56 protein-coding genes (2 of these 56 only partly in view) are annotated in these 54,419 nt (G+C 67.2%); 30 read left to right on the top strand and 26 right to left on the bottom strand.

Features of this window, described 5'->3' with window-relative positions:
- Positions 1-247 carry the 3' end of a DJ-1/PfpI family protein gene (locus ACTJKY_RS03945; protein WP_440844322.1) on the top strand. 389 nt of this gene lie to the left of the window's left edge, so the window shows 247 of its 636 coding nt (coding positions 390-636); its start codon lies beyond the left edge, outside the window; it ends in the stop codon at positions 245-247.
- A 9-nt stretch (positions 248-256) separates the two neighbouring features.
- Here the strand turns inward: ACTJKY_RS03945 and ACTJKY_RS03940 are convergent, their stop codons facing one another.
- From ACTJKY_RS03940 to ACTJKY_RS03930, 3 genes are all read right to left on the bottom strand, one after another.
- Entirely contained in the window at positions 257-1,411 is a 1,155-nt protein-coding gene (locus ACTJKY_RS03940; protein ID WP_440844320.1) for a sensor histidine kinase, read from the bottom strand.
- A gap of 143 nt (positions 1,412-1,554) precedes the next feature.
- On the bottom strand, positions 1,555-3,132 hold the full coding sequence (locus ACTJKY_RS03935) for a cisplatin damage response ATP-dependent DNA ligase (protein WP_440844318.1): 1,578 nt from the start codon (positions 3,130-3,132) through the stop codon (positions 1,555-1,557).
- A 33-nt stretch (positions 3,133-3,165) separates the two neighbouring features.
- Entirely contained in the window at positions 3,166-3,879 is a 714-nt protein-coding gene (locus ACTJKY_RS03930) for an aspartate/glutamate racemase family protein (RefSeq protein ID WP_440844316.1), read from the bottom strand.
- A gap of 90 nt (positions 3,880-3,969) precedes the next feature.
- On the opposite strand from ACTJKY_RS03930, the gene ACTJKY_RS03925 reads away from it, so the two are divergent.
- A complete protein-coding gene (locus tag ACTJKY_RS03925) occupies positions 3,970-4,806 on the top strand; it encodes a metallophosphoesterase (protein ID WP_440844315.1) in 837 nt (278 codons plus the stop codon).
- Between the two features lie 80 nt (positions 4,807-4,886).
- A complete protein-coding gene (locus ACTJKY_RS03920) occupies positions 4,887-5,198 on the top strand; it encodes a hypothetical protein (protein ID WP_440844313.1) in 312 nt (103 codons plus the stop codon).
- Between the two features lie 50 nt (positions 5,199-5,248).
- On the opposite strand, the gene ACTJKY_RS03915 is transcribed toward ACTJKY_RS03920, so the two are convergent.
- A complete protein-coding gene (locus ACTJKY_RS03915) occupies positions 5,249-5,743 on the bottom strand; it encodes a Dps family protein (RefSeq protein ID WP_440844312.1) in 495 nt (164 codons plus the stop codon).
- A gap of 251 nt (positions 5,744-5,994) precedes the next feature.
- Between ACTJKY_RS03915 and rpmG the strand changes: the two genes are divergently transcribed.
- Positions 5,995-6,162 carry a 50S ribosomal protein L33 gene (rpmG, locus tag ACTJKY_RS03910; protein WP_010125625.1) on the top strand — a complete coding sequence of 56 codons (168 nt, stop codon included), beginning with the start codon at positions 5,995-5,997 and terminating at the stop codon, positions 6,160-6,162.
- A gap of 88 nt (positions 6,163-6,250) precedes the next feature.
- Here the strand turns inward: rpmG and ACTJKY_RS03905 are convergent, their stop codons facing one another.
- Entirely contained in the window at positions 6,251-6,628 is a 378-nt protein-coding gene (locus ACTJKY_RS03905; RefSeq protein WP_141987606.1) for a response regulator, read from the bottom strand.
- A 45-nt stretch (positions 6,629-6,673) separates the two neighbouring features.
- Between ACTJKY_RS03905 and ACTJKY_RS03900 the strand changes: the two genes are divergently transcribed.
- The 4 genes from ACTJKY_RS03900 (at position 6,674) to ACTJKY_RS03885 (ending at position 9,081) form a co-directional block, all read left to right on the top strand.
- Positions 6,674-6,928 (top strand): DUF3572 domain-containing protein, encoded by a 255-nt coding sequence (locus tag ACTJKY_RS03900; protein ID WP_440844310.1) that lies wholly within the window; start codon positions 6,674-6,676, stop codon positions 6,926-6,928.
- A complete protein-coding gene (locus ACTJKY_RS03895) occupies positions 6,925-7,536 on the top strand; it encodes an HAD family hydrolase (protein ID WP_440844308.1) in 612 nt (203 codons plus the stop codon). Before ACTJKY_RS03900 ends, ACTJKY_RS03895 begins: the two co-directional genes overlap by 4 nt.
- 42 nt (positions 7,537-7,578) lie before the next feature.
- Positions 7,579-8,043 carry a RidA family protein gene (locus ACTJKY_RS03890; RefSeq protein ID WP_440844307.1) on the top strand — a complete coding sequence of 155 codons (465 nt, stop codon included), beginning with the start codon at positions 7,579-7,581 and terminating at the stop codon, positions 8,041-8,043.
- 246 nt (positions 8,044-8,289) lie between these two features.
- The gene (locus ACTJKY_RS03885; RefSeq protein WP_440844306.1) at positions 8,290-9,081 is read left to right on the top strand and encodes a TorF family putative porin; all 792 of its coding nucleotides are present in this window, start codon (positions 8,290-8,292) and stop codon (positions 9,079-9,081) included.
- A 199-nt stretch (positions 9,082-9,280) separates the two neighbouring features.
- Here the strand turns inward: ACTJKY_RS03885 and ACTJKY_RS03880 are convergent, their stop codons facing one another.
- The 8 genes from ACTJKY_RS03880 to ACTJKY_RS03845 all read right to left on the bottom strand — a co-directional run bounded on the left by ACTJKY_RS03880 (position 9,281) and on the right by ACTJKY_RS03845 (position 19,243).
- Positions 9,281-9,694, bottom strand: a complete 414-nt coding sequence (locus tag ACTJKY_RS03880; protein ID WP_440844305.1) for a DUF3035 domain-containing protein — start codon at positions 9,692-9,694, stop codon at positions 9,281-9,283.
- Complete coding sequence (lspA, locus tag ACTJKY_RS03875; protein ID WP_440844304.1) at positions 9,687-10,208, bottom strand: signal peptidase II; 522 nt, start codon at positions 10,206-10,208, stop codon at positions 9,687-9,689. Before lspA ends, ACTJKY_RS03880 begins: the two co-directional genes overlap by 8 nt.
- Positions 10,208-13,087, bottom strand: a complete 2,880-nt coding sequence (ileS, locus tag ACTJKY_RS03870) for an isoleucine--tRNA ligase (RefSeq protein ID WP_440844302.1) — start codon at positions 13,085-13,087, stop codon at positions 10,208-10,210. The genes lspA and ileS overlap by 1 nt, the downstream gene beginning before the upstream one ends.
- Positions 13,088-13,294: 207 nt before the next feature.
- Positions 13,295-14,062, bottom strand: a complete 768-nt coding sequence (locus ACTJKY_RS03865; protein WP_440844301.1) for a class I SAM-dependent methyltransferase — start codon at positions 14,060-14,062, stop codon at positions 13,295-13,297.
- Positions 14,063-14,064: 2 nt separating this feature from the next.
- Positions 14,065-15,192: a peptide chain release factor 2 gene (prfB, locus tag ACTJKY_RS03860; RefSeq protein ID WP_440844299.1), complete on the bottom strand. Its 1,128-nt coding sequence runs from the start codon at positions 15,190-15,192 to the stop codon at positions 14,065-14,067.
- Between the two features lie 81 nt (positions 15,193-15,273).
- Positions 15,274-17,775, bottom strand: coding sequence for a penicillin-binding protein 1A (locus ACTJKY_RS03855; protein WP_440844298.1), 2,502 nt, complete (start codon positions 17,773-17,775; stop codon positions 15,274-15,276).
- Between the two features lie 65 nt (positions 17,776-17,840).
- Positions 17,841-18,734: an N-acetylmuramoyl-L-alanine amidase family protein gene (locus ACTJKY_RS03850; protein WP_440845216.1), complete on the bottom strand. Its 894-nt coding sequence runs from the start codon at positions 18,732-18,734 to the stop codon at positions 17,841-17,843.
- Between the two features lie 227 nt (positions 18,735-18,961).
- Positions 18,962-19,243: a hypothetical protein gene (locus tag ACTJKY_RS03845; protein WP_183049287.1), complete on the bottom strand. Its 282-nt coding sequence runs from the start codon at positions 19,241-19,243 to the stop codon at positions 18,962-18,964.
- On the opposite strand from ACTJKY_RS03845, the gene ACTJKY_RS03840 reads away from it, so the two are divergent.
- From ACTJKY_RS03840 to ACTJKY_RS03820, 5 genes are all read left to right on the top strand, one after another.
- Positions 19,236-21,896 (top strand): Rne/Rng family ribonuclease, encoded by a 2,661-nt coding sequence (locus ACTJKY_RS03840; RefSeq protein WP_440844297.1) that lies wholly within the window; start codon positions 19,236-19,238, stop codon positions 21,894-21,896. The two genes, ACTJKY_RS03845 and ACTJKY_RS03840, sit on opposite strands and share 8 nt — an antisense overlap.
- Positions 21,897-22,003: 107 nt before the next feature.
- Positions 22,004-23,383: a M48 family metalloprotease gene (locus ACTJKY_RS03835; RefSeq protein ID WP_440844296.1), complete on the top strand. Its 1,380-nt coding sequence runs from the start codon at positions 22,004-22,006 to the stop codon at positions 23,381-23,383.
- On the top strand, positions 23,383-24,147 hold the full coding sequence (locus ACTJKY_RS03830) for a DsbA family protein (protein WP_440844294.1): 765 nt from the start codon (positions 23,383-23,385) through the stop codon (positions 24,145-24,147). The genes ACTJKY_RS03835 and ACTJKY_RS03830 overlap by 1 nt, the downstream gene beginning before the upstream one ends.
- Positions 24,148-24,304: 157 nt before the next feature.
- Positions 24,305-25,231 carry an ABC transporter ATP-binding protein gene (locus ACTJKY_RS03825; RefSeq protein ID WP_440844293.1) on the top strand — a complete coding sequence of 309 codons (927 nt, stop codon included), beginning with the start codon at positions 24,305-24,307 and terminating at the stop codon, positions 25,229-25,231.
- Positions 25,228-25,998: an ABC transporter permease gene (locus ACTJKY_RS03820; protein ID WP_084583680.1), complete on the top strand. Its 771-nt coding sequence runs from the start codon at positions 25,228-25,230 to the stop codon at positions 25,996-25,998. Before ACTJKY_RS03825 ends, ACTJKY_RS03820 begins: the two co-directional genes overlap by 4 nt.
- Positions 25,999-26,129: 131 nt before the next feature.
- Here the strand turns inward: ACTJKY_RS03820 and ACTJKY_RS03815 are convergent, their stop codons facing one another.
- Both ACTJKY_RS03815 and glpX read right to left on the bottom strand, forming a co-directional pair.
- Entirely contained in the window at positions 26,130-27,980 is a 1,851-nt protein-coding gene (locus ACTJKY_RS03815) for a CocE/NonD family hydrolase (RefSeq protein WP_440844291.1), read from the bottom strand.
- Positions 27,981-28,063: 83 nt separating this feature from the next.
- Positions 28,064-29,032, bottom strand: a complete 969-nt coding sequence (glpX, locus tag ACTJKY_RS03810) for a class II fructose-bisphosphatase (RefSeq protein WP_440844290.1) — start codon at positions 29,030-29,032, stop codon at positions 28,064-28,066.
- A 154-nt stretch (positions 29,033-29,186) separates the two neighbouring features.
- Between glpX and ACTJKY_RS03805 the strand changes: the two genes are divergently transcribed.
- Together ACTJKY_RS03805 and ACTJKY_RS03800 are read left to right on the top strand one after the other, a co-directional pair.
- The gene (locus ACTJKY_RS03805) at positions 29,187-29,540 is read left to right on the top strand and encodes a hypothetical protein (RefSeq protein ID WP_440844289.1); all 354 of its coding nucleotides are present in this window, start codon (positions 29,187-29,189) and stop codon (positions 29,538-29,540) included.
- A gap of 79 nt (positions 29,541-29,619) precedes the next feature.
- Positions 29,620-29,949 (top strand): hypothetical protein, encoded by a 330-nt coding sequence (locus tag ACTJKY_RS03800; protein WP_440844287.1) that lies wholly within the window; start codon positions 29,620-29,622, stop codon positions 29,947-29,949.
- Between the two features lie 28 nt (positions 29,950-29,977).
- Here ACTJKY_RS03800 and ACTJKY_RS03795 read toward each other — a convergent pair whose 3' ends face one another.
- The 3 genes from ACTJKY_RS03795 to ACTJKY_RS03785 all read right to left on the bottom strand — a co-directional run bounded on the left by ACTJKY_RS03795 (position 29,978) and on the right by ACTJKY_RS03785 (position 32,940).
- Entirely contained in the window at positions 29,978-31,270 is a 1,293-nt protein-coding gene (locus tag ACTJKY_RS03795; protein ID WP_440844285.1) for a homoserine dehydrogenase, read from the bottom strand.
- Between the two features lie 134 nt (positions 31,271-31,404).
- Complete coding sequence (locus ACTJKY_RS03790) at positions 31,405-32,355, bottom strand: isopenicillin N synthase family dioxygenase (protein WP_440844283.1); 951 nt, start codon at positions 32,353-32,355, stop codon at positions 31,405-31,407.
- A 99-nt stretch (positions 32,356-32,454) separates the two neighbouring features.
- Positions 32,455-32,940, bottom strand: a complete 486-nt coding sequence (locus ACTJKY_RS03785) for a hypothetical protein (RefSeq protein WP_440844281.1) — start codon at positions 32,938-32,940, stop codon at positions 32,455-32,457.
- A 104-nt stretch (positions 32,941-33,044) separates the two neighbouring features.
- Between ACTJKY_RS03785 and ACTJKY_RS03780 the strand changes: the two genes are divergently transcribed.
- The 3 genes from ACTJKY_RS03780 (at position 33,045) to ACTJKY_RS03770 (ending at position 35,410) form a co-directional block, all read left to right on the top strand.
- The gene (locus ACTJKY_RS03780; RefSeq protein WP_440844280.1) at positions 33,045-34,280 is read left to right on the top strand and encodes a multidrug effflux MFS transporter; all 1,236 of its coding nucleotides are present in this window, start codon (positions 33,045-33,047) and stop codon (positions 34,278-34,280) included.
- A 79-nt stretch (positions 34,281-34,359) separates the two neighbouring features.
- Complete coding sequence (locus tag ACTJKY_RS03775) at positions 34,360-34,701, top strand: DNA primase (RefSeq protein WP_440844278.1); 342 nt, start codon at positions 34,360-34,362, stop codon at positions 34,699-34,701.
- Between the two features lie 37 nt (positions 34,702-34,738).
- Entirely contained in the window at positions 34,739-35,410 is a 672-nt protein-coding gene (locus tag ACTJKY_RS03770) for a hypothetical protein (protein ID WP_440844277.1), read from the top strand.
- Between the two features lie 15 nt (positions 35,411-35,425).
- Here ACTJKY_RS03770 and ACTJKY_RS03765 read toward each other — a convergent pair whose 3' ends face one another.
- A complete protein-coding gene (locus ACTJKY_RS03765; RefSeq protein WP_440844276.1) occupies positions 35,426-35,632 on the bottom strand; it encodes a hypothetical protein in 207 nt (68 codons plus the stop codon).
- A gap of 69 nt (positions 35,633-35,701) precedes the next feature.
- Between ACTJKY_RS03765 and ACTJKY_RS03760 the strand changes: the two genes are divergently transcribed.
- The 5 genes from ACTJKY_RS03760 to ACTJKY_RS03740 all read left to right on the top strand — a co-directional run bounded on the left by ACTJKY_RS03760 (position 35,702) and on the right by ACTJKY_RS03740 (position 39,670).
- Positions 35,702-36,103 carry an acyl-CoA thioesterase gene (locus tag ACTJKY_RS03760; protein ID WP_440844274.1) on the top strand — a complete coding sequence of 134 codons (402 nt, stop codon included), beginning with the start codon at positions 35,702-35,704 and terminating at the stop codon, positions 36,101-36,103.
- Between the two features lie 68 nt (positions 36,104-36,171).
- Complete coding sequence (locus ACTJKY_RS03755) at positions 36,172-36,867, top strand: extensin family protein (protein WP_440844273.1); 696 nt, start codon at positions 36,172-36,174, stop codon at positions 36,865-36,867.
- A gap of 39 nt (positions 36,868-36,906) precedes the next feature.
- A complete protein-coding gene (locus tag ACTJKY_RS03750) occupies positions 36,907-37,782 on the top strand; it encodes an LOG family protein (RefSeq protein WP_440844272.1) in 876 nt (291 codons plus the stop codon).
- Between the two features lie 83 nt (positions 37,783-37,865).
- Positions 37,866-38,675: an ATP-binding protein gene (locus ACTJKY_RS03745; protein ID WP_440844271.1), complete on the top strand. Its 810-nt coding sequence runs from the start codon at positions 37,866-37,868 to the stop codon at positions 38,673-38,675.
- Between the two features lie 368 nt (positions 38,676-39,043).
- Positions 39,044-39,670 (top strand): PEPxxWA-CTERM sorting domain-containing protein, encoded by a 627-nt coding sequence (locus ACTJKY_RS03740; protein ID WP_440844270.1) that lies wholly within the window; start codon positions 39,044-39,046, stop codon positions 39,668-39,670.
- Positions 39,671-39,736: 66 nt separating this feature from the next.
- Here the strand turns inward: ACTJKY_RS03740 and ACTJKY_RS03735 are convergent, their stop codons facing one another.
- Positions 39,737-41,521 (bottom strand): ABC-F family ATP-binding cassette domain-containing protein, encoded by a 1,785-nt coding sequence (locus ACTJKY_RS03735; RefSeq protein ID WP_440844268.1) that lies wholly within the window; start codon positions 41,519-41,521, stop codon positions 39,737-39,739.
- 141 nt (positions 41,522-41,662) lie between these two features.
- Between ACTJKY_RS03735 and ACTJKY_RS03730 the strand changes: the two genes are divergently transcribed.
- The 4 genes from ACTJKY_RS03730 (at position 41,663) to ACTJKY_RS03715 (ending at position 44,850) form a co-directional block, all read left to right on the top strand.
- On the top strand, positions 41,663-41,983 hold the full coding sequence (locus tag ACTJKY_RS03730; protein ID WP_315381936.1) for a hypothetical protein: 321 nt from the start codon (positions 41,663-41,665) through the stop codon (positions 41,981-41,983).
- Positions 41,984-42,013: 30 nt separating this feature from the next.
- Positions 42,014-42,682 (top strand): response regulator transcription factor, encoded by a 669-nt coding sequence (locus tag ACTJKY_RS03725; protein WP_064310484.1) that lies wholly within the window; start codon positions 42,014-42,016, stop codon positions 42,680-42,682.
- Positions 42,683-42,689: 7 nt separating this feature from the next.
- Entirely contained in the window at positions 42,690-44,114 is a 1,425-nt protein-coding gene (locus ACTJKY_RS03720) for a sensor histidine kinase (protein ID WP_440844267.1), read from the top strand.
- A 232-nt stretch (positions 44,115-44,346) separates the two neighbouring features.
- Positions 44,347-44,850, top strand: a complete 504-nt coding sequence (locus tag ACTJKY_RS03715; RefSeq protein WP_440844266.1) for a hypothetical protein — start codon at positions 44,347-44,349, stop codon at positions 44,848-44,850.
- A gap of 43 nt (positions 44,851-44,893) precedes the next feature.
- Here ACTJKY_RS03715 and ACTJKY_RS03710 read toward each other — a convergent pair whose 3' ends face one another.
- The 3 genes from ACTJKY_RS03710 to ACTJKY_RS03700 form a co-directional block, all read right to left on the bottom strand.
- Positions 44,894-45,892 carry an LLM class flavin-dependent oxidoreductase gene (locus tag ACTJKY_RS03710; protein WP_440844265.1) on the bottom strand — a complete coding sequence of 333 codons (999 nt, stop codon included), beginning with the start codon at positions 45,890-45,892 and terminating at the stop codon, positions 44,894-44,896.
- Positions 45,893-46,108: 216 nt separating this feature from the next.
- Positions 46,109-49,276 carry an efflux RND transporter permease subunit gene (locus tag ACTJKY_RS03705; RefSeq protein WP_440844264.1) on the bottom strand — a complete coding sequence of 1,056 codons (3,168 nt, stop codon included), beginning with the start codon at positions 49,274-49,276 and terminating at the stop codon, positions 46,109-46,111.
- A gap of 12 nt (positions 49,277-49,288) precedes the next feature.
- Positions 49,289-50,467 carry an efflux RND transporter periplasmic adaptor subunit gene (locus ACTJKY_RS03700; RefSeq protein ID WP_440844263.1) on the bottom strand — a complete coding sequence of 393 codons (1,179 nt, stop codon included), beginning with the start codon at positions 50,465-50,467 and terminating at the stop codon, positions 49,289-49,291.
- 269 nt (positions 50,468-50,736) lie between these two features.
- Between ACTJKY_RS03700 and ACTJKY_RS03695 the strand changes: the two genes are divergently transcribed.
- Positions 50,737-51,462: an SIMPL domain-containing protein gene (locus ACTJKY_RS03695; protein WP_440844262.1), complete on the top strand. Its 726-nt coding sequence runs from the start codon at positions 50,737-50,739 to the stop codon at positions 51,460-51,462.
- Positions 51,463-51,530: 68 nt separating this feature from the next.
- Here ACTJKY_RS03695 and ACTJKY_RS03690 read toward each other — a convergent pair whose 3' ends face one another.
- The 3 genes from ACTJKY_RS03690 to ACTJKY_RS03680 form a co-directional block, all read right to left on the bottom strand.
- Positions 51,531-51,788 carry a GlsB/YeaQ/YmgE family stress response membrane protein gene (locus tag ACTJKY_RS03690; RefSeq protein WP_093298446.1) on the bottom strand — a complete coding sequence of 86 codons (258 nt, stop codon included), beginning with the start codon at positions 51,786-51,788 and terminating at the stop codon, positions 51,531-51,533.
- A gap of 123 nt (positions 51,789-51,911) precedes the next feature.
- Positions 51,912-52,211: a CtrA inhibitor SciP gene (sciP, locus tag ACTJKY_RS03685; RefSeq protein WP_066721323.1), complete on the bottom strand. Its 300-nt coding sequence runs from the start codon at positions 52,209-52,211 to the stop codon at positions 51,912-51,914.
- A gap of 104 nt (positions 52,212-52,315) precedes the next feature.
- Positions 52,316-52,543 carry a hypothetical protein gene (locus ACTJKY_RS03680; protein WP_440844260.1) on the bottom strand — a complete coding sequence of 76 codons (228 nt, stop codon included), beginning with the start codon at positions 52,541-52,543 and terminating at the stop codon, positions 52,316-52,318.
- Between the two features lie 156 nt (positions 52,544-52,699).
- Between ACTJKY_RS03680 and mnmA the strand changes: the two genes are divergently transcribed.
- Together mnmA and ACTJKY_RS03670 are read left to right on the top strand one after the other, a co-directional pair.
- Entirely contained in the window at positions 52,700-53,809 is a 1,110-nt protein-coding gene (gene mnmA / locus ACTJKY_RS03675) for a tRNA 2-thiouridine(34) synthase MnmA (RefSeq protein ID WP_440844259.1), read from the top strand.
- A 147-nt stretch (positions 53,810-53,956) separates the two neighbouring features.
- A protein-coding gene (locus ACTJKY_RS03670; protein ID WP_440844258.1) for a phytanoyl-CoA dioxygenase family protein crosses the window boundary here: on the top strand, positions 53,957-54,419 show its 5' end (the start). 551 nt of this gene lie beyond the right edge of the window; only the first 463 of its 1,014 coding nucleotides appear in the window; the start codon lies at positions 53,957-53,959; its stop codon lies off the right edge, out of view.

Raw genomic sequence — 54,419 nt, 5'->3', positions numbered from 1 at the left:
GGTCGAGGTGCTCGACGCGCCCTTCGTCGCGCATGGCAATGTCGCCACCGCGGGCGGCTGCCTGGCCTCGCAATATCTCGCCGCCTGGATGCTCGCGCGCGGCGGATCGCTGGCCGCGGCGTGCGAGGCGATCCACTATGTCGCGCCGGTGGGCGAGAAGGAGGCGACGGTCGCCCGCGTGCTGGGCGTTATCGCGCCCTTTCTCGGCGAGGCGCACACTGCCGAATCGTACCTCGTCAATGCCTAGGGGCGGCGCCTAGGCGACACCCTCGCGGGGGGCGGCTGGCCCCTCGAACAAGGCAGGCGCGGTCGCGACGATCGTGCAGACCAGCCCCTCCGGCAGGAAATCGAGCCGCACGTCCGCCTTCAGATCGCCCGCCAGCGCCCGTTCCAGCATGCGCGTGCCGAAGCCGCGCCGTCCGGGCGCGGTCACCGCCGGGCCGCCCCGCTCGCGCCACTCCAGCCGAAGCCGCGGAGTCGCGCCCTGCTCCAGCCACCAGCGAAAATCGACATGGCCGGTCTCGTTGGAGAGCGCGCCATATTTGATCGCGTTGGTGCAAAGCTCGTGCAGCGCCATCGCCATCGTCACCGCGATGCGCGAATCGAGCCAGATGGTCGGACCACCCAGCGTCACCCGATCCGCGACGCCGCACGAATCGAGCGACCCTTCCGCCACTTCGGCGAGGTCGGCCTTCTCCCAATGCACCCGCGTCAGCGTGTCATGGGCGCGGGCGAGTGCGCCCAGCCGCCCTTCGAAAGCTAGCTGCGCGGCTGCAGGATCGGGGTTCCGGCCGATCGTCTGCCGCGCGAGCGACTGCACCACCGACAGCATGTTCTTCACGCGGTGGTTGAGCTCGTCGATCAGCAAGCGCTGCCGCCGCGCGGCCTCCGCCAGTGCCCGCTGCGCATCACGCAACGCGGTCGAGTCGAAATAATAGCAGATCACGCCCTGGCGGCCTTCGGGCAAGCGCGCGCGATGCAACTCCCACTCATAGCCTTCGACCTGGTCGACATCGGCGCGCGGCTCGACGAACGCATTGGAGAGATAGGGCTCGCCCGTTTCCAGCGTCCGCCGGAAATGGCCGACGATCTCCAGTGCCACCGGCTCCGGCCACAGGATGCGCATCGCCTCCTCGAACGGACGACCAATCACGGGCCGCACATTCTGGAACGCCCCGTCCTGGCTGCGCTCGTTCATTGCGACGATCGTCAGCGAATCGTCGACCAGATAAATGCCGAACGGACATTTGTTGATCAGCTCGACAAAGATCTCGCTTTGGCGCGCGGTGTGTTCGGCGACCTCGCGGATCCAGGCGTCGGGGGCATCGCCGGCGACGCGGCGCAGCAGGGCATCGCGCCCGCTGAACCGTTCCGACAATGCCGCGGATTCAAAGCCCGATTTGGTCGGCATTGCATCTCCTTCATGGCACCGCCGTGCCAGCGTTCGGACGCGACAAGCCGATGCATGTCGGGGGACAGCCTTACCGTGCCGCGCAAGGCCTTGTCCAATCGGCGCGCGGCCGGACAACTCCTGCCCCCCTCACGCGTCCGTCCTCAGGTCACCATTCGCCGCAGGCCCGCAATGGTGTCCGCCTCGGCGACGGGCTTGTCGGTGCGGATGCGCGCGATTCGGGGGAAGCGCATTGCCAGCCCCGATTTGTGCCGCTTCGATTCGTGAATCGAATCGAACGCGACTTCGAGCACCAGCGATTTGTCCGTCTCACGCACCGGGCCAAACCGGTTGACGGTGTGGGTGCGGACATGCCGATCCAGCCATTTCAGCTCCTCGTCGGTAAAGCCGAAATAGGCCTTGCCGACGGGAAGCAGTTCGCCGCTTTCGGTCCAGGCGCCGAAGGTGAAGTCCGAATAGAAGCTGCTGCGCTTGCCCGAGCCGCGCTGGGCATACATCAGCACGCAATCGGCGGTGAGCGGATCGCGCTTCCACTTGTACCAGAGGCCGACCCGGCGCCCGGCGACATAGGGCGAATCGCGCCGCTTGAGCATCACGCCTTCGATCGCGGCGTCGCGGGCACCGGCGCGGATTTCCTCCAGCGCGGCGAAATCCGCAGCGTCGATCACCGCGGAGATATCGAAGCGCTCGGCATCGAGGCCGGGCACGAACGCCTCCAGCCGCGTGCGCCGCGCATGCCAGGGCAGTTCGCGCACGTCTTCGGTGCCGTCGAACAGGATATCGTACAGCCGCACGAACGCCGGAAATTCCGCCAGCGTTTTGGCCGACACCACCTTGCGCCCGAGCCGCTGCTGGAGCGCGTTGAAGCTGCCCGCCTCGCCGCCCTGCACCTCGCCGCGCACCAGCAGCTCGCCGTCGAGCACCCCCGGCGTCGCGAACGCCGCCGCCACTTCGGGGAAGCTGCGGGTGATGTCGTCGCCCGCGCGGCTGTAGAGCCGGGTCTCGCCGCCGGCATGGACGAGCTGGACGCGGATGCCGTCCCATTTCCACTCGGCGGCATAGTCGGCGAGGCTGACCTGCGTCTCCTCCAGCGGGTGGGCGAGCATGAACGGGCGGAACACCGGCACGTCCTCGGCGCGCGGCTGCTCGGCGCGGCCCTCGGCCCAGTCGAACAGCACGGCATAGGGCGGGTGCAGCCCGTGCCACACCTCCTCCACTGCATCGACGTCCAGCCCGAAGGCCTGGGCGAGCGCGGTCTTGGCCAGGCGTGCGGAAATGCCGACGCGCAGCGCGCCGGTCGCCAGCTTGAGCAGCGCATAGCGCTCGTCGGCCTCGAGCCGGTCGAGCATCGCCGCCAGAACGGCAGGCGCATCGGCGCGGGACAGCGCGCCGAGCGTCGACACCACCTGCGAAAGGGTGAGCGGCGCGCTCTCGGGCGGCGGCACGGCGGGCTCGGGCCAGAGCAGCGCGATCGTCTCGGCCGAGTCGCCGACGAAATCGCGGCTCATGCCGTACAGCACCGGATCGACTCGCGCTTCGATCATCGCGCGGAGCAGCGCCGGCTTCACCGCCGGCAGATCGAGCGCCCCGGTCAGCGCCGCCATCGCCCAGCCCCGGTCGGGATCGGCAGTCGCGCGCAGATAGTCGCCGATCAGGCGGAGCTTGGCATTGCGCGAGCGGGTGTAGATCAGCCGGTCGAGCAGGTCGGCAAAAGCGCGCATGGTCAACTAGATGGGTGCGCGCGGCGGATGGCGCTAGGCCTTTGATTCGTCGGGCGCCGCCAGCATCCAGTCGACCGCCGCGGCGGCGTGGAGCGCGGTGGTGTCGAACACCGGCACGGGGCTATCCTCGGCGCCGATCAGCAGCATGATCTCGGTGCAACCGAGGATCACCGCCTCGGCCCCCGCCGCCGCAAGCCGTTCGAGGATCGCGCGATAGGCCGCGCGCGATTCGGGTACGATCCTGCCCGCGACCAGCTCCTCGTAGATCACCCGGTGCACGGTGGCGCGATCCGCCGCATCGGGAACGAGTACGCGCAGCCCGTGTCGCTCGGCCAGGCGCTCCTTGTAGAAGGGCTGTTCCATCGTGAACGCCGTGCCGAGCAGGCCGACCGTGGAGAACCGGGCCGCCTTGATGCACGCGGCGGTCGGATCGGCAATGTGCAGCAGCGGAATGGCCACCGCGGCTTCCACCTGCGCCGCGAGCCGGTGCATCGTGTTGGTGCAGATCAGCAGCCCCTCGGCACCGGCCGCTTCCAGCAGCTGCGCCGCCTCCGCCAGCCGTTCGCCCAGCGCGGCCCAGTCGCCGCGGTGCTGCAGCGCCTCGATCTCGGCGAAATCGAACGACCAGAGCAGGCAGCGCGCCGAGGCGGTCGGCCCCAGCCGGTCGCGCACCCCCTGGTTTAGGATGCGATAATATTCCGCCGAGCTTTCCCAGCTCATCCCGCCGATCAGTCCGATCATCCGCATGGCCGCAGCCTGGCACGATCGGCCGCCGACATCCACCGCCGGCATCCGACGAGGGTTCGAAAAGCGCCCGCCATGCTCTAGGGCCGGGGCATGAAGCGTTTCCTCCTGCTGCTGCTCGCGCTGCTCCTGCTGATCGCCGGCATCCTGGCGTTCGGGCTATCGACCGCGATGCGCGACCCCGTCGTGCGCCGGCTGACCATCCATATGCGCGACTGGCCTCGGGGCGCCGCGCCGATGCGGGTGGTGCTGATCAGCGACCTGCACGTCGCCGGCCCCGAGACGCCGCCGTCGCGGCTCGCGCGGATCGTCGGCCAGGTCAACGCGCTGCGGCCGGACCTGATACTGATCGCCGGCGACTTCGAGCAGTATCGGCGGGTGACGACGCGGGTCTATGACGCGGAAGAGGCCACCGCGCCGCTCGCCGCCTTGCACGCGCGCTACGGCGTGGTCGCGGTGCTCGGCAATCACGATTATGGGCGGTACGACAAGACCGATCTGCTGCCCTGGCTGAAGAAGCAGCACATCACGCTGCTGCGCAACGATGCGGTACGCCGGGGCGCACTGACGATCGCCGGCGCCGACGATCTCTACCATGGCAAATATCGCGAACGACGCCTCGACCATGCGGCGCGCGCACTGCCGGGGCCGACCGTGGTGCTGAGCCACACGCCTGACGTCGCGCCGTCGCTGCCCGCGCGCTATCCGCTGGTGCTGGCCGGGCACACCCATTGCGGCCAGATCGTGCCGCCGCTGATCGGCCCGATCACCGCCTCGTCCAACTATGGGCTGCGCTATGTCTGCGGGCTGATTCGCGAACCCGGCCGCGACGTGCTGGTCACCGCGGGTATCGGCACCAGCGGCGTGCCGCTGCGGATCGGCGCGGTTCCCGATTTCTGGCTGCTGACCTTCGACGGCGCGACCCGCTGAGGATTCGCAAAGCTGCCTTATTTCGCCCCTAGCTTGCCCGCCGGGCGCGCGTTGCGCCCGTCCAGGGAGGGCTTTTTCCGATGAAATTTCTTGTCGCAGGCGCGATCGCCGCTGCCATGCTGAGCCCCGCCGCAATGGCGCAGCAGACCCCGGCGCCGGCCGCCGCGCCGGCAGCTGCCACCAAGTTCAGCCTCGATACGCCGATCGAGACGATGCTTGCCGATGAAAAGGCCAAGGCGGTGCTCGACACCGACATTCCGGGCCTGTCGTCGCACCCGGCGCTCGACCAGTTCAAGGCGATGAGCTTGCGGGCGGTGCAGCCCTTCTCGAACGGTGCGCTGACCGACGAGATGCTGAAGAAGGTCGAAACCGACCTCGCCGCGATCAAGTAAACGGAAACGGGCCGGCGCGCACCCGCAGCGCGCGCCGGCCGCTTTCCGGCTCAGCCCTTGCGGCTGGCCTCGAACAGGAACCAGGCGCGCTCTTCGGCCTGGTCGGTCCATTCGTCGACGATGCCGCTGGTGGCATTGTCCTTGGCCTCTTCGGCCGCTTCCTTCACCGCGCGGAAGCTCTCGACCAGCTTGAGATTGTCATCGCGCAGCTCGGCCAGCATGTCGCCGGGCGCGACGAACTCGGCGTCATTGTCCGAGATGGTCTGGCGCCGGGCGATGTCACCGATCGAACGCAGCGTGGTGTTGCCGGTCTTGCGGACGCGCTCGGCGATCGCATCGGTCACGCCCAGGATCTGCGCCGCCTGATCGTCGAGCAGCAGGTGATAGTCGCGGAAATGCGGCCCCGAGACGTGCCAGTGGAAATTCTTGGTCTTGAAGTACAGCGTGAAGCAGTCGGCCAGCGCGCTGTTCAGGGCATCGGCAACGCTCTTGGTGTCGTTGCGGTTGAGATCGGTCGGCGTCGCAAGTGCGGGATTTTCGGCCATGGTTGTCCTCCTGAAGGCGGTCGATTCGTTGCCCTAACGATCGGGATATAGGGTCGGGTTCCCTGAGGGAAACAGCCATACCCTAGGATAAACCCGATCAGCTTGATCGATAGAGCCGATGCGGTGCGCTGGCGCTTCGGCGCCAACACACTTGACTTTCACGGACGATTCGCGCATCCGCTCCCCCCTGTCAGCGGTGTGCCCATGGCGCGCCGCTCTTTTCTTTTCGCACGAATCAAGGGTTCTGGGTCATGGCAAAGCCGACCACCGTAAAGATCAAGCTCGTCAGCACGGCGGATACGGGCTTCTTCTATGTCACCAAGAAGAATCCGCGCACGCAGACCGAGAAGCTGAGCTTCCGCAAGTACGACCCGGTCGTGCGCAAGCATGTCGACTTCAAGGAAGCGAAGATCAAGTAAGGCTGCCGGGCGCGCAGGCCGCGCCCGCGCTGTTTGATCGCATCGCGCCGGATCCTCGCGGGTCCGGCGTTTTCGCTGCATCGATCGTCTAGTCCTCGATCGCGGCCATCAGCTTTTCGACCTGGTCGACGAATCGCGCCAGCGAGATCGGCTTGGCGACATAGGAGCGCGCGCCCGCTGCGCGGATCCGCTCCTCGTCCTCATGGCTCGAATAGGCGGTCACCGCCATGATCGGGATGCGGCCGAGCACCGGATCGGCCTGCATCTGGCCGATCAGCTCGAAGCCGGTGACGTGCGGCAGCTGTACGTCCATGATCACCAGATGCGGCTTGAAACGGCGCGCGCTGGGCACGGCTTCGCGCCCGTCCCGCACCGGCTCGGCTTCATAGCCATGCGCGCGCAACAGGTCGCAGAACAGCTTCAGGTTCAATTCGTTGTCCTCGACAACGAGTACTCTTTTTGGCACGCGCTACCTCTACTCTGCGGGGCGGTTTAGGCGATGGCAGGCGACGTGACAAATCCCGAAACGATGGCGCTGCAGGCACTCGTCTGGATTCTAAGTGATTCTGGCCGAGCCAGCCGCTTGCTCGACCTGACCGGACTCGATCCGGACACGCTGCGCGCCCGTGCCGGCGAGCCCGCGCTGCTCGCCGCGGCGATCGGCTTTCTCGAATCCTACGAGCCCGATCTGATCGCCTGTGCCGACGCGCTCGACCTTTCCCCCGCGGCGCTGGTCGATGCCCGCCGCCAGCTGGAATCCGCATGAAACCCCTGCTGATCACCGATTGCGACGAAGTCCTGCTGCACATGGTGCGGCATTTCGGCGAGTGGCTGGGCGACACCCATGACATCGACTTCGCGCTCAACGGCAGCGAGTTCGAAGGCGCGATGCGGCGCCGCGGCGACGGCAGCACGCTGGAGGGGCCGGAAATGTGGGCGCTGCTCGACGGTTTCTTCCCGGCCGAGATGGAGCGCCAGACGCTGGTGCCGCACGCTCGCGAGGCGCTGGCCCGAATCGCCGAGGTGGCCGACATCGTCGTGCTCACCAATCTGCAGGATCATTGCCGCGACCACCGCATCACCCAGCTGGCGGATCACGGCATCGTCCACCGGGTGGAATGCAACCAGGGCGGCAAGGGCGCGCCCGTCGCGCGGCTGGTGGCGGAGCATGGTGCCTCGGTGGCGGTGTTCGTCGACGATCTCGCCACGCACCACGAATCGGTCGCCAAGCACGCGCCCGACGTGTTCCGTCTGCACATGGTCGCCGAGCCGAGCCTGGCGCCCAAGGTGCCCCCTGCCCCGCACGCCCATGCCCGGATCGACGACTGGCGCGAGGCGCAGGACTGGATCCTGGAGCGCTTCGCCCAGGCCTGAGCAGGCCTTGACCCTGCCCGCGCCCGGTGGTTGGGTCGCACCATGACCACTGTGATCGATCGCAAGCTCGCCGAGCTTGGCCTCGCCCTTCCCGAGGCCGCCGCTCCCGTCGCCGCCTATGTGCCGGTCGTCGAAGCCGGCGGGCTGCTCCACGTCTCGGGCCAGCTGCCGTTCAAGGACGGCGCGCTGATGACCGGCCGTCTCGGCGAAGACCGCGACATCGCCTTCGGCACCGAAGCGGCGCAGCGCTGCGGACTGATGCTCGTCGCGCAGATCAAGAAGGCGCTCGACGGCGACCTGTCGCGGGTCAAGCGCGTGGTGAAGCTGGGCGTGTTCGTGAACTCCACCGCAGATTTCACCGACCAGCCCAAGGTCGCCAATGGTGCGTCGGAGCTGATGCAGGCGCTGTTCGGCGAAGCCGGCCGCCATGCCCGCAGCGCGGTGGGCGTCGCTGCCCTGCCGCTGGGTGCCGCCGTTGAAGTCGACGCGATCTTCGAACTGGCCTGAATTCTCGAACGAATTCCCGCACGCTTCCTCCGGCCGGAATGGCGCGGAGGAAGCGTGCGCCTGTGGCCCACTAGCAACAGTTCGCAACAAAGTCTGGTGGGGGTGTTTTAACACTATTGTGGGAGATGGCCCGGATCGGGCAATCTTTTGTTGCAGATCGGAAGTCGCCGGGACGTAGATCCCAGAACAATGCGATGCCGATCGCAGCAGGTGAGGAACCCTTTAGTTTCCAATGAAAGGGATTCCATGCGCTTCTCCTCGATCAGCCTCGGCGCGCTGCTGCTCGCCACGACCGCGCCCGCGTTCGCGCAGGAAACGGCCCCGGCTCCGGCGATGACGCTGAACGGCACCGCCACGGTGATCAGCGACTACAAGTTCCGCGGCATCTCGCAGACCGACGGGAATTTCGCCGTCCAGGGCGGCCTGACGGTCAGCCATGCCTCGGGCTTCTACGTCTCCGCTTGGGGCTCCTCGATCGACGACTACGTGACGACGCACGGCTCGGCGCACCAGGAACTCGATCTGATCGCGGGCTACAAGCACAGCTTCAAGGGCGGCGTGACGCTCGACGTCGGCGCGCTCTACTATGTCTATCCGGGCACCCGCCCGGGCTTTCCCGGCGACAAGAGCTCGTCGGACTTCATCGAGCCCTATGCCTCGGTCACCTACGCGATCGGCCCGATTTCGGCCAAGGCGACGGTAAACTATGCGCCGAAGCAGAAGGCGCTGTCGCTCGACCAGGGCCAGAGCGGCACGCTGAAGAACAACGACAATGTCTATCTGGCGGGTGACGTCTCCGCGGCGATCCCGAAGACGCCGCTCAGCCTCACCGGGCATCTGGGCCACACCTTCGGCCCCAGCTGGCTGGTTCCGATCCAGCGCAAGGAATATACCGACTGGGCGGTGGGCGGCGCCTATACCTGGAAGAACCTGACGCTCGGCGTGTCCTATGTCGGCACCGACGTGAAGTTCATCACCCCGAGCGGCAAGGACGCGGCCAAGGGCAGCGTGCTGGGGTCGATCGGCGTAAGCTTCTGATCCACCGCTTCGGCGAACCGGGGGGCGCGGGAGCGGCGGGGGCCGCTCCCAATTGCCGGTACACTCCCTGAACCTCCCTCGCGCCCCTGCCGCAAGCGGGATGGGAACGCAGGTCGCAAGAGTGCGCATTCGCCAAAACGAAAAGCGCCGGCCCGCACGATGCGGACCGGCGCTTTTTGCTGTGCCCGGAGGCGCGGGGTTACTGCGGCGTCTTGACGCTCGCATCCTTGTTATCGCCCTGGGGCGACTTGAGGATGTCCTGGGTCGTGGTGCCCTTGTCGACGACGGTGGTCGTCGGGCTGCCGGCATTGCTGCGCACGCCCGCGTCGGCGGTGGCGGCACCGGCCTGGTCGAGCGTCGCGGTCTCCGCCGGGCTGCGCGCCGCGGTGCCACCGAACAGCGCTTCCAGCGCCTGGTCGGACGGATTGGTATCCTGCGGGCGCGCCGCACCCGGCTGCGGCGGACGCAGCGAGAAATCGGGCGGGATTACCAGCGGTGCCTGGCGGGCCACCGCGAACTCGTCCGGACGCGCCCGATCATACCCCTTCTTGCCGCACGCCGAGAGCGAGGCCACCAGGGCGACGCCGGTCGCGACGAGGATCAACTTACGCATTGAATTTCTTCTCCACAGGGGCAGGCGACTTGGGGTTCTTGTCGCGAACGAGCAGGGCACGAAGCAGCAGGATCACCACGCCGATGGTAATCGCGGCATCGGCCACGTTGAAGACCAAAAAGGGGCGCACCCCGCCGAAATGCAGATCGGCGAAATCGACGACATAGCCGAGGCGGCTGCGATCGAGGATGTTGCCGCACGCCCCGCCCAGCACCAGGCCGAGCGCGACGACATCGCCGGTCTTCTTCTCGCGCAGCATCCACACGCAGACGCCGATCGCGATGCACGCGGTCATCAGCACCAGCAGCCAGCGCATCGTCGGGCTGTTGGCCGAGAGCAGGCCCAGCGACACGCCGATATTCTTGACGAAGCGCAGGTCGAAGATCGGCAGAAGCGTCATCGAATCATTCTGCACCACCAGCCCGAGCGGGCCGGTGACGATGTACTTGGTGAGCTGGTCGAGCACGAACACGGCCAGCGCCGCGGCGAAGCCATAGAGGCGAACCTGCTTCATCACGACACCACCTCTGCGCAACGGTCGCACAATGCCCCATCCTGCGTCACTTCGGGAAGATGGCGCCAGCACCGGCCGCATTTGTGGCGATCGGTGGGCGTCACCGTGACATCGACGACTTCAGCGGTACCATCTGCCGTCCACGCGGTAACGTCCGCAGTCGCCGTGATGCAGACTTCTGCAAAGTCGATACCAGCGACGCTGTCGACTGCCGCGGCGTCCTTGGTGCGAACCGACACCTCCGCTTCGAGGCTGGAGCGAACCACCTTCTCGCGCCGAAGCGGCTCGATCTTCATCGTCACAGTCGCGCGAAGGTCGCGGAGATACCGCCACTTACGATCCAGCTTTTCATTGAGATAGCTGGCACTGATCTCCGGCCATTCCAGCTCGTGGACCGATCCGTCCTCGCTGGGGAAGCGGGCCTGCCACACTTCCTCGGCGGTGAAGGCGAGGATCGGCGCGGCGTAGCGGACCAACGCGTGGAACAGCACGTCCAGCACGGTGCGATAGGCGCGGCGCTTGGGATCGCTCTCCGCGTCGCAATAGAGGCAATCCTTGCGGATATCGAAGAAGAAGGCCGAGAGGTCCTCGTTCATGAAATCGCCGAGCGCGCGCGCATAGCGATTGAACTCGAACGCCTCCGCCGCCGACCGCAGCTCCGCATCGAGCGCCGCCAGCTTGTGGAGCACATAGCGCTCCAGCTCGGGCATTTCGGCCACGGCCACCTTCTCGGCCTCGCCGAACCCATCGAGCGCACCGAGCAGATAGCGGAAGGTGTTGCGGATCTTGCGATACGCGTCGCCGGTGCCGGCCAGCACTTCCTTGCCGATGCGGACGTCGTCGAAATAGTCGGTCTGCGCGACCCAGAGGCGCAGGATGTCCGCGCCGCTCTCGCCGATGATTTTCAGGGGATCGACGACGTTGCCGAGCGACTTGGACATCTTCTTGCCCTGGCCGTCGAGCGCGAAGCCGTGGGTGAGCACCGCGTCATAGGGCGCCCGGCCACGGGTGCCCGAGGATTCGAGCAGCGACGACTGGAACCAGCCGCGATGCTGGTCCGAACCTTCGAGATAGAGGTTGGCGCGCACGCCCTCGCCGTAGCGCGCCTCGATCACGAAGCTGTGGGTCGAGCCGCTGTCGAACCACACGTCGAGAATGTCGGTGACGACCTCATAGTCTGCGGCCGCATAGTCGGGGCCGAGCAGCGCCTGGTGGTCGGCCTGGAACCAGGCATCGGCCCCGCCGGCGCGGAAGGCATCGAGGATGCGCGCGTTGACCGCCGGATCACGAAGATAATCGCCGGTGGCGCGGTTCACATAGAGCGCGATCGGCACGCCCCAGGCGCGCTGGCGGCTGATCACCCAGTCCGGGCGGCCCTCCACCATCGCGCGGATGCGGTTGATCGAGCGCTCGGGCACCCAGCGGGTGTGCTCGATCGCATCGAGCGCGACTTCGCGGAGCGTGGGGGCGTTGCTGTCCGAAGCACCCGCGCCCGGTGCAGGCGTGGGCTTGTCCATCGGGATGAACCACTGCGGGGTCGCGCGGAAGATGATCTTCGCCTTGCTCCGCCAGCTGTGCGGATAGCTGTGCTGGAAGTCGTCCGAGGCGGCGAGCAGCGCGCCGGCAGCGCGCAGGTCCGAGCAGATCGGGCCTTCGGCGCTGACGAACTTCTTGTTGATCACCGATCCCTGGCCGCCGAGCCACAGCCAGTCGGTGCGATACATCCCCGCCCCATCGACCGCGAACACCGGATCGATGCCGTGCGCCTTGCACAGCAGGAAGTCGTCCTCGCCATGATCCGGCGCCATGTGGACGAGGCCGGTACCCGCATCGGTGGTGACGAAGTCGCCGGGCAGGAACGGCCGCGGCTTGGCGAAGAACCCGCCGAGCGCGTGCATCGGGTGGCGGGCAACGGCGCCTTCCAGCTTCGAACCCTGGATGGAGGCGAGCGCGGTCACCGTGCCCGGCGTGTCGCCGATCCTGACGACCACCGGGTGCCCGATCCGGGCGCCAAAGCTGTCCAGCAGGTCCTTGGCGATCAGCAGCGTATTGGCTCCGCCCGCCATCTCATCGAAGCGGACGAGGAGATATTCCACGTCCGGCCCATACGCCAACGCCTGGTTCACCGGGATCGTCCACGGCGTGGTCGTCCAGATCACCGCATGCGCGCCGACCAGCTCGGGGGCGTTCGGGGCCTCGGTGATCTCGAACGCCACGTCGATCTGCGTCGAGGTGATGTCCTCATATTCGACCTCGGCCTCGGCCAGCGCGGTCTTCTCCACCGGCGACCACATCACCGGCTTGGCGCCGCGATAGAGCTGGCCGCTCTCGGAGAACTTGAGCAGCTCTGCCGCGATCCGCGCCTCGGCGTCGAACTTCATGGTCAGATAGGGATCGTCCCAGTCGCCCAGGATGCCGAGCCGCTCGAACTGGCCGCGCTGCACCGCCACCCATTTTTCCGCATAGGCGCGGCATTCGGCGCGGAAGGCGACGGGGTCGACTTCGTCCTTGTTGAGCTTCTTGGCGCGATAGGCTTCCTCGACCTTCCACTCGATCGGCAGGCCGTGGCAGTCCCAGCCGGGGACATAGGGCGCGTCCTTGCCCATCAGGCTCTGGCTGCGGACGACGATGTCCTTCAGGATCTTGTTGAGCGCATGGCCCATATGGATGTCGCCATTGGCGTAGGGCGGGCCGTCGTGCAGCAGGAAGCGCTCGCGCCCCGCGCGGGCCTCGCGCAGCTTCTGGTAGAGATTAATTCGCGCCCAGCGCTCGAGGATGGCCGGCTCCTTGGCAGCAAGGCCGGCCTTCATCGGGAAATCGGTCTTCGGCAGGAAGACGGTGTCGCGCCAGTCGCGCTGGGTTTCGGTTGCTTCAGTCATGGGTCGCGCGGGATTAGCCGGTGTGCGCGGGGAAGTCATCCCTTCTCCGCTCGCGCGTTTTCGCAAGTGTATCCTCCCCGCCAGGGGGGGCGGCAGGCGCAGCCTGACGGAGGGGGCGGATGCCAGAACCTCTCGGCCGCCGTGCTTCCTCCCCCCCCGAGCCGCTGCGCGGCCCACCTCCCCCTGGCGGGGCAGGAAACGGCTATTCTATTCGTGCGCGCCGTTGGGCTTGGGCGTCACCGCCTTGGCGTGCGCGCCGGACTTGCAGGCGCGGATCGTCTCCGGTTCGGGCCTTTCTCCGCGCGCCTCGAACACTGCCATGTAGCCGCCGGCCGAAGGCATCGGCAGCATCGAGACCTGCGCATAGCCCACCGCCGCAAACTCGCATTTGAGCAACGCGGGCGGCGTGCCGTGATTCTCGGTGGCGCGATCGGCGTCGACCACGATCACCTGCCCCCCCGGCGCCAGCGACGGCCGCAGCCGCCACAGGAATTCGTAGGGCGATTCGATCTCGTGGTACATGTGGACCATCAGCACGCGGTCGAAGCTGTTCTCGGGCAGCCGCGGATCGGCGGGCAGGCCCAGCCGCACACTGACATTGTCGAGCTTCTCGCGCACCACGCGGGTGGCGAGCGCGCTGATGTAATCGGGGACGATGTCCTCGGCGACCACCCGCCCCTTGGCGCCGACGCGCTGGCCGAGGCGGATCGTGTAATAGCCCTCGCCCGCGCCGATATCGGCAACGGTCATGCCGGGCTTGATGCCGGCCAGGTCCATCACCTTGCCCGCCTCGTTCAGGCGGTCGCGCTCTTCCTCGCTCGACCAGCGGGAGGAGACGATCGTCGCCACCGGCCGGTCCGCCGCGGGGAAACCCGAGTTCGCCGGATCATGACTCTCGTTGCGCAGCCCCCGCGGACTGCCGTCGCACGCCGCCAGCAGCAGCGTCACGCCGAGCAGCAGGGGCCGCGCGCGCAAGCTCAATCGACATCCTCCACCGCGACAGCCTCGCCCGTCACGCGCTGTGCTAGCGCGGCAGCCATGAAGCTGTCGAGATCGCCGTCGAGCACGTCGCTCGGCGCGGTCGAGGTCACGCCGGTGCGCAGGTCCTTCACCAGCTGATAGGGCTGGAGGACGTAGGAGCGGATCTGGTGGCCCCAGCCGATATCGGTCTTGGTCGCGTTCTGCGCGTCGGCCACGGCTTCGCGCTCGGCCAGTTCGCGCTCGTAGAGGCGGGCGCGGAGCTGGTTGAACGCCTCGGCACGGTTCTTGTGCTGCGAACGCTGGTTCTGGCACTGCACGACGATGCCCGTCGGCAAGTGGGTGATGCGCACCGCCGAGTCGGTGGTGTTGATGTGCTGGCCGCCCGCGCCCGAGGCGCGATAGGTGTCGATGCGCAGCTCGCTCTCGTTGATCTCGATGTCGATATTGTCGTCGATCACGGGATAGACCCAGACCGAGGCGAAGCTGGTCTGGCGGCGCGCATTCGAATCGAACGGGCTGATGCGGACCAGCCGGTGCACGCCGCTCTCGGTCTTGGCATAGCCGTACGCATTCTCGCCCTTGAACAGCAGGGTCGCGGACTTGATGCCCGCCTGTTCGCCGGCGTGGTAATCGACCAGCTCGACCTTGTAGCCGTGGCGCTCGGCCCAGCGCGTGTACATGCGCTGGAGCATTTCGGCCCAGTCGTTCGATTCGGTGCCGCCGGCGCCAGCGTTGATCTCGACATAGGTGTCGTTGGGATCTGCCTCGCCCGAAAGCAGCGCCTTGACCTTGTCGGCGTCGGAACGCTCGGCGAGCTGGCGCAGGCTCTCGGTGCCGTCGACCGCCATTTCCTCGTCGCCCTCGGCCTCGGCCATCTCGATCAGCTCGACGGTGTCGCTCAGCTCGCTCTCGATCGCGCGGGTGGCGCTGATCGATTCGTCGAGGCGGCGACGCTCGCGCATCACGTCCTGCGCCTTCTTGGCGTCGTTCCACAGCGTCGGATCCTCGACGCGCGCGTTCAGCTCGTCGAGGCGGCGCAGCGCGCGATCCCAGTCGAGCGAGCGGCGCAGCAGCGCCAGCGCGCCGTTGATCTTGTCGACATATGCCTGCGCTTCAGCGCGCATGTTCCAAACCTTCCGAAGTATCCGCCGGCCGCACCACAGACGATGCGGCGATCTCAAGCCATATAGGGTGTGGCGGCCTCGCTAGTAGATTCCGCCCTGTTGTTGCAAGAAGTCGCTATCGCCCTGACGATCCGCCTTGCGCTGGACCGGGGCCGCCGCGGCGGGTGCCGCTTCGACATTGGCGGTGCGGCGGGTGCGGCGCGGATCGCTGTCCGGACGGAACGCCTCCCAGATGATCGAGGAGAGCGGATCGTCGGTCGGCCAGCCATATTGGACCGGGCGGCCGCTGGCGCGATCGATGCGGACCATGCGGATGCCCGGCGGCGCGACGAAGGGCAGCGGATCCAGCCCTTCATAGGCGGGCACCGCGAATTCCTTGAAGATCGGCGCGGCGATTGAGCCGCCCTGGGCGTAGCCGCCAAGGTTCGTCGGCGTGTCGTAGCCGAGATAAAGCCCGCCGATCATCTGCGGGGTGCCGCCGACGAACCACACGTCGGTCGGGCCCGTCGTGGTGCCGGTCTTGCCCATCATCGGCCGGCCCAGGTCACGCAGCACCGTCGCGGTACCGCGCTGGACCACGCCCTCGGTGATGTGGACCATCTGGTACGCGACCATCGGATCGATCACCTGGCGGGCGCGGACGATCGGGCGCGGCATCGCCTTGCCGTCCCAGTCGCGCGCGTTGCACCCCGAACAGGCGCGCCAGCCGGCCGGGAAGATCACCTTGCCGCGGCGATCCTGGACGAAGTCGATCAGCGTGGGATTGAGCGCGCGGCCCTGGTTCACCAGGATCGAATAGGCGTTGACCATGCGCAGCACCGTCGTCTCGCCCGCGCCCAGCGCATAGGAGAGGTACGGCGGCAGCCGGTTCTTGGAGACGCCCAGCCGCTGGATCGTGTCGACCACCTTGTCCATGCCGGTGGCGTTGGCGATCTGCACCGTCATCAGGTTGCGCGACTGCTCGATGCCCCAGCGCAGCGTGTGCGGGCCGGCACCCCGGGCATTGCCGAAGTTGCGGAAGCACTTCTGGCCGAGCCCCGCACCCTGCCACACGCAGAACGGGCCATCGACGACGATCGAGGCCGGGGTCATCCCGTTTTCGAGCGCGGCGGCATAGACGATCGGCTTGATCGTCGAACCCGGCTGGCGGGTCGCCTGGGTGGCGCGGTTGAATGCCTGGAGGCGGGCGTCGAACCCGCCCTGCATCGCCAGGATGCGCCCGGTCGAGGGATCCTCGACGACCATGCCGCCCGATACCTTGGGCACGCTGCGCAGGCTCCAGTTGCCGCCCTCGGGGGCCACGGCAAGGATGTCGCCGACCTTGATCGCATCGAAGGCATGGCCGCCCTTGCCGCGGATCGGCATCTGCGCGGCGCTCTCCGGCAGCGTGCCGGTGTCGCCATCGTCGAAGCCGAGCTGGGCGCTGCGCGAATCGCGTGCGATCACCACGGCGGCGCGCCAATTATCGTAATCGACGCCGATATTCTTGGAGACGAAGGCCGAATACCAGCCATCGCCTTCGAACTGCACCTTGCCGAGCGGCCCCGACCAGCCGCGCCCACGATCGTAGCGCAGCAGGCCGTCGCGCAGCGCGCGCTGGGCATAGGCCTGGAGCCTGGGATCGAGCGAGCTGCGGATCCACAGGCCGCCGTCATAGACGCTGTACGGCCCGTCCTCGCGCTTCTCACCGAACTGGCGGGCGAGCTGGCGGCGGACCTCTTCGACGAAATAGCCCCCTACCCGCTCGAAACGCGGCGTCTGGCGCGGCACGGTGCCGAGCGGCGAGGCGACCGCCTGGTCATGCTGCGCCTGGTTGATGAAGCCGTTGCGCAGCATTTCGCCGAGCACCCAGTTGCGGCGATCGAGCGCGCGCTGGGTATTGCGATCGGGATCGTAATTGGCCGGCCCCTTGGGCAGGATCGCCAGATAGGCCATCTGGGCAAGGCTCAACTTGTCGAGCGGCTTGCCGAAATAGGCCTCACTCGCCGCCGCCACGCCACCCGAATTGCGCCCCAGCTCGATGGCGTTGAGGTACAATTCCATGATCTGCGGCTTGGACAGCGTGTCCTCGATCCGCCAGGCGATGATCGCTTCCTTGAGCTTGCGGGTATAGCTCGCCTCGTTGCCCACCGCGAGATTCTTGGCGACCTGCTGGGTGATGGTGGAGGTACCGCGCGGGGTCTTGCCGCGGAGGATGCCCTCGCCCGCCGCGCGCACCAGACCGGGGAAATCGAGCCCGTGGTGCGAGAAGAAGGTGCGGTCTTCCGCTGCCATGAAGGCGCGGACCAGCAGCGGCGGGAACTCGCCATAGCTCAGCTGCACACGCCGCATCTGGGCATAGGCATGGATCGGCGCGCCGTCGGCGGAGCGGACATAGCTCGGCAGCTGCGGCTCGTAGCTGCGCAGCTTGTTGACCGAGGGCAGATCGCGCGCGACGAGCAGCCAGACGGCGAACACCAGCAGCCCGGCGAGCAGCGCCAGGATCGCGAGCGTGCGGAACCACCAGCGCCGCCGCAGCCGCGCCCAGCGGCCGGGCGTGCGTTCGATGGGCTGGGGAATTGGGGGAGTGTCGCCGTCGGCCATGCGGCGCGCGGTGTAGCACCTTTTCGGGCGGAAGAAAGGGAGCCGCGCCCGGTGCTTGTCCCAGGTCAGCGGGTGGCGAGGTAGATTTCGGTCGCCCGGCGCACCGCTGCGGCGAGCCGTGCGCGCGCCTCGGGCGAGCCGAGCGCCTGCGCATCCTCGGCATTGGAGACATAGCCGAGCTCGAACAGCACCGAGGGCATGTCAGGCGCCTTGAGCACCATCAGCGCCGCCATTCGCCGCGGCCGCGCATGCAGCCGCATCGCGGGTGCGACTTCGCGGGCGAGCAGATCGGCATAGCGCGCGGACACCCCCATGGTGCGGCGCTGGGCGAGATCGATCAGCAGCGAAGCGATATCGGCGCGCTCGCTCCCCAGATCGACGCCGGCGAGCAGATCAGCGCGATTCTCGCGCGCCGCCATCCGCGCGGCTTCCTTGTCCGAGGCGACTTCGGACAGGGTGTAGAGCGTGCCGCCCGAGGCCAGCGGGTCCGCCGCGCTGTCGCAGTGGAGCGACAGGAACAGCGCCGCGCCCAGCCGGCGGCCGATATCGGTGCGCTGCTGCAGCGGCACGAACGAATCATCGTCGCGCGTCATCGCCACGCGGACGCGGCCCGAGGCGAGCAGCGCGTCGCGGATCGCGCGGGCGGCTGCCAGCGTCAGTGCCTTTTCGGTGATGCCGTCGACACCCGGCGCGCCGGGATCGCGCCCGCCATGGCCGGGATCGAGCACCACCAGCGGCAGCCCGGGCGGCCCCTGTACCGGCGGCAGCGGCGCGCCCCTGGCCGCCACCGGCTCGGGCATGGCGAGGCTGACGCTATAAGCCTCCGATCGCCAAGCAAAACGCGGCCCGGCGTCGCCTTTCAGGGGTACGACCACCGCGCCCTCCTCGACCCGCACCTGCTCGGCCAGCCCGATCCAGCCGGGCAGACCGGTCAGCCAGCCGGCGATCAGGAACAGCATCCAGGACACGGGGTCGCTATGCCGCGCCCGCCCGCGGCCGGTCCAGCCTCCAAATTGATGCGGAGGACTTGGTTAACCGGATGCGAAGAACCATTTGCTACGGCCAGGGATCGAAATCCTCCCAAATGCTTTGTGGCGCTCGGGGGACCCAAATCTTCCAAAGCCGAGCCGGTTGCCGCAACGACATAGCGGTGCTAGGCAGGATATGCTTCCGGCACTGCGCCGGATCAGGCACGCGACGCTTCTTTGTCGCGACAGTTCAGGTTGACGTTCGCATGAGGCAATTTCCCCACCGTCCGCATCGCCAGGCCTTCGCGGCCGGCAGCGTGGCGATGGTGGAGCAAGGGGACCGCTGGTCCGCTCGTGCCCGTGCAGCAACAGCAGTTTTTGAAACCCGCGCTACCCGGATCGGCCTCGCCGATCGTCTGGGGCGCTTCTTGTATCGCGCGCTCGCGCCCCATTCCCTCGAGGAACTGTGCCGGCGCGCCCGGAGAATCATCAATGACCATGCGTATGCTGATCGACGCACGCCACCGGGAAGAAACCCGCGTGGCCGTCGTCAAAGGGAATCGAATCGAGGAATTTGACTTCGAGTCCGCTGAGCGCAAGCAGCTCAAGGGCAATATCTATCTCGCGAAGGTGACCCGGGTCGAGCCGTCGCTGCAGGCGGCCTTCGTGGATTACGGCGGCAACCGCCACGGCTTCCTCGCCTTCTCGGAAATCCATCCCGACTATTACCAGATCCCCAAGGAAGATCGCGAAGCCCTGCTCCGCGAAGAGGCCGAGCATGCCGCGCAGGAAGCCGCGCTGCGCGAAGCCGATGGGGACGACGACGACGATCATCACGATCACGACCATGATCACGACGACCATGAAGACGGCGTCGAGATGGTCGAGCGCGCGCATGACGACGAGGAAGCCTCGGAAGGCGAGGACGCGCCGCAGGGCGGCCGTCGCCGTCGCGGTCGTGGCGGCAATGGCGACGAGGCCGAGGCGCTGCGCCAGCGCCGCATGAATCTGCGTCGCCGCTACAAGATCCAGGACGTGATCCGCCGCCGCCAGGTGCTGCTGGTCCAGGTCGTCAAGGAAGAGCGCGGCAACAAGGGTGCGGCGCTGACCACCTATCTCAGCCTCGCGGGCCGCTACTGCGTGCTGATGCCGAACACCGCCCATGGCGGCGGCATCTCGCGCAAGATCAACTCGGCCGCCGATCGCAAGCGCCTCAAGGGCATCATGGCGGACCTCAAGCTGCCCGCCTCGATGGGTTGCATCGTCCGCACCGCCGGTCTCCAGCGCACCAAGACCGAAATCAAGCGCGACTTCGACTATCTCGCCCGGCTGTGGGACGAGATTCGCGAGAAGACGCTGACCTCCTCCGCGCCCGCGCTCGTCTATGGCGACAGCGACCTGATGAAGCGGGCCATCCGAGACATCTACAATCGCGACATCGACGAGGTGATCGTCGAGGGCGAGGAAGGCTATCGCCAGGCCAAGGACTTCATGAAGCTCCTGATGCCGAGCCATGCCCGCAAGGTGCGGCAATATGCCGATGCGGTGCCGCTGTTCCAGCGCGCCGGGGTCGAGGAGCAGCTGTCGGCGATGTACCACCCGGTGGTGCAGCTGAAGTCCGGCGGCTATCTGGTGATCAACCCGACCGAAGCCTTGGTCTCGATCGACATCAACTCGGGCCGCTCGACGCGCGAGCACAATATCGAGCAGACCGCGACCGCGACCAACCTCGAAGCCGCCCAGGAAATCGCGCGCCAGCTCCGACTGCGCGACATGGCGGGCCTGGTCGTGATCGACTTCATCGACATGGATCATTCGTCCAACGTCCGTAAGGTCGAGAAGGCGATGAAGGAGGCGCTGAAGAACGATCGCGCCCGCATCCAGGTCGGCCGCATCTCGCCCTTCGGCCTGATGGAAATGAGCCGCCAGCGCCTGCGCACCGGCGTGCTCGAAGCCTCCACCCGCACCTGCCCGCATTGCGAAGGCACCGGCCTGGTCCGTACGGCCTCGTCGGCGGGCCTGTCCGCGCTGCGCATGATCGAGGACGAGGCCGCCCGCGGCCGCGGCTCGCAGATCCTGCTGCGCGCCAGCCAGGAAGCAGCCTTCTACGTGCTCAACAAGAAGCGCGGCGAACTGGCCGAGATCGAGGATCGCTACGGCGTGCTGGTCGAGGTCGAAGCGGACGGCGAGCTGGAAGGCGCGCGCATGACGGTGGAGGCTTCGGGCCCACCGCCGGCCTATGCGCCCAAGATCGAGCCGCTGCTCGAGGAGCCGGAAGAAGATTTCGTCGAGGAGATCGAGGAAGAGGAAGAAGAGCTCGAAGCCGAGGCGGAAGCCGAAGCTGCCGAGCCGCGTGAGCGAGCCGAACGCCCGGAACGCGGCGAGCGAGATGGCGACGGCCGCGGCAAGCGCCGCCGGCGTCGTCGTGGTCGCGGCCGTCGTGGTCGCGAGGACGGCGAAGGCCAGGACGAGCAGGCCGAGACCGAAGGCGCCGAGGACGGCTCGGACGTCGATGCCGAGGAGGCCGAGCCGGCCGAAGTCGAGGCAGTGGCCGAGACCGAAACCGAGGAAACCGCAGCCCAGCGCGAGGAAGGCGAGCGTAACCGCAAGCGTCGTCGTCGCGGCCGTCGCGGCGGTCGTCGCGGTGCCGGTGAAGAGGGTGCCGAACAGGCAGCCGACGACGCCGACGAAGCGGCAGAAGCCGAAGCGCCCGTCGCCGCAGCCGAGCCGGTCGCCGAAGCAGCGCCTGCCCCTGTAGCGGTAGAGGCAGAGGCGGAAGCTCCGGCCAAGCCGAAGCGCACCCGCCGCAAGAAGGCCGATGCCGAAGCGGAAGCCGCACCGGCCGCCGTCGAGGCGCCCGCGGAGGAAGCGCCGGCCAAGCCGAAGCGTACCCGTCGCAAGAAGGCCGACGTCGAGGCGGAAGCCGCGCCGGCTGCCGTCGAGGCGCCCGCCGAGGAGGCACCCGCCAAGCCCAAGCGCACCCGCCGCAAGAAGGCGGACGTCGCAGCCGAAGCGGCCCCCGAGGCACCCGCCGTCGAGGCACCGGTTGCGCCGGACGTGACTCCGGCCGCCGACGAACCGGCCACCGAGGAAGCCTCGACCGAAGACGGCCAGCCCCGCCGCGGCTGGTGGCAGCGGACCTTCGGCGCCTGAGGAAAATCCCCGGCGCGGCCAGCCCGGTCGCGCCGGGGTTTTCAGTCTAGGTTCAGGGCTTCCTTGCCAGGGCAGCCCATCGAACGAGTCCCCCCGGGAGTAGGATCATGGCGCGCATCCACCGATTGGCCACGCTACTCGCGATGCTGTGCCTCGCATCGTTCGCGTCGCGCCCCGCCATGGCGCAATCGGTGCTCCGCGATGCCGAAACCGAAGCGCTGCTGGCCGACATGGCCAAGCCGCTGTTCACCGCCGCCGGGCTCAATCCCGCCAACGGCAAGGTCGTGCTGATCGCCGACCCCTCGATCAACGCCTTCGTCGCGGGCGGACAGATCGTCTATGTCAATTCCGGCCTGATCGACGCGGCGGATACCGCCAACCAGGTCCAGGGCGTCGTCGCCCACGAAATCGGCCACATCGTCGGCGGGCACGCGGTGTTCCAGCGCGACGGCGGCTATGGCAACATCTCGATCCTCAGCCTGCTGCTCGGCGCCGCGGCGATGGCGGCCGGCTCACCCGAGGCCGGCACCGGCATCCTGATGGCCGGGCAGCGCGCCGCGATCGGCAAATATCTCGCCTATAGCCGCGTGCAGGAATCCTCGGCCGACGCGGCCGGCGTGCGCTTTCTCAACACCGCCGGCATTTCGGGCAAGGGCATGCTCAGCTTCTTCGACAAGCTGACGCAGGAAATGCACCGCTACGGCTATTACAGCACCGATCCCGAGGTCGATCCCTTCGCGCAGACCCACCCGATGTCGCAGGATCGCGTCCAGACGCTGAAGGCCGATCTCGAAAATTCGCCGAACTGGACCAAGCCGCTCGACCCGGACCTGGAGCGCCGCTTCAAGCGCGTCCAGGCCAAGCTGCGCGGCTATACCAACGATCCCAAGAAAACGCTGCGGATCTACCCGAAGACCGACAATTCGATCCCGGCGCATTATGCGCGTGCCTATGCCTATCACCAGTCGGGCTATCCCGAGCAGGCGGCGGCGGAGACGGCGGCGCTGGTCAAGCTTGCCCCCAACGATCCCTATTTCCTCGAATTGCAGGGACAGATCCTGCTCGAATCGGGCCAGCCCCAGGCTTCGCTCGAGCCGCTGCGCAAGGCGACCCAGCTGTCGAACAACTCGCCGCTGATCGCCAGCACCTTCGGCCACGCGCTGGTCGCGACCGAGGACAAGGCGAACCTGAAGGAAGCCGAACAGGTGCTGCGCGATTCGCTGACGCGCGACCGCGACAATCCCTTCGCCTGGGTCAATCTCGGCACCGTCTATGACCGCGAGGGCGACGAGCCGCGCACCGCGCTCGCCACCGCCGAGCGGGCCAATCTGATCGGCGACGCGCGCACCGCGATGGTCAGCGCGCGGCGGGCGATGGGCGGCCTTCCGCAGGGCTCGCCCGAATGGATCCGCGCGCAGGATATTGCGATGGTCTCCGAACAGGCGATGAAGGACGACAAGCGCAACAAGGGACGCAACCTCCAGTAATGACGCGATCGAAGCTCTTTTTCGCCAGCAGCCTGCTGCTGGCCGCGGTCCTGGGTGGCCTGGTGGTGCTGGGGCTGCAGGCGATGCTGCCGGGGATCGGCGGCAACAAGGCGCAGGTCGAGCGGATCGTCCATGGCTATCTGCTCGAAAACCCCTCGATCCTGCGCGACATGATGGAAAAGCTCCAGCAGCAGGAAAATGCCGAGACTGCGAAGGCGCAGGATAGCGCGCAGGCCGCCGTTCCCGCTGCGCTGCCGGCGTTGACCACGCCCTTCGCCAGCGCCTGGGCGGGCAATCCGAACGGCGACGTCACCGTCAGCGTGTTCATGGACTATGCCTGCGGCTATTGCCGCGCGAGCCTGCCGGGCCTGGCCGAGCTGATCGCCAAGGATCCGAACGTCCGGGTCGTCTACCGCGAATATCCGGTGCTCGGCGAGGCGAGCGTCGTCGCCGCGCGCTTTGCGCTGGCCGCCGCGCAGCAGGGCAAGTTCCGCGCCTTCCACGATGCGATGTTCGCCAGCGACGGGCCGAGCAATGCGTCGATCAGCGACGCGCTGGCCAAGGCCGGGCTCGATCCTGCCGCGACCCAGAAGCTGGCGAACAGCGACGCCGTCGCCAAGGAGATCGATGCCAACCACCGGCTCGGCGTCAAGCTGGCGATGAACGGCACGCCCGCCTGGGTGGTCGGCAAGCAGATCCTCTACGGCGCGCGCGACTATCAGGCGCTGGTTGACGCCGTCGCGATCGCGCGGAAGACGAAGTAAGGCCCCCCGGCCCAAAGCTGAAAGCGTATCCTCCCCGCTAGGGGGAGGAAACCCTTGTGGGCGGGCGAGAAACACTTGATTTCGCGGGAGGCGCCACCTTGCCCCAGGATGAACGCCACCCTAGCTAACGGGCTCCTTCCGGCCGGGGCCACCATCCATGCAACCCATCCTGTCGCTACGCCAGGTCTCCAAGACCTACGCGTCGGGCCATACCGCGCTCGACCATGTCGATCTCGACATCAACCGCGGCGAGATCTTCGCGCTGCTCGGGCCTAACGGCGCGGGCAAGACCACGCTGATCTCGATCATCTGCGGCATCGTCACGCCCAGCACCGGCACCATCCTGGTCGACGGGCATGACGCGATCCGCCAGCCGCGGCCCGCGCGCTCCAAGATCGGCCTGGTGCCGCAGGAGATCGCGGTCGACATGTTCTCGCGCGTCGGATCCGCCGCGCGCTATTCGCGCGGGCTGTTCGGCAAGGCGCCGGACCACGCCTATTGCGACCAGCTCCTCAAGGACCTGTCGCTGTGGGATAAGCGCGACGCCAAGATCATGGAGCTGTCCGGCGGCATGAAGCGCCGGGTGATGATCGCCAAGGCGCTGAGCCACGAACCCGACATCCTGTTCCTCGACGAGCCTACCGCCGGCGTCGACGTCGAGCTGCGCCGCGACATGTGGAAGCTGATAGGCCGCCTGCGCGACCGCGGCACCACGATCATCCTGACCACCCACTATATCGAAGAGGCCGAGGAAATGGCCGACCGGGTGGGCGTGATCAACAAGGGCAAGCTGCTGCTGGTCGAGGAAAAGACTGCGCTGATGAAGAAGCTCGGCAAGCGCGAGCTGGACCTCAGCCTGGTCGAGCCGCTCGCCGTCATCCCGGCCGAGCTCGGCGAATGGCAGCTGAGCCTCGCCGACCAGGGCCACAAGCTGCGCTACACCTTCGACGCGCAAGCCGAGCGCACCGGCATCCCGTCGCTGCTGCGCAAGCTGCACGACCTCAACATCGCCTTCAAGGATCTCGACACGTCCAAGTCGAGCCTGGAGGACATCTTCGTCGACCTGGTGGGGGCGCAGGCATGAACGGCATCAACTTTCCCGGCATCTGGGCGATCTACAAGTTCGAGATGGCCCGCACGATCCGCACGCTGTGGCAGTCGATCGCGACGCCGGTGATCACGACCTCGCTCTATTTCGTCGTATTCGGCGGGGCGATCGGCAGCCGGATCGATGCGATCCACGGGGTGAATTACGGCAGCTTCCTGGTGCCGGGCCTGATCATGCTGTCGCTGCTGATGCAGAGCATCGCCAATGCCTCGATCGGCATCTACTTCCCCAAGTTCACCGGCACCGTGTTCGAACTACTGTCGGCACCGATCTCGGCGATCGAGCTGGTGGTGGGGTTCGTCGGGGCCGCGGCAACGAAATCGGTGGTGATCGGGCTGATCATCCTAGCGACCTCGGCGCTGTTCGTGCCGCTGCGGGTGGATCATCCGGCGGCAATGCTCGCCTTCCTGGTGCTGACCGCGGTGACCTTCAGCATGTTCGGCTTCATCATCGGCATCTGGGCGAAGAGCTTCGAGCAGCTCAACATCGTGCCCTCGCTGCTGGTGACCCCGCTGACCTTCCTGGGCGGCGCCTTCTACTCGATCGATATGCTGCCCGAGCCCTGGCACACGGTGAGCCTGTTCAACCCGGTGGTGTATCTGGTGAGCGGCTTCCGCTGGAGCTTCTTCGGGCATGGCGATGTCGACATCGCCTGGAGCCTGGGGTTCACCGGCATCTTCCTGCTGCTGTGCCTGGGGCTGATCGTGTGGATCTTCCGCACCGGGTACCGGCTGAAGAACTGAGCGGCTAACTTCAGCCCTTCCTCCTGGGAGGAGGGGTTGGGGTGGAGGGATTCCAGAACGCCCGTTGGTCTCTGTGAGACCCTGCCCCACCCCAACCCCTCCCCTGAAGGGGAGGGGCTAAAGACATCAGATCACCGCACCACCGGCAGCGTCACCGCCGACCCCGCACACACCCGCTGGGTCGCCTTGCGATAGTCCTCCGGCTTGGCCTTGTAGATGTTGGGCACGAAGGTCTGCGGGTTGCGGTCGATCACCGGGAACCAGCTCGACTGGACCTGCACCATGATGCGGTGGCCCTTCTTGAACACATGGTCATGGTCGCGCAGCGGGAAGTCCCAGGCGGTCACCTGGTCGGGCACCAGCGGCGTCGCCTGTTCGAAGCTCTTGAGGTAGCGGCCGCGGCGGATCTCCATCGCGATCGGCAGCTCATAGCCGTTCAGGCCCTTGGCATAGGCGCCGAGCGCAGTGGGTGCCTTCTCATAGTTCTCCGGGAACACGTCGATCAGCTTGACGACGAAGTCGCTGTCGGTGCCGCTGGTCGCGGCCATCAGCTTGGCGGTGACCGCGCCGGTGACGGTCAGGTCGTTGTCCAGCGGCGCGGAAACATAGCTCAGCACATCGGGCCGATCGTCGACGAAGCGCTGGTCCTCGGCTTCCCACCAGCGCCAGTCGGGCGTCGCATAGGTGGCAGACATCGGCCGCGGGCGGAACGGCACCGGGCGCGCGGGATCGCTCACATAGTCGCGACACCCCTCGCCCGCCGCCGGCGCGGTGAAGCTGAGCGAACCATCACCGCGCAGGTACAGGTTGGTCGCCTGTGCATTGGGGAGCGGGTAGCGCTGATAGGTCTTCCACTGCCACGAACCGGACTGGAAGCTCTTCAGCGCGAAGTCGGGCTTGGTGCCGGTGCCGTGCAGCCAATAGGCGAAGAACGGGGCCTCGATCTGCTCGACAAACTGCGTACCGCTGTCGACGCCGAACGGAATCCGGCCGAGGCTGTTGGCCGGCGACTGCCACACCCCATGCGCCCAGGGGCCGGCGACCATCAGCGCCAGCTTGTTCGGATCGTTGGCGCGCTGCTTTTCCCAGATCTTCCAGCTGCCCCAGGGATCTTCCTGGTCCCAGTATCCGGCGACGTTGAGCGTCGGCACGGTCGTCTTGCCGAGCGCGTTGGACCAGACCTGCTTCTTCCAATGGTCGTCATAATCGGGATGTTCGATCATTTCGCGGAAGCGCGGCACCCGGCCCTTGAAATACTTCTTCTCGATATCGTCGGGCGAGCCGGCGTGGAGGAACCAGTCGTACGTATCGTAGCGATCGTAGAGGCTGATCCCCTCGTTGTTGGTCTTGTCGGCCTGCAGCCCGTTCACCCAGTCGCTGGCATAGGTGAGCCGCATCGCGCCCCAGCGGTGGAGATCGTCGTTCTTCCAATAGTCGATCCAGGCGGCCTGCGGGCTGGTCGCCTTGAGCGCCGGATGCGGCTTGGCGAGCGCGATGGCGGCGGTGAAGCCGGGATAGGAAACGCCCCACATGCCGACCTTGCCGTTGTTCGGCTTCACGTTCTTCACCAGCCAGTCGATCGAATCATAGGCGTCGGTCGCCTCGTCGACGGCGCCCTTGCCGGTCTTCACTTCGGTGGAGAGGGTGAAGGGCCCGCCCTCGGACTTGAAGCGGCCGCGCATGTCCTGGAACACGAAGATATAACCATCACGCACCAGCGGCGCCCAGCTGTTCGGCACGCGTCCGGGCGCGGCATCGGGAGAGCCGTAAGGGCTGCGCTGAAAGAGGATCGGCAGCGGGCCGGTGGCGCCCTTGGGCCGCAGGATGACGGTGTGAAGCTTCACCCCGTCGCGCATCGGGATCATCGCCTCTTCAAAGGTGAAGGGCGCGTCGGTGGCGGTGGGGGTGAGCTGCGGCGGCGCGGCGGCCGCGAGAGGGGCGGCAAGCGCCGCAAGTGCTACCGTAACCAGCCAGTGCCGCATGTTCGTCGATCCCCCAGAAAGCGAGGGTGACGTGGTGCGGCAAGACGCCGCCGGGATCAAGCCGGCGGCGCCGCTCTTACCGGTTAGTCGATGCGGTGTTCACCCTTAACCCAGCGCACCGTGCCCGAGCTGGCGCGCATCACCACGCTCTCGGTGGTCATCTTGCCCTTCACCCGCTTCACGCCGGCCAGCAGCGAGCCATCGGTGACGCCGGTCGCCGCGAAGATGCAGTCGCCCTTGGCGAGCTCCTCGAGCACATAGACCTTGTCGAGATCCTCGATGCCCCACTTCGCCGCCCGCGCGCGCTCATCGTCGTTGCGGAAGACGAGCCGGCCCTGGAACTGGCCGCCGACGCAGCGCAGCGCCGCGCAGGCCAGCACGCCCTCGGGCGCGCCGCCCTGGCCCATGTACACGTCGATCGTGGTCGTGGGATCGGTGGTGGCGATCACGCCTGCCACGTCGCCGTCCGGGATCAGCATGATGCCGCAGCCGATGCTGCGCAGCTCGGCGATCAGCTTCTCGTGGCGGGGGCGATCGAGCACGCAGGCGATGATCTCGCTGGGCTTCACGCCCTTGGCGGCGGCGATCGCCTCGACATTCTCGGTCGGGGTCTTGGTGAGGTCGATCACGCCCTGCGGATAGCCGGGGCCGACCGCGATCTTGTCCATATAGACGTCGGGCGCGTTGAGCAGATTGCCCTCTTCCGCGACGGCGAGCACGGCCAGCGCATTGGGGCCGGCCTTGGCGGTGATTGTGGTGCCTTCCAGCGGATCGAGCGCGATGTCGATCTTCGGGCCCTTGCCGATCGCGGAACCGACCTTCTCGCCGATATAGAGCATCGGCGCCTCGTCACGCTCGCCCTCGCCGATCACCACGGTGCCGTCCATGTAGAGCTGGTTCAGCGCCTCGCGCATCGCCTCCACGGCGGCGGCGTCGGCGGCCTTTTCATCCCCCCGCCCGACCAGGCTGGAGGCGGAAATCGCCGCTGCTTCGGTGACGCGCACCATTTCGAGCACGAGGACACGGTCGAGAACTTGGCTTGCGTTCGGCATGGGTTCGGGATTCCCTTTCGATTTGTGCATCGCGATACGGGGCAGCTTACCCCCTGTCGAGCAGTGCTAACGTTGTCAGAAAAACTGCGAAGGACTTTAGTGCTTTTCAGATGAGTTCGCGCTATTTTGCACGTGGGCATGGGGAATCGACACGATGTTGCTGCCGCTTCTACTGATCGCGCAACAGAGCACCGTCACCACGGTACTCGCGGACTATCATAGCTTGACGCGCGCCGAAATTCCGTGCCGCACCCCGAATGACGAGGGCGAGATCGTCGTCTGTTCGCGGCGCGAGGCAGATCGCTATCGGGTGCCCTTCGTCGCTCCGAACCTCGGCCGCGATTCCGATGCGGCGCGGCTCAACCGGCTGATCGGGGATCCCGCCCAGCAGGGGATCACGCCGTGCGGCGAAGGCGCCTTCACGGTGAAATGCGGCAGCGTCGGCCTCGCCGCGACGATGGGCCTCGACGGCAAGGTGAAGATGCAGCAGCGGGAGCTTGCGCCCTAATCGCGCTGCAACATTTGCACGGTTGCGCAACCCGCATCGCCTCGGCGCGTTGCTTCAGCGGGACACAACAGGAGGGCATATGTTGTTGATCGCGCTGGCACTTCACGGTGCAACCATGACGGGCACAGGACGCGCGGCGGAATTTTCGCGGCCGCGGGTGATCCGCGCGACGCTCAAGCGCTCGGCGCGGCCGCATCCCGAACGATCCGCGCTGATCACCCCCTGCGACGTCGACCGCGACTGCCGCACCCGCGCGACACGGAAGCGCTTCCGCGTCGCCAGCGGGCCGGCGCCCCTGGTCGACCGGAAGCTCGAAATGCTGAAGGCAGCGCAGGGACCGAGCTGCAATCGCACCGGCATGCCGGTGTGCCCGGGGAGCGGCCGCCAGCTGCTCCGCCTCGACTACTGAACCGGCTGCGGCCCCGGTGGGGCAGCGCTCACGCGTCGAGAATGTGCATCCACATCGGCTCGCCGGTGAGGCTCTGCGAGCCCCGCAGCTTTTCCAGCGCCTGGGCGATGCTCCGCTCCGGCGCCTCGTGGGTGACGATCGCGACCAGCGCGCTGCCGTCCGGGCTCACGCCGCGCTGGATCAGGCTCTCGATCGAGACGCCCGCGTCGCGCATCGCCGCGGCGATTTCCGCCAGCACGCCGACCCGGTCGGCCACGGTGAACCGCACATAGGAGCGCCCACGCCGCTCGCCGCTGTCTGCCGCGGGCTGCGAGACGAGCGCCGCCGCCGGCATTGCATAGGGCGGGCCGTATTCGCCGCGGGCGATATCGATCAGGTCAGCAACCACCGCGCTCGCCGTCGGGCCGTCGCCGGCGCCCGCACCCTGGAACAGCAGGCGGCCGACGAAATTACCTTCCGCCACCACCGCGTTGGTCGAACCGGTGACATGCGCCAGCGGATGGCCGAGCGGCACGAGATGCGCATGGACGCGCTGGAACAGCCCGTGCGGGCCCGCATCGGCGATGCCAAGCAGCCGCACCCGGTAGCCGAGCGTCGCTGCCTCGGCGATGTCGGCCGCGAGGATATGGCGGATGCCGCTCGCCTTCAGGTCGCCGAACGCCGGCTGGGTGCCGAAGGCGATGCTGGCGAGGATCGACAGCTTGTGCGCCGCATCGATGCCGTCGATGTCGAAGGTCGGGTCCGCCTCGGCATAGCCGAGCGCCTGCGCCTCGGCGAGGATCTCGGCAAAGTCGCGGCCCTCGGCCTCCATCTTCGAGAGGATGAAATTGCAGGTGCCGTTGAGGATGCCGTACACACGGGCAATCTCGTTCGCGGCAGCGCCCTCGCGGAGCCCCTTGATGACCGGCACGCCACCGGCAACCGCTGCCTCGAACTTCAGCGCCACGGCCGCGTCTTCCGCGGCCTGCGCCAGCTCCAGGCCGTGATGCGCGATCATCGCTTTGTTGGCGGTGACGAAGCTCTTGCTGGCCCCCAGCGCCGCGCGGGCGAGGGCCAGCGCCGGGCCGTCCGACCCGCCGACCAGCTCGACCACCACGTCCCCCTTGGCATGGCGCGCCAGCGCGACGGGATCGTCGACCCAGTCGAAGCGCGACAGGTCGATGCCGCGGTCCTTGGTGCGGTCGCGGGCGGAAACGGCGACCACCTCGATGGGGCGGCCGGCGCGGCGGCTAATCAGCTCGGCATTGGCGTCGAGCAGGCGAATCACGCCGCCACCCACCGTACCGAGCCCCGCCAATGCCACGCGCAACGCTTCCGCCATTCCTCGTTCCTCTAAAACTCTACAGCAAGACGGCGGCAGAGCATTCCGCTCCACCGCCGCCTTCCGTCCCTAGCGCCTTCCCTTCCCAGAAGGAAAGACAGATTTTGTCGCAGGCGAGCACCGCCACGCGCTGTTTATTTCTTGATCAGCCCGATCTCGACCAGCCGCTCGTGCAGATAATCATGCGCGGTGATCGGCTCCGGATAGCGGTTCGGATTCTCCGCGCTCACGCAGCCGGGCAGCGTCTTGATCAGGAAATCGGGTGCCGGATGCAGGAAGAACGGCATCGAATAGCGCGAATGGCCGCGGCGCTCGGCCGGCGGATTGACCACGCGGTGGGTGGTCGAGGGCAGAACATGGTTGGTCAGCCGCTGGAGCATGTCGCCCACGTTGATCACCATCGCGCCTTCGGGCGGCTTCACTGCCAGCCACTTGCCGTCGCGGTCGAGCAGCTCGAGCCCGGCTTCCTCGGCACCGAGCAGCAACGTGATCAGGTTGATGTCCTCATGCGCGCCGGCCCGCACCTCGGGTGCGTCGGCGGCGACCGGCGGATAGTGGAGCAGGCGAAGCACCGAATTGCCGTCCTTCACCGCCGTGTCGAACCAGTCCGGCGCCAGGCCGAGATAGCGCGCGACCGCCGAGAGCAGCTTGTCGCCGGCGGTGTCGAAGGCGGCGAACAGCTCGATGAAGGTTTCGCGGAAGCCCTCGGGCTGATTCGGCCAGACGTTCGGCGCCATCACGTCGCTGAAGCGGTGTCCGGCGGACAGCTCGCGGCCGATATGCCAGAACTCCTTGAGGTCGACATGGGTCGCGCCCTTGGCGATCTCGGTCTTGAACGGGGTATAGCCGCGCGCGCCGCCGCCGCCGGGCAGGAAATAGCCGCGCTTCTCTTCCTCGGGCAGGTCGAAGAACGTCTTGGTCAGCGTCCAGGCGCGCTCGATCAGCTCCTGCGGCACGCCGTGATCGCGCACCACGGCGAAGCCGAAGCGCTGGAACGATCCGCCGAACGCCTGGGCAAAGCCCTCCGGATCGTTCGCCTGCGCCGCCAGCGACAGCACCGGAATTTCGGCCAGGGTATCCAACATCACAGTCTCCGAACGCAAAAACCGGCGGTTAATCCCGCCACCACCGCCCTAACAAGCCTGGGAACATTCCCAATGGCCGGCGCCCTGTCCCGACCGGGATCAGTGGCCGACCTGCATCAGCCCCTTGGTCTTGGCATCGCCGCTCGCGCCGAGCTGGAGCGCGAAGGGCTGGCCGTCATCGGTGGTGCCGATCAGGTTATCGTCCTTGGTCGTCACCTTGAAGCCCTGCTTGGTCATGTTGTCGCGGAACCAGTCGCGCACCACCGTCGGCGCCGCCGGGCTCTCGAACTCGACGATCACCTGGCCGTCCTTGTCGCCCTGGTTGTCGTTGACCTTCAGGTTCTTCAGCGTCGATCCGGGATAGAGCGTCACCCCGTCGATGTCGAAATTCTTGGCATCGAGCGGCATCTTGGGCAGCGTGATCGAGCCCTGGACGCCCGGCGCCTTGATCTGGATGCGGCCGTTCGCGTCGGTGGAGATGACGCTGTTGCCGTCGCTGTCGTTGCCGTCAAAGTTGATATTCGCGCTGCCATGGCACGCGGCGAGTGCGATCGGCAGCAACAGGGGTGCAAAACGGCGATTCATGCGGATACTCCTGCGGCGGTTGCACATCGCAATGTTGTTGCGCGGGTATCTACGTCAACCGGAAAAAGGGTGACGTTGGGGAAGGCTTGCGCCATGGGCTGGGCATGAACGCCCCGCACCTGAGCACCGCCTCGGCCGGCCAGGCCCCGCTGCGCTTCGCCGAATTCGTCACGCTTGCCGCCGCGCTGATGGCGCTGACCGCGCTCGGCATCGATTCGATGCTGCCCGCGCTGCCCGCGATCGGCACCAGCCTCGGCGTCGAATCGGCCAACCATCGCCAGTTCGTGATCACGTCGTTCCTGATCGGCTTCGGCACCGCGCAGCTGCTGTACGGCCCGCTCTCCGATCGATTCGGGCGGCGCCCGGTGCTGCTGATCGCGCTTGGCTGCTATGTGGTGACGAGCGGGATCGCCGCGATCTCCGGCAGCTTCGTACTGTTGCTGGTCGCGCGGGTGGCGATGGGCACGGCGGCGGCGGGCTCGCGCGTCGTCACCGTCGCGTTGGTGCGCGACTGTTATGCCGGCCGCGCGATGGCGCGGGTGATGAGCCTGGTGTTCATCGTGTTCATGGCCGCCCCCATCTTCGCACCGACCGTGGGGCAGATCATCCTGGCCGCCGGCGGATCCTGGCGGACGATCTTCTGGGGCATCGGCGGGATCGGCGCACTGGTCCTGCTATGGTTCGGGCTGCGCATGCCCGAGACGCTGGCGGCCGATGCCCGCCAGTCGCTCCAGCCGGCGCGGGTGCTCGCCGACTATGGCGTGATGCTGCGCGATCGGGCGGCGGTCGGCTACACGATCGCCACCGCGCTGCTCTCCGGTGCGCTGTTCGGCTTCATCGGATCGGTCCAGCAGTTGATGGCCGACGTGTTCCATCGCCCAGAGCTGCTGACCACCGTGTTCGCCAGCGTCGCCGGCACGATGGCGGTGGGCTCGTTCCTCAATTCGCGCATCGTCATGCGGCTGGGTACGCGCGTGATATCGCACACCGCGCTTTCCCTACTCACCCTGCTGGCCGGGATCCATCTTGCGGTCACCGTGCTGGGGCTGGAGACGCTGTGGAGCTTCGCCGCGCTGCAGGCGCTGATGATGGCGTGTTTCGGCCTCGCCACTTCCAACTTCTCGGCGATGGCGATGGAGAAGATGGGCGCCATCGCCGGCACCGCCTCCAGCCTGCAGGGCTTCGTCACCACCATCGCCGGCGCGCTGATCGGCGCGGCGATCGGTCAGGCCTTCGATGGCACCACCATCCCCCTGTATAGTGGTTTTCTGCTGATGGGTGGGCTCTCGCTCGTGGTAGTAGCGGTAACGGAACGCGGACGGATGTTCCGCCCGAGCTGAGTCGGAACGCAGCCGGGGCCAGCGCCGTTGCGCATTCGAACCCCGGCGATCCCCGCCGGGCCAGTGATGAGGTTTGGCGATGAGCGGCACCCAGGGTCCCAGCGACGACGTGTATGACGCGGAAGGCTATGACGAGAGCCAGCGCGCCGAAATTCTCGAGGTGACCGGCGACGGGCCGGACGACGGCGCGCTGCTGACCGACCTCAACCCCGATCTCGGCGGCAGCGAGGACGACGACGACGATCTCGACGAACTGTCGATGGCGGACGACGAGATCGGCGAGGAAGACGACGACGCGGACGAGGATGAGGACGACCTCGACGAGGACGACATCCAGGACGATTTCGATGACGAGGATGTCGACGAGGACGATCTCGACGAGGAACTCGACGATCCGGACGACGTCGCGCTGCGCCCCTGAGGGCCGGCGGGAAACCCGCGAGGAACCGGCGCATCCGGTGGCTCGTTCGCACATCCCCGATGTGGAAGAGACCCGGATGCGCCTGACCCCTGCCCTGCTTGCCGCTTGTTCGCTCGCCGCGTGTTCGTCGGGCCTGCCCCCGGCAGCGGACAACACGACCAACGACACCAGCATGGCCGAGGTCAACCAGACCGCGCCGGCAGCGACCGAACTTGCGCCGGGCAACGAACAGCTCGAACCGCTCACCCCGCCCGCCCCGGGCCAGCCGGGGGGCCTGCCGGATGACCGCACGCCGGTCAGCGAGGCAAAGTTCACCCCGGACAGTGCGCAGGGCGCCGCCAATGTCGTGCAGACCTATTATGCGCTGATCGAAAGCGGCCGGTATGATCAGGCTTGGGCGCTGTGGAGCGACGGCGGTAAGGCCTCGGGCGGCGATGCCAAGTCGTTCGCGGCGCGCTTCGCCCCCTATTCGGAATATCATGTCAATATCGGCGCGCCGGGGCAGATCGAGGCGGGGGCCGGCCAGCGCTATGTCACCGTGCCGGTGCAGGTCTATGCGCGCATCAAGGCGACGGGCAAACCCTTCTATCAGCTCGGCGAGGTGACGCTGCATCGCGCGGGCGACATCGACGGCGCTACCGCGGAGCAAAAGGCCTGGCACATTCGCGCGGTCAAGTTCCAGGCCGATCCCGGCAAGCCGGCCCAGTGAGCGCCAGGGCAGTAATCAGCCGCCGATGACGTTGCGGAGCAGCGCCAGATCTTCGTTATCGATCGGCTGCCCCGTCACGTCGGTGGCGTTCTCGGCCTGTACCGCGTGGCTCGGCGCCTTGCCGATCCCCGCGACGCTCACCGCGGTCCACAATACCCCCGCCGCCCAGAGCAAGGCCGCCCAGCGGCTGCGGAACAGGGCGGAAGGGCGGCGCGGCAGCATGGCGTGGACCCTGCTCCCTTTTGGGTGAACGACGCGCTACCCTTCGTGGTTACCGTCCGAGGATTGATGATGCCCCGCTTCTCCCGCCAGATCACTGCAACGCCTGCCGACATCGATGTGTTGGGGCACGTCAACAATGCCGTGTGGGTGGGGTGGATCCAGGACATCGCAGTCGCGCATTGGGACAGCCTCGCCACGCCGGAGGAGCAGGCTGCCTATGTCTGGGTGATCACCCGGCACGAGATCGACTATCGCGGCAATGTCCGCGCCGGCGAGACGGTGACCGGGGAGACCTGGGTACCCGAGGCGCCGCGCGGTGCCCGCTTCAACCGCCATGTCCGCTTCCTCGGCGATGACGGAAAAGTTCGAGTCGAGGCGGTAACCACCTGGGCGCTGCTCGACCGCGCCACCGGCCGACTGCTCCGCGTCCCCGCCGCGCTCGGCGAGCGCTTCATCGAAGCGACGCGCTGACGAAGCGATTCGCCGATGCGACGAACCGTGGTTCGCGCCGTCGCCGAAGTCGCGTAGGGTGCAGCCCCATGGCGTTCTCGCGTGTGTTTCCGTTGGCGGTGCTGGCCCTGCCCCTGCTGCTTTCGGCCTGTATCTTCGGCAGCGGTGGCAGCGACAAACGCCCGGCCCCGGCCCCTACCCGCCCGCGCGGCAGCCCGCCGATCACGCTCAACCGGCCGACGCCGCGCGACACGCAGCAATGCTTCACCGATCTGTCGCGCGCGGGCGTGCGGTTCAGCGCGATGCCCGATCGCGACTATGGCGGCGGCTGCATCGTCGAAGGGGCGGTGCAGCTGATCGACATCGGCGTGCCGGTGGGCGGCATCAAGGGCATGCGCTGCCCGCTCGCCCGCGCGTTTACCGGCTGGGTGCAGTATGCGGTTGCCCCGGCGGCGCGGCAGATCCTCGGCAGCGACCTGGTGCGGGTGGACACGTTCGGTACCTATGTCTGCCGCGCGATCGTCGGCAGCGCGCAGGCCTCGACCAAGCTTTCCGAGCATGGCCGCGCCAATGCAGTCGACGTCTCGGGCTTCGTGCTCAAGGACGGGCGGCGGATCACCATCCTCAAGGACTGGCAGAACCCCGATCCGGCCATTCATCGCTTCCTCGAGACGATCCACGGATCCGCCTGCAGACGTTTCGCTACCGTACTGAGCCCGAACTATAATTACGTGCACCGTGACCATTTCCATCTCGATATGGGGCGCGGCCCCTTCTGCGCCTAAGGCTTTCCAAGCGGAGCGGATGCGCCTAATCCGCGGTCGATGAGCGATACGAGAGTCCCGTCGCGCGTCTTCCGCCCTGCCCAGCAGGAAGCCGAAGCCGCCAACACCGCCACCGGCACCCCGCAGACCGAGCATCCCGCCTACCGGCTCGCCTTCCAGGACATGGACTTCCTGCTGCGCGAGGACCTGCGGCCGATTCGCTTCCAGCTGGAGCTGCTCAAGCCGCAGCTGCTGCTGGACGAGGCGAACATCGCCTCGACCTTCGTGATCTACGGCTCGGCGCGCATCCCCGAGCCCGCCAAGGCCGAAGCCGTGCTCGCGCTCGCCGAGACCGAGCAGCAGAAGCGCATCGCCGAGAGCCTGGTCGCCAAGTCCAAATATTATGACGTCGCCCGCGAACTCGGCCGGCTGGCGAGCAACTTCCCGATCGACTCGGCGGGCAAGCGGCACTTCGTCGTCACCTCGGGCGGTGGTCCGTCGATCATGGAAGCGGCGAACCGCGGCGCCCGCGACGTCGGCGCGGAGACGATCGGCCTCAACATCGTGCTGCCGCACGAACAGGCACCGAACCCGTATGTGACCCCGGGCCTGAGCATGCAGTTCCACTATTTCGCGCTGCGCAAGATGCACTTCCTGCTGCATGCGCGCGCCGTTGCGGTGTTCCCGGGCGGCTTCGGCACGTTCGACGAAAGCTTCGAGCTGCTGACGCTGATCCAGACCGGCAAGGTCGACCCGATCCCGGTGCTGTTCTACGGCAAGGAATTCTGGAACCGCGTCGTCAATTTCGAGGCGCTGTGCGACGAGGGCGTGATCTCGCCGCGCGACCTGAACCTGTTCCGCTTCTGCGAAACCGCCGAGGAAGGCTGGGAGATCGTCCAGGACTTCTGGCGGAACAAAGAAGTGACGGCGGGCTGACCTTTTACTCCCCCTCCCGGCTGCGGGAGGGGGAGTAAAGAAGGCCCCCTCCCGCCGCCGCCGCGTTGCGCTATAGCGCGGCCATGACCGATCCGCTGATCCGCATCGCCGAAGCGCTCGAACGGCTGGCGCCGCCCCCTGCCCCGCCCGCCGATCTGGAGGCGCACCCTGCCTATGTGTGGCGCGGCCGCGACATCGTGCCGGCGCGCGCCTTCGCCCCCACCCCGCTCGCGCTGCTCCAAGGCGTGGAGAAGCAGCGGACCGCATTGCTGGCCAATCTCGAGCGGCTCGCCGCCGGCCATGCCGCGCAGGACGTGCTGCTGTGGGGCGCGCGCGGCACCGGCAAGTCGGCGCTGGTCAAGGGCGCGGTGGCCGAGGTGCAGGCACAGGGCGGCCGGCTCGCGCTAGTCGAGGCGGCGACGACGCATCTGGAGACCCTGCCCGATCTGTTCGCGCTGCTCGCCACCACCGCTCGCCCCTTCGCGATCTTCCTCGACGATCTCGGCTTCGACGCCGCCGCCGATGCCCGGGCGCTGCGCTCGCTGCTCGAAGGCGGCGCCGAGGCGCGGCCTGCGACCTGCCGGCTGCTGGTCACCTCCAACCGCCGCCATCTGCTCCCCCGCGACATCGACGCGCAGTCCAGCGCGATCAACCCGCGCGATTCGATCGACGACGATCTCGCGCTGGCCGATCGCTTCGGCCTGTCCCTCGGCTTCCATGTCGTCGACCAGGACACCTATGTCGCGATCGTCCGCGGCTATGCCGAGGCGCACGGGCTGGTCTTCGAGCCGCAAGACGCGATCCAATGGGCGACACGGCGCGGCAGCCGTTCCGGGCGGGTGGCCTGGCAATATGTCGTCGAATTGGCGGGGCAGCAGGGCAAGCAGATCTGATCGTCGCTGCGGCAGAGATTTTTTTCGGACTTGTCTCGAAAAAACACAGCGTTGTGTCATCTGTGGGACAAGCAGAAAGATGGCAACGCAGTTGCAGCAACGTTGCGATAACGTTTCGACTTGTCATCGTTATCGTCTCTTATACTCGTAGATGAGAGACGAATGCGCGATCGTTTGCACTCGCAAACCTGAGTTTGGCGCCGATTACCTCGGTTTCGGCACTGATCGCACTGCACTGCACAATGCAGACCTTCGCATCTTCATCTATTAGAACGTTATTGTCGTGTTCTTTCATTAACTTAACGGTGGGTTAACGGCCGCAGAGCCGAGTCGCTGACATCACCGTTATCAAAGGAAAGGGTGCGCCAATGCGTATTCATACGAAGATTGCTGCCGCGGCAGCCTTGTTGTGCGCGGCCGTCCCCGCGCAGGCCGCGCAGATCCTGGGACAGATCAGCTTCAACGGTTTCGTCCGCCCGGTCGGTGCGACCAGCATGGGCGCCGCCACCGGTCTCGACTTCTACAACTTCGGCGTGACGGGCACGCCGGCTGGCGACGGCGGCGCACCGGGCACCATCTTCGCCGCGCTGGGCACGACGGGCGTGTTCTCGGGCATCACCTGCATCGGGCCTTGCGGCACGATCAAGGACCTGCCGACCTTCACGGGCGGCCCGGTTGCGTCGTTCTTCGACATCGGCTCGTCGATCTTCTTCGACCTCAAGACGATCCAGTCGGTCACCTACTCGGCGGACAGCGCCGGCGGCAGCCTCAAGCTGATCGCATCGGGCACCTTCCGCATCGCAGGCTATGACGACACGGCGGCGCTGCTGACCCTGACCACGCAGGGCAACGGCGCAACCAGCTTCTCGGCAACCGCGCTGTCGGCCGTGCCGGAACCGGCGAGCTGGGGCCTGATGATCGCCGGGTTCGGCATGATCGGCGGCATGCTCCGCGCGTCGCGCCGTTCGGTGAAGGTCCGCTACGCGGCCAACTGAGCTTCCAGCCTCCCTGGTAGCGCGAAGCCCGCCGGAGCAATCCGGCGGGCTTCGTCGTTTGAGGCTTCAGGCCAGACCCTCGACCATCTCTGCCAGCTCCAGCCAGCGCATCTCGGCCGCATCCTTCTCGTCGCGGAGCTTGGCGATGCCCTCGCTCAGCTTGGCGAACTTCGCCGGATCCTTGGTGTAGAGCGCCGGATCGGCGAGCGCGGCCTCGTCACGGGCGATCGTCTGGTCGATCTCCTCGATGCGCTTGGGCAGCAGCTCGTAATTGCGCTGGTCCTTGTAGGTGAGCTTGGTGCGCGCCTTGGGGGCCTCGGCCACAGGCGCAGCGGCGGCGGGCTTGCCCGCCTTTTTCGCCTCGTTCCTGGGTCGCCGCTTGGCCTCCCAATCGGCATAGCCGCCGACCACCACGTCCACCGTGCCGCTGCCGTCCAGCCCCAGCGTCACCGTGACGGTGCGATCGAGGAAGTCGCGGTCGTGGCTGACGATCAGCACCGTGCCGGCATAATCGGCGATCACTTCCTGGAGCAGGTCGAGCGTTTCGAGATCGAGATCGTTGGTCGGCTCGTCGAGCACCAGCAGGTTGGACGGCCGGGCGAATTCGCGCGCGAGCAGCAGGCGCGAGCGCTCGCCGCCCGAGAGCGTGCCGATCCGCGCCTCGGCAATGCTGGGATCGAACAGGAATTCCTTGAGATAACCGTGCACGTGCTTGCGCGCGCCCTGCACGTCGATCCAGTCGCCGCCATCGGCCAGCACGTCGCGGACGCGCTTGTCGGGCGCCATCAGGCTGCGCTGCTGGTCGATGATGATCGCATCCAGCGTCTGCGAGAGCTTGACCGTGCCCTCGTCGGGCTGCAGCTCGCCGGTCAACATCTTGAGCAGCGTCGACTTGCCCGCCCCGTTCGATCCGACGATGCCGATCCGGTCGCCCTTGGTGACGCGGAAGGTCAGGTCCTTGATGATCGTCCGCTCGCCGAAGCGCTTGGTGACGTGCTTGGCGTCGATCACCACCTTGGTCTGGTTGCCGTCCGCGGCGGTGGCGAGCGCGGCGGTGCCCTGCGGCCCGACCATGCCGGCGCGCTCGGCCCGCATCTCCTTCAGCTTGGCGAGGCGGCCCTGGTTGCGACGGCGGCGGCCGGTGACGCCGCGCTGGAGCCAATGCTCTTCGATCTTGAGCTTGGCGTCGAGCCGCTGGGCGTTGCGCTCCTCCTCGGCATAGACCTGCTCGGTCCAGGCCTCGAACCCGCCGAAACCGATCTCGGCGCGGCGGATGGAACCGCGATCGAGCCACAGCGTCTGGCGGGTAAGGCGCGTAAGGAAGGTACGATCGTGGCTGATGACGACGAAGGCGCCCTTGTAGCGCGTCAGCCAGTCCTCGAGCCATTCGATCGCGCCGAGATCGAGATGGTTGGTCGGCTCGTCGAGCAACAGCACGTCGGGATTCTGCGCCAGCGCGCGGGCGATGGCCGCGCGGCGGCGCTCGCCGCCCGAGGCGGTGGCGGCTTCGCGGGACAGGTCGATGCCGAGCTGGTCGGCGATCGCCTCGGCCTCGTGCTGGGCGGGCGCATCGTCGCCGGAGAGGACATAATCCATCAGCGTGGTGCAGCCGAGCATGCGCGGCTCCTGCTCCAGCAGGATCACGCGGGTGCCGGGCACGATGGTGCGGCGGCCCTCGTCGCTGTCGATCGCGCCGGCGATCAGCTTGAGCAGGGTCGTCTTGCCCGCACCGTTGCGGCCGATCAGCGCGAGCCGATCGCGCTCGCCGACATGCAGGTCGAGATTGCGGAAAAGCCAGCCGGATCCCTGAACGAGACCCAGCCCTTCATAGGAAAGCACCGGAGCAGCCATGGTGCAGCACCTAGGAGGCGGCGGGCCTCCCCGCAAGCGGCCAGGCATGGGCCGCCGCGATGCACCAATGCCACAATTGCAGAACCGCGGCGGGCGTTCATGTTCAGGGGCTATTCAATGCCCGGACCCTATGCCATTCCCATGCCGATGTTGGTCAAACCCGTTCTGATCGCGTGTCTCGCGAGCCTCGCGCTCACGAGCCCGGTCATCGCGCGCCCGATCGGCGCCGAGCAGGATGACGGCCAACGTGCGGCGCGCGAGCGGCGGCTTCGCGGCCAGAATCTGCCGGCGCGCGAGATCGAGCGGCGGGTGATTCCCCGCATGCCGGGCGCGCAATATCTCGGGTTCGACTATGATCCCGAGCACGACGTTTACACACTCAAGTTCCTGCGCAATGGATCGGTGATCTGGGTGGAGGTGGACGGCCATACCGGCCAGATCCTCCGCCGCATGGGCAGCTGAGCAGACCACAAGAAAAGGACGGAACAGCGAATGCGACTTCTGATCGTCGAGGACGAACCCAATCTCGGGATCCAGCTGCGCACCGCGCTGGAGGGCGCGGGCTATGCCGTCGACCTCGCGACCGACGGCGAGGAAGGCCATTTCCTCGGCTCGACCGAGCAATATGATGCGATCATCCTCGACCTCGGCCTGCCCGAGATCGACGGGCTGACCGTGCTCGATCGCTGGCGCAAGGAAGGCCGCACCATGCCGGTGCTGGTGCTCACCGCGCGCGACAGCTGGTCGGACAAGGTGGCGGGCCTCGATGCCGGCGCCGATGACTATGTCGCCAAGCCGTTCCAGACCGAGGAGCTGATCGCCCGCCTGCGCGCGCTGATCCGCCGCGCCTCGGGCAATGCCTCGGCCGAGCTGACCGCGGGCGACATCCGGCTCGATACGCGCTCGGGCAAGGTCACCAAGGCGGGCGAGCCGGTGAAGCTGACCGCGCAGGAGTACAAGCTGCTCAGCTACCTGCTCCACCACAAGGGCAAGGTGGTGAGCCGTACCGAGCTGATCGAGCATATCTACGACCAGGATTTCGATCGCGATTCGAACACGATCGAAGTGTTCGTCACGCGCATCCGCAAGAAGCTGGGTGCCGATGTGATCACCACCATCCGCGGTCTCGGCTACAGCCTCGACGAAGCCAGCTTCACTTGAGGCCTTGATGGTGGACGCGACGCCGACTCTCGATGACGAGCCCGAGGCGGCAGCGTCCGCTCCCGCCGAGCCAGAGGCGCGCGGGTATCGGCCGGTGCGTGTCACCGGCTCCGTCAGCCGGCGCATGCTCCTCGTCGCGACAGCGTGGATCCTGCTGCTGCTGGTCGGCGGCGGACTCGCGCTAAGCCGGGTGCTGACCGACGCGATCACCCGCAACTTCGATGATCAGCTCGACTATCTCGTCTCGTCGATGATCGTCTCGGCCGAAGTTGGGTCGAACGGTGAGGTAGTGCTCAACCGCGAGTTGGCCGACCAGCGCTTTCTCGAACCGAACTCGGGCGCCTATTGGCAGATCAGCGGCAGCGGCTTCGAACCTTTCCCCTCGCGCTCGCTATGGGACCGGCGCCTGAAAGCCGATCACGTCAACAACGACCGTGAGATCCATTTCTACGACAGTGCGCAATTCCCCGACCAGAAGCTGCGCATCGCCGAGCGCGACCTGACCCTGCCCGGTTCGCCGGTGCGCTGGCGCTTCCAGGTGGCGGAAAGCCGCGACGTACTCGATGCGCAGATCGCCACGGTACGCCGCACGCTGGTCCGCAGCTTCGCACTGCTCGGCCTAGGGCTGGTGGCGATGGCAGCGCTGCAGACCTGGTATGGCCTGCGCCCCTTGCGCAAGGTGCGCCACGAGATCGCCAACCTGCGCGCCGGCCGCACGCAGCGCGTCGGCGGCCCCCTCCCGGCCGAGGTCGGCCCGATGGTCGACGAGCTGAATGCCCTGGTCGAGCATAACGACCGCCAGGCCGAGGAGGCGCGTCGCCATGCCGGTAACCTGGCGCACGCGCTCAAGACGCCGCTCAGCGTCATCATGAACGCCGCCGCCGCCGGCCAGGAAGACCTGCCCGACACGGTGATCCGCGAGGCGCGGACGATGCGGCGGCAGATCGACCATCACCTCGCCCGCGCCCGCGCGGTCGGCCGCCGCGGCAGCGCGCACAGCCGTGCCGAGGTGTGGCCGTCGATCGAGGCGGTCGAGCGCGCGGTGGCGCGGCTCTATCCCAATGTCCGCATCGACGTGGACGGGGTGAAGGATTCGGTGGCGCATATCGAGCGGCAGGATCTCGACGAGATCCTCGGCAACCTCGTCGAGAACGCCGCCAAATATGGCGGCGGCAGCGTGTTCGTCACCGCGCGACTCGATTCGGGGTTCGTCGAGATCCTCGTCGAGGACGACGGCGTCGGCATCCCCGAGGCGGACCGCATCCGCATCTTCGATCGCGGTGTGCGGCTCGATACCGGCAAGCCCGGCACCGGGCTTGGCCTCGCGATCGTTCGCGACGTCGCCGAAATCTATGGCGGCACCGTCAGCCTGGAAGAGAGCGAGGACCTGGGCGGCCTGCTCGTCCGCCTCCGCCTGCCCGCCGCGGGCTGATTGCAAGCCTGCAATATCGTGAAATTCCGGTGCCATGCAGGCTGTGCAGACGGCATGCATCGCGATGCGTGCGCGACACCGTAAGGCTCGATAAGCCTCGGTCACGACAACCGATAGTTAACCCAAATGGTGTACGGTGCCCCGGGGTATTTTCCCCATTTGGAGGGCAGCCATGATCAGCATTTCGTCCCTGAGCACCGCGTCCACCCCGCCTCAGCCGCCGCGGGACCGCATGAACGACCGACTTTCCGCCGCCGTTTCGTCGGGCGAGATCAGCGCTACCGACGAAACCGCGCTGGCGAGCGCACTCGATTCGATCGGCTCCAGCCTCGAAGCGGATCGCAGCAGTGGCACCAAGCCGGCCGGCGACATGAAGTCGAAGATGGACGCCCTGATCCAGAAGCAGGTCGACGACGGCACGCTGACCGAGGACCAGGCAGGCGAGCTGAAGACCATGTTCACCAAGGGCGCGCACGGCAAGCACGGGCCGCACGGCGCGCATGGCGGCAAGGGCGCAGCCCCCGCGCAGGATGCCGACGCGGACAGCGACACGAAGACCGATCCCGCCGCCACCCCGACCACCACCACCGCCGATGCGACGACCGACGCGGTTTCGCAATTTCTGAAGCAGCTGCGAGACACGGCCGAAGACGCCACCAGCTATTCGGCGTCGGGCGACACCAGCAAGAGCAGCAGCACCAAGTCGACCGGCCTGGTTATCGACACCCTGGCCTGACCGTCCGCCGGGCGGCACCGCACGGCGGACGCCGCCCCATGGATCAGGCGGGTTCGACCGCGCGCATCGCCTCCGCGGCGATTTCCAGGCTGCGCTTGCGGGCCTGATGGTCGAACATCGCGCTGGTCAGCATGAGCTCGTCGGCCTGGGTGCGTTCGAGAAACGCCTCGATCTCGCGGCGCACCTTGGCGGGCCCGCCGATCGCCGACGCCGACAGCACATGGTCGAGCACGGCATTGCCCTGCGTGCCCAGGCTCTCGCGATAGCCGCGCACCGGCGGCGGCAGCTGAATGCCGCGCCCGGTGGTGCGGATTGCGACGAACGCCTGTTGCTGCGAGCTGGCCAGATACTCCGCCTCCTCGTCGCTGTCCGCGCCGAACACGTTGAACCCGAGCATGACGTGCGGCTTGGCCAGCGCCTCGGACGGGCGGAAATTACGGCGATACACCGCGATCGCCTCGTCCATCTGGCCCGGCGCGAAGTGCGAGGCGAAGGCATAGGGCAGCCCCAGCGCGGCGGCGAGCTGTGCGCCGAAGGTGCTGGAGCCGAGGATCCACAGCTTCACATTGGCCCCCGCCCCGGGCGTCGCGCGGATACCGGTGCGGCCGTCATCGGCGAAATAGCTTTGCAGCTCCATCACGTCCTGCGGGAAGTCGTTGCCGTCGCTCTCCAGATTGCGGCGGATGGCGGCGGACACCCGCTGGTCAGATCCCGGCGCGCGGCCGAGGCCCAGATCGATTCGGCCGGGGAAAAGCGCATCGAGCGTGCCGAACGCCTCGGCGACCTGCAGGGGGGAGTGGTTGGGGAGCATGATGCCGCCGGCACCGATGCGGATGGTGCTGGTGGCGTGGCCGACATGCGCGATCACCACCGCGGTCGCGGCGCTGGCAATGCCCTCCATGCCGTGATGCTCCGCCATCCAGTAGCGCTGGAAACCCAGCTTCTCGGCATGAGCGGCGAGGTCGGCGGCGTTGGCGAGCGCCTGGCCCACGGTGCCGCCTTGGACGACGGGCACCAGATCGAGCAGGGAATATGCGGTCATGGAAAGGATGTGGGGACGCTGGGGCAGCGATGCCAGAGGGTTAACTCCCCTCCCGCTTGCGGGAGGGGCAGAGGGAGGGTGTGTGCGGGAAGCGAGGGCGAACTTGGAAGAAGCAAGGCTGCAGCACAGCAGCCCCTCCCCAGCGCCTCGCCCGCTACCCTTACACACCCTCCCCTAACCCCTCCCGCAAGCGGGAGGGGAATTTGCAGGGCCCACTCACTCCGCCGGCTGGACCTCGTCGTCACCGGGCTTGTGGTCGATCGCGCCGTGCGCACCCGCCGGCCCGAGCACGCGGCTGCCGTCGTCACCCGGACGATAGGTGAGCAGGCGCCGCGAGAGCCGCGGCCCGAGCCAGCCTTCCAGACCCACCGCGAGGCTGAACAGTGCAGGCACGATCACCAGCGTGAGCAGCGTCGAGACGATCAGGCCGCCGATGACCACCACGCCCATCGGCGCGCGGAACGACGAGTCGCCGTTGAGCGACAGCGCCGTCGGCACCATGCCCGCCACCATCGCAATCGTGGTCATCACAATCGGCTGGGCGCGCTTGCGGCCGGCGTCGACGATCGCCTCCATCTTGGACACGCCCTTCTCCATCTCCTCCAGCGCGAAGTCGACGAGCAGGATCGAGTTCTTGGCGACGATGCCGAACAGCATCAGCATGCCGATATAGACCGGCAGCGACACGGGCATGCCGAGGATCGCCAGCATGATCAGCCCGCCCAGCGGCGCGTTGAGCAGCGAGCCCATGTTGACGATAGGCGAGACGAAGCGGCGATACAGCAGCACCATCACCGCGAAGACCAGGAAGATGCCCGATGCCAGCGCGACGATGAAGTTTTGGATCATCTCGCCCTGCCACTTGGCCTGGCCCACGGTCATCTCGGCCACGCCCACCGGCAGCTGCTTCATGACCGGGAGATTGTGGATCTCCTTCATCACGTCGCCCGAGACATAGGGCTTGCCCGTCGCGGGGTTCATCGCGAGGTCGGCACCCACCACCAGGCGGCGCTGCAGGTTCAGGCGCTCGACCTTGGTCGGCCCCGCGGCGAAGCGGATATCCGCCACCGCCGAGAGCGGCACCGAACCGCCGGTCTGGGTCTGCACGCGCATGTTCTGCAGCGTGTCGAGCTTGGTGCGTGAATCCTGATCGAGCGCGACGCGGATCGGGATCTGGCGATCGGACAGCGAGAATTTGGCGCTGTTCTGCTCGATGTCACCCAGCGTCGCAACGCGGATCGCGTTGGACAGCGCGGCCGTGGTCACGCCCAGATCGGCCGCGAGGTCGAGCCGGGGCGAAATCACGATCTCCGGCCGCTGCAGATCGCCCGAGATGCGCGGCGCGACGACCGACTTCAGGCCCTCCATCTGCTTCATCAGGGTGAGCGCGGTCTTGTTGAGCAGCTCCGGATCCTCGCCGCCCAACGTGATCGTCAGGTCACGCCCCGACGAGCCCCAGCCGAACTGCGAGCGGAAATTCACCCGCGCATCGGGAATGGCGAGCAGCTTGGGGGCCACGCGCTTTTCGAACTCGGTGCTGGTTTCGGTGCGGCCCGGCGTATTTTTCTCGGCGAGGGTGGCGGTGACCCGGCCATTGCCGACCTGGGTGCGGGCATAGGTATGCTGCACCGCCGGCTCGGCGCGCAGGATGCCTGCGACCTGCTGGACGATCCGATCGGTCTGCTCCAGCGTGGTGCCCGGCACCATCTCGACCGTCGCGGTAACGGTGTCTTCGTCCTGCGCCGGCTGGAAGGTCTGCGGCATGCCGACAAGCAGGCCGATCGTGCCACCGAGCGAGAGAACGTAGGCGAGGATCGCCACCCAGCGATGCATCAGCGTCCATTCGAGCAGACGGACATAGACGCGCATCACCGGCCCGCCGCCATGTTCGACATGGCCATGGGCCTTGAGGAAATAGGCGGCGACCATCGGCGTGAGCATGCGCGCCACGGCCAGCGACATCAGCACAGCGGCGACCACGGTGAGACCGAAATTCTTGAAGAACTGGCCCGAGATGCCCGGCATCACGCTAACCGGCAGGAACACCGCGACGATCGACATGGTCGTCGCCAGCACCGCGACGCCGATTTCGTCCGCCGCGTCGATCGAGGCCTGATAGGCGGACTTGCCCATCCGCATGTGGCGGACGATGTTCTCGATCTCCACGATCGCGTCGTCGACCAGCACGCCTGCCACCAGGCTGAGCGCGAGCAGCGTCATCTGGTTGAGCGTGAAGCCCATCATGTCCATGAACCAGAAGCTGGGAATCGCCGAGAGCGGGATCGCCAGCGCCGAGATCACCGTCGCGCGCCAGTCGCGCAGGAAGAGGAACACGACGACGACGGCGAGCACCGCGCCCTCGATCATCGCTTCCATCGCGGTGTCGAACTGCTCCTTGGCGTATTTGCTATAGTTGTCGAGCAGCTCGAAATGGACGTTGGGGTTGTTCTTCTGGAGCGCCTGCAGCTTCTTTTGCGTTTCCTCGTAGATCGTGACGTCCGAGGCGCCCTTGGCGCGCTGGATGTCGAACGAGATCACCGGATGGCCGTCGTAGCGCGCATAGTTTCGCTGCTCGGCAAAGCCGTCCTTCACCGTCGCGATATCGGCGAGCCGCACGGTACGGCCGGTGCCGGTCGCGATTTGGCTCTGGCCCAGCGTATAGGCGTCCTTGGCATTGCCGACGACGCGCAGCGACTGCTCGAAGCCCGAGATCTGCGCGCGGCCGCCCGCGGCGTTGAGGTTCACCTGGCGGAGCTGCTGGTTCACCTGGCTTGCGGTGAGGCCATAGCTGGCGAGCTTGACCGGATCGAGCACGACGCTGACTTCGCGGGTGACGCCGCCGTTGCGCTGCACCGCCGCCATGCCACTGATCGACAGCAGCTCCTTGGAGACGGTGTTGTCGATGTACCAGGAAAGCTGCTCGACCGTCATGTCGGTCGCGGTCGCCGTGAAGCTGGCGATGTCGTTGCTGCTGGCACTGTCGACGCGGCCGACCTGCGGCTCGAGAATGCCATCGGGCAGGTTGCCGCGGATCTGCTGGATTGCGCTGCGCACGTCTTCCACCGCGCGGTCGATCGGGGTGCCGATCGCCAGCTGCACCACCGTCTGGGTGTTGCCTTCGGAGACGGTCGAGTTGATCTCGTCGATGCCCTGCAGGCTGCGGACGGCGGATTCGACCTTCTGGGTGATCTGCGTCTCCAGCTCGCTCGGCGCGGCGCCGGGCTGGCTGATCGAGATCCACACGATCGGGAAGTCGATGTCCGGGCTGTTGTTCACGTCCATGCGGCTGAAGCTGACCAGCCCCGCGATGGTGAGGAACAGGAACAGGACGATCGGCGGGACCGGGTTGCGGATGGCCCAGGCCGAGATGTTGCGAAAGCTCATCGCGCCAATCCCTTACTTCTTCTGGAGCTGGGGAATGACCTTCTGGCCCGGATTCAGGAACGCGCCCGCGGTCATCACCACGCGCTCGTTGCCGCTCAGGCCGCTGGTGATCCGCACGCCCTGGTCCGAAACGTCGCCGGTCTTCACGTCGCGGCGCACCGCCTCGTTCTTGTCATTGAGGATGTAGACATAGGTGCCCAGCTGGTCGCTCTGCACCGCCGATTGCGGCAGGATCACCGAGGTGACCGACCCCGCGACGATCCGCGCGCTGGCGAAGCCGCCGGGGCGCAGCGCCGGGTTATAGGGCAGCGCGATGCGGGCGATGCCGAGCCGGCTGGTCGGGTCGATCACCGGCGAGACCTGCCACACCTGGCCCTTGAAGCTGGTCTGGCTGCCGACCGGGGTCACTTCCGCCGGCGCGCCGACATGGAGCTTCTGAACGTCGGCTTCGGAAAGCTGGGTGCGCAGTTCGAGCTGGCCGTCCATCGCCATGCGGAACAGCGTGCCCGAACCCGAGCTGACGATCTGGCCCGGCTCGATCTGGCGGGCGAGCACCAGGCCGGCTTCCGGCGCACGGATGTCGAGCCGGCGGTTGCGCGCCTGGGTTTCGGCCAGCTGCGCCTTGGCGACGCGGACACGGGCCAGCGCCTGGTCGCGCGCGGCGGTTTTCTGATCGATATCGGCGCGCGAAATGAATCCGTTCCCGACCAGCTTCTCGGCGCGCTCGAGATTCGCCTGCGCCAGCTTGGCATCGGCCTCGGCAACGCGGATCTGCGCGGCCAGCGACTCGGCGGTCTGCGCCTGGACCGAGCGATCGACCACGGCGAGTACCTGGCCCTTCTGCACCCAGCTGCCGGCATCGACCAGCACGCGGGTGACGATGCCGCCCTCGCCCGCCACGCCGACCGGCATCTCGCGCTTGGCGGCGAGGCTGCCGGTGCCGGTGACGATCGTCGAGGCGGTCTGCTGCCCCGGCGCGGAGACGGTGACGGTGAGCAGCTGGCTCTGGTCCTTGGCGCCCTTGGCGGCGGGAAGCGGCTTGCTCGCCGGGCGCATCATCAGGAAGCCGGCGACCACGACCAGCACGAAGGCGCCAAGGCCGATCCACAGCCAACGCCGCCCACGCCGCGCCGGCTCCCCCTCGAACCCGAGCTGTTCCTGCCGATCCAACATCCCTGCCTCGTAATTCATGCGCCCACCTCGTTCGAGGCGCGTACACGCCCCTCGTCGCACTGTATTATAGGAATATAGCACCGCCCACAAGGCCGGTGTAGCAACGCGCGGCGGCATGCCCGGTTGCATGTACGCGCGCAAGTGATGCCAAAGAAAAAGTCCCCCGCCTGCGAGAGCTTGCAAGTAACGGCAATCGTTTGTTGGCGTTGTTTCGTTCAGCCTAGGTTCGTGAGCCGGCGTCGACAAGCCGAGGCAGGATGACGACAAACCACAGGAGGAACATCCACATGATCCGCTCTTTGCCGCTTGCCGCGCTGCTCGCGCTGGCCGCCGCACCGCATGCCTTCGCCCAGGCGCAGGCGGTCGCCCAGCCGATCCCGGCCGACGGCACCGTGCTCGACATCGTCGCCGAGGGAACGACCACCCGCGTGCCCGATCTCGCGCTGATCCAGGCGGGGGTGGTCACCGCCGCCCCTACGGCCGGTGAGGCGATGCAGCAGAATGCCGCGCGGATGGCGGCCGTGCTGGCTGCGCTACGCAAGGCCGGGATCTCTGAGCGCGACCTGCAGACCAGCGCGGTCAACCTCGCGCCGCAATATCGCTATCAGGACAACAAGCCGCCGGTGATCACCGGCTATCAGGCGTCGAACCAGCTGACCGTGCGCTTCCGCGACATCGCCAAGAGCGGCACGATCCTCGATGCGCTGGTCGCACAGGGCGCGAATAACATCGCCGGGCCGAACCTCACCCTCGCCGACGAGGACGGCGCGCTCGACGAGGCGCGGCGCGACGCGATCGCCAAGGCCAAGGCGCGCGCCGCGCTCTACGCGCATGCGGCGGGGCTCAAGGTTGACCGCATCCTGCTGATCTCGGAAGCCGGCATGCCGCAGGCGCCGCAGCCAATGCCGATGCTGATGCGGGGCAAGGCAATGATGGCCGAGGCAGACACCGCGATCGTGCCGGGCGAGCAAAAGGTCACCGCCAGCGTTTCAGTGCGTTTCCTGTTGAAATGATCAGGACATGAAAAAAGGGCCGCCCCGGCTGGGACGGCCCTTTTTTTGGTCTGGTGACCGCGGGATGCTTAACGCACCGCGCCGCGACGCACCAGGTTGACAATCGCCAGCAGGATGACCGCACCCACCAGCGAGACCAGGAAGGTCATCGGGGTGATCACGCCGCTGTTGATGTTGCCGCCGAACAGAAGTCCGCCGACGAAGGCGCCGACAATGCCGACGACGATGTTCAAGAAGACGCCCTGCTGGGCATCGGTGCGCATGATGATGCTTGCAAGCCAGCCGACGACGCCGCCGATGACGAGCCAAACGATAAAGCCTACCATTCGTCCCTCCTTTACTTGCCCGGCGACCCGGGCGACGTAATGGAAAATCCGCGAATGGTCAGTTTGGTTCCAAACCGATATTTTACCTTGTCAAGGGAACTTTCGGCACGCGATACGAAAAAATCAGAACTTCTGCTGGCGTTCGTAGAGCGAGCGATAATGCTGGATGCGGGTGACGCGCAGCCCCGGCATGCCCGAACGATCGATCGCGCGCTGCCAGCCGGCGAATTCCTCAACGGTGAGGCCATAGCGATCGCACACCTCGTCCACGGTCAGCAGCCCGCCATTCACCGCGGCCACGACCTCGGCCTTGCGCCGCACCACCCAGCGGGTGGTGTTGGGCGGGGGCAGGCTGTCCAGGGTCAGCGGCTCGCCGAGCGGACCAATCACCTTGGCAGGACGGATCTTCTGGTTCTCAATCATCTACCAAACCTCATCGGGGCCGGCCGCCCCTGTTACGCAACCGTGAAACGACTTTTACGGGCCTGCCTTGAACATCGGCTAAAATGGCAAGGTAAACGCGCGCTTCACGCCTCTCCCCACTGGTGCAGCGCCGTCGCGACCACGCGATGGAAACAACCATCGGCCGGCGCGAGCAACGCTGCCACGGGAAGCGGCATCGAAAGCCGGGTCTGAATCCGCGCGGTGGGGCTGGCGGCCTGCCGGCTCGTCACCATCGCCATCAGCACCGCCAGCCCCGTAGGGAGCATCGCAGTGCCCAAGTCGCGGTTCGGATGGGCAAAACTCAAGTCCACCAATGCGTTTCCAGTCGTCCTTCGAGCGCGCAGTATAAACGGCGAGTGCTGAAAGGGCCGTAAAGGCGCTGAAAACCTCGGCTTAACTTCCATGTCCGGCAGGTTTCCGCGAACCCCGGGTGGCAACCGGAACGGGCCTGCCCTATCTGGGCGGCTATGACCCCCGGTGATTTCCAGCTAGCCGAGCCGCTTTCAGGGCGGCGTATCGTCGTCGCCATGTCCGGCGGCGTCGATTCCTCCGTCGTCGCCGCGCTGGCGGCGCGCAGCGGGGCAGAGACGATCGGCATTACGCTGCAGCTCTACGATCATGGCGAGGCAGTGGGCCGCTCCGGCAGCTGCTGCGCCGGCCGCGACATCCGCGACGCGCGCGCGGTATGCGACAAGCTCGGCATCGCACATTATGTCTTCGACCATGCGAGCAGCTTCCAGACCCAGGTGATCGACGACTTCGCCGACGAGTATATGGCGGGCCGCACCCCGATCCCTTGCGTGAAGTGCAACATGGGGCCGAAGTTCACCGATCTGTTCGCGCTCGCGCGCGACCTCGGCGCCGATTGCCTCGCCACCGGCCATTATGTCCGCCGGGTGGTGGGCGCCGAGGGGGCCGAGCTGCACCGCGCCGCCGATCCGGCGCGCGACCAGAGCTATTTCCTGTTCGCGACCACGCAGAGCCAACTCGACTATCTGCGCTTCCCGCTGGGCGGCCTGCCCAAGCCCGAGGTGCGCGCGCTCGCCGCAGAGCTGGGGCTGGGCGTTGCCGGCAAGCCCGACAGCCAGGACATCTGCTTCGTCCCCGACGGCGACTATGCCACGCTGGTGAAGAAGCTGCGGCCGGAGGCCGAGGCAGGCGGCGAGATCGTCGACGAGAGCGGCACCCGGCTGGGGCAGCATCGCGGGCTGATTCACTTCACCGTCGGCCAGCGCCGCGGGCTGGAGATCGGCGGCGCGCCCGAGCCCTATTATGTCCTGCGGCTCGAACCCGAGACCAAGCGCGTCGTCGTCGGCCCGCGCCGTGCGCTGGCGGTGGGCGCGGCACGGCTGGAGAACATCAACTGGCTGGGCGGCGACCATGCCGGGCCGATGACCGCCAAGGTCCGCAGCCTCGCCAAGCCGGTGCCGGCGCGTATGGAAGGCGACCGAGTGGTGTTCGAGACGCCCGAGTACGGCGTCGCCCTGGGCCAGGCGGCGGTGCTCTATGCCGGCGACCGCGTACTCGGCGGCGGCTGGATCGCCGAAACCGAACGGGCAGCGGCATTGGCGGCATAAGCCGCTCTCGCAAAACCTTTTTTGCCGATTTACGCTAAAGCGCAGATCTGCAGCTTGACGCCTGCGGCTTTTTGGCGGAACGGACTTGGAGATTGCGCTGCAGCAACCGGATGGGTCGCAAACCATCGCGTTCGAGTGAGACCTTGCATGCCTTCGATGCTGGCTGCCCCCTGGTGGGTCGCCCAACTAGCCACCGGCGCCAAGTCGTTTCGCGACAATCCCATTATCGGATCGCGCCGCCTCAATGCCCGCGGCCTGCACCGCGCACGGGTGAAGATCGCCCATCAGCTCGCCTGGAGCCGCCGCGCCCGCCTGACGGCGGACCTTCCTGAACAGGATCGCGCCGCATTCGATCGCGACGGGTTCGTCATCGTCCGCGATTTCCTGCCCCCGGCGACGTTCGCCGCTCTGCGCGACACGGTGCTGGCCCAGCGATTTGCGACACGCGAGATGCGCCAGGGCAACACCATCACCCGCCGCATCGCGATCGGCCCGGCATTCCTCCAGTCGGTCCCGCAGGCACAGGCGCTGCTGCGCGACGCGCGGTTCCGCGCGCTGTGCCGCTATGTGGGCAGCTTCCGCAGCCAGCCGCTCCACTATATCCAGACGA

It is taken from the genome of Sphingomonas sp. 22176 (assembly GCF_052045505.1).
Classification (GTDB): domain Bacteria; phylum Pseudomonadota; class Alphaproteobacteria; order Sphingomonadales; family Sphingomonadaceae; genus Sphingomonas.
This window is presented reverse-complemented; position numbering and strand designations above follow the sequence as displayed.

What these genes read in the sequence shown, in the direction of transcription:
- ACTJKY_RS03940 (WP_440844320.1), bottom strand. Translation starts at nt 1,411, where the DNA reads ATGCCGACCAAATCGGGCTTTGAATCCGCGGCATTGTCGGAACGGTTC.
- ACTJKY_RS03935 (WP_440844318.1), bottom strand. Translation starts at nt 3,132, where the DNA reads ATGCGCGCTTTTGCCGACCTGCTCGACCGGCTGATCTACACCCGCTCG.
- ACTJKY_RS03930 (WP_440844316.1), bottom strand. Translation starts at nt 3,879, where the DNA reads ATGCGGATGATCGGACTGATCGGCGGGATGAGCTGGGAAAGCTCGGCG.
- ACTJKY_RS03925 (WP_440844315.1), top strand. Translation starts at nt 3,970, where the DNA reads ATGAAGCGTTTCCTCCTGCTGCTGCTCGCGCTGCTCCTGCTGATCGCC.
- ACTJKY_RS03920 (WP_440844313.1), top strand. Translation starts at nt 4,887, where the DNA reads ATGAAATTTCTTGTCGCAGGCGCGATCGCCGCTGCCATGCTGAGCCCC.
- ACTJKY_RS03915 (WP_440844312.1), bottom strand. Translation starts at nt 5,743, where the DNA reads ATGGCCGAAAATCCCGCACTTGCGACGCCGACCGATCTCAACCGCAAC.
- rpmG (WP_010125625.1), top strand. Translation starts at nt 5,995, where the DNA reads ATGGCAAAGCCGACCACCGTAAAGATCAAGCTCGTCAGCACGGCGGAT.
- ACTJKY_RS03895 (WP_440844308.1), top strand. Translation starts at nt 6,925, where the DNA reads ATGAAACCCCTGCTGATCACCGATTGCGACGAAGTCCTGCTGCACATG.
- ACTJKY_RS03890 (WP_440844307.1), top strand. Translation starts at nt 7,579, where the DNA reads ATGACCACTGTGATCGATCGCAAGCTCGCCGAGCTTGGCCTCGCCCTT.
- ACTJKY_RS03885 (WP_440844306.1), top strand. Translation starts at nt 8,290, where the DNA reads ATGCGCTTCTCCTCGATCAGCCTCGGCGCGCTGCTGCTCGCCACGACC.
- ACTJKY_RS03880 (WP_440844305.1), bottom strand. Translation starts at nt 9,694, where the DNA reads ATGCGTAAGTTGATCCTCGTCGCGACCGGCGTCGCCCTGGTGGCCTCG.
- lspA (WP_440844304.1), bottom strand. Translation starts at nt 10,208, where the DNA reads ATGAAGCAGGTTCGCCTCTATGGCTTCGCCGCGGCGCTGGCCGTGTTC.
- ileS (WP_440844302.1), bottom strand. Translation starts at nt 13,087, where the DNA reads ATGACTGAAGCAACCGAAACCCAGCGCGACTGGCGCGACACCGTCTTC.
- prfB (WP_440844299.1), bottom strand. Translation starts at nt 15,192, where the DNA reads ATGCGCGCTGAAGCGCAGGCATATGTCGACAAGATCAACGGCGCGCTG.
- ACTJKY_RS03855 (WP_440844298.1), bottom strand. Translation starts at nt 17,775, where the DNA reads ATGGCCGACGGCGACACTCCCCCAATTCCCCAGCCCATCGAACGCACG.
- ACTJKY_RS03850 (WP_440845216.1), bottom strand. Translation starts at nt 18,734, where the DNA reads ATGCTGTTCCTGATCGCCGGCTGGCTGACCGGTCTGCCCGGCTGGATC.
- ACTJKY_RS03840 (WP_440844297.1), top strand. Translation starts at nt 19,236, where the DNA reads ATGACCATGCGTATGCTGATCGACGCACGCCACCGGGAAGAAACCCGC.
- ACTJKY_RS03845 (WP_183049287.1), bottom strand. Translation starts at nt 19,243, where the DNA reads ATGGTCATTGATGATTCTCCGGGCGCGCCGGCACAGTTCCTCGAGGGA.
- ACTJKY_RS03835 (WP_440844296.1), top strand. Translation starts at nt 22,004, where the DNA reads ATGGCGCGCATCCACCGATTGGCCACGCTACTCGCGATGCTGTGCCTC.
- ACTJKY_RS03830 (WP_440844294.1), top strand. Translation starts at nt 23,383, where the DNA reads ATGACGCGATCGAAGCTCTTTTTCGCCAGCAGCCTGCTGCTGGCCGCG.
- ACTJKY_RS03825 (WP_440844293.1), top strand. Translation starts at nt 24,305, where the DNA reads ATGCAACCCATCCTGTCGCTACGCCAGGTCTCCAAGACCTACGCGTCG.
- ACTJKY_RS03820 (WP_084583680.1), top strand. Translation starts at nt 25,228, where the DNA reads ATGAACGGCATCAACTTTCCCGGCATCTGGGCGATCTACAAGTTCGAG.
- ACTJKY_RS03815 (WP_440844291.1), bottom strand. Translation starts at nt 27,980, where the DNA reads ATGCGGCACTGGCTGGTTACGGTAGCACTTGCGGCGCTTGCCGCCCCT.
- glpX (WP_440844290.1), bottom strand. Translation starts at nt 29,032, where the DNA reads ATGCCGAACGCAAGCCAAGTTCTCGACCGTGTCCTCGTGCTCGAAATG.
- ACTJKY_RS03805 (WP_440844289.1), top strand. Translation starts at nt 29,187, where the DNA reads ATGTTGCTGCCGCTTCTACTGATCGCGCAACAGAGCACCGTCACCACG.
- ACTJKY_RS03800 (WP_440844287.1), top strand. Translation starts at nt 29,620, where the DNA reads ATGTTGTTGATCGCGCTGGCACTTCACGGTGCAACCATGACGGGCACA.
- ACTJKY_RS03795 (WP_440844285.1), bottom strand. Translation starts at nt 31,270, where the DNA reads ATGGCGGAAGCGTTGCGCGTGGCATTGGCGGGGCTCGGTACGGTGGGT.
- ACTJKY_RS03790 (WP_440844283.1), bottom strand. Translation starts at nt 32,355, where the DNA reads ATGTTGGATACCCTGGCCGAAATTCCGGTGCTGTCGCTGGCGGCGCAG.
- ACTJKY_RS03785 (WP_440844281.1), bottom strand. Translation starts at nt 32,940, where the DNA reads ATGAATCGCCGTTTTGCACCCCTGTTGCTGCCGATCGCACTCGCCGCG.
- ACTJKY_RS03780 (WP_440844280.1), top strand. Translation starts at nt 33,045, where the DNA reads ATGAACGCCCCGCACCTGAGCACCGCCTCGGCCGGCCAGGCCCCGCTG.
- ACTJKY_RS03775 (WP_440844278.1), top strand. Translation starts at nt 34,360, where the DNA reads ATGAGCGGCACCCAGGGTCCCAGCGACGACGTGTATGACGCGGAAGGC.
- ACTJKY_RS03765 (WP_440844276.1), bottom strand. Translation starts at nt 35,632, where the DNA reads ATGCTGCCGCGCCGCCCTTCCGCCCTGTTCCGCAGCCGCTGGGCGGCC.
- ACTJKY_RS03760 (WP_440844274.1), top strand. Translation starts at nt 35,702, where the DNA reads ATGCCCCGCTTCTCCCGCCAGATCACTGCAACGCCTGCCGACATCGAT.
- ACTJKY_RS03755 (WP_440844273.1), top strand. Translation starts at nt 36,172, where the DNA reads ATGGCGTTCTCGCGTGTGTTTCCGTTGGCGGTGCTGGCCCTGCCCCTG.
- ACTJKY_RS03750 (WP_440844272.1), top strand. Translation starts at nt 36,907, where the DNA reads ATGAGCGATACGAGAGTCCCGTCGCGCGTCTTCCGCCCTGCCCAGCAG.
- ACTJKY_RS03745 (WP_440844271.1), top strand. Translation starts at nt 37,866, where the DNA reads ATGACCGATCCGCTGATCCGCATCGCCGAAGCGCTCGAACGGCTGGCG.
- ACTJKY_RS03740 (WP_440844270.1), top strand. Translation starts at nt 39,044, where the DNA reads ATGCGTATTCATACGAAGATTGCTGCCGCGGCAGCCTTGTTGTGCGCG.
- ACTJKY_RS03735 (WP_440844268.1), bottom strand. Translation starts at nt 41,521, where the DNA reads ATGGCTGCTCCGGTGCTTTCCTATGAAGGGCTGGGTCTCGTTCAGGGA.
- ACTJKY_RS03730 (WP_315381936.1), top strand. Translation starts at nt 41,663, where the DNA reads ATGCCGATGTTGGTCAAACCCGTTCTGATCGCGTGTCTCGCGAGCCTC.
- ACTJKY_RS03725 (WP_064310484.1), top strand. Translation starts at nt 42,014, where the DNA reads ATGCGACTTCTGATCGTCGAGGACGAACCCAATCTCGGGATCCAGCTG.
- ACTJKY_RS03720 (WP_440844267.1), top strand. Translation starts at nt 42,690, where the DNA reads ATGGTGGACGCGACGCCGACTCTCGATGACGAGCCCGAGGCGGCAGCG.
- ACTJKY_RS03715 (WP_440844266.1), top strand. Translation starts at nt 44,347, where the DNA reads ATGAACGACCGACTTTCCGCCGCCGTTTCGTCGGGCGAGATCAGCGCT.
- ACTJKY_RS03710 (WP_440844265.1), bottom strand. Translation starts at nt 45,892, where the DNA reads ATGACCGCATATTCCCTGCTCGATCTGGTGCCCGTCGTCCAAGGCGGC.
- ACTJKY_RS03705 (WP_440844264.1), bottom strand. Translation starts at nt 49,276, where the DNA reads ATGAGCTTTCGCAACATCTCGGCCTGGGCCATCCGCAACCCGGTCCCG.
- ACTJKY_RS03700 (WP_440844263.1), bottom strand. Translation starts at nt 50,467, where the DNA reads ATGAATTACGAGGCAGGGATGTTGGATCGGCAGGAACAGCTCGGGTTC.
- ACTJKY_RS03695 (WP_440844262.1), top strand. Translation starts at nt 50,737, where the DNA reads ATGATCCGCTCTTTGCCGCTTGCCGCGCTGCTCGCGCTGGCCGCCGCA.
- ACTJKY_RS03690 (WP_093298446.1), bottom strand. Translation starts at nt 51,788, where the DNA reads ATGGTAGGCTTTATCGTTTGGCTCGTCATCGGCGGCGTCGTCGGCTGG.
- sciP (WP_066721323.1), bottom strand. Translation starts at nt 52,211, where the DNA reads ATGATTGAGAACCAGAAGATCCGTCCTGCCAAGGTGATTGGTCCGCTC.
- mnmA (WP_440844259.1), top strand. Translation starts at nt 52,700, where the DNA reads ATGACCCCCGGTGATTTCCAGCTAGCCGAGCCGCTTTCAGGGCGGCGT.